Origin of the sequence: Allobosea sp. OK403 (genome assembly GCF_900113835.1) — a bacterium.
Classification (GTDB): Bacteria; Pseudomonadota; Alphaproteobacteria; order Rhizobiales; family Beijerinckiaceae; genus Allobosea.
This window is the reverse complement of sequence record NZ_FOQV01000003.1, coordinates 675991-731157: the sequence shown is the minus strand read 5'-3', so window position 1 is coordinate 731157 and position 55167 is coordinate 675991. Positions and strand designations below refer to the sequence as shown.

At 67.4% G+C, this 55167-nt stretch carries 54 protein-coding genes, 1 pseudogene and 1 riboswitch (2 of these 56 cut by a window edge); of the genes and pseudogenes, 25 read left to right on the top strand and 30 right to left on the bottom strand.

The window, feature by feature from the left end:
• Together BMZ97_RS14635 and BMZ97_RS14630 are read left to right on the top strand one after the other, a co-directional pair.
• Nucleotides 1–552, top strand: partial view of a Vgb family protein gene (locus BMZ97_RS14635; RefSeq protein ID WP_244546409.1) — the 3' portion only. 453 nt of this gene lie to the left of the window's left edge; only the last 552 of its 1005 coding nucleotides appear in the window; its start codon lies off the left edge, out of view; the stop codon is at nucleotides 550–552.
• Nucleotides 549–929 (top strand): c-type cytochrome, encoded by a 381-nt coding sequence (locus BMZ97_RS14630; RefSeq protein WP_092170596.1) that lies wholly within the window; start codon nucleotides 549–551, stop codon nucleotides 927–929. The genes BMZ97_RS14635 and BMZ97_RS14630 overlap by 4 nt, the downstream gene beginning before the upstream one ends.
• Before the next feature lie 187 nt (nucleotides 930–1116).
• On the opposite strand, the gene BMZ97_RS14625 is transcribed toward BMZ97_RS14630, so the two are convergent.
• The 6 genes from BMZ97_RS14625 to BMZ97_RS14600 form a co-directional block, all read right to left on the bottom strand.
• Entirely contained in the window at nucleotides 1117–2109 is a 993-nt protein-coding gene (locus BMZ97_RS14625; protein ID WP_092170594.1) for a branched-chain amino acid ABC transporter permease, read from the bottom strand.
• 34 nt (nucleotides 2110–2143) lie between these two features.
• A complete protein-coding gene (locus BMZ97_RS14620; protein WP_092170592.1) occupies nucleotides 2144–3031 on the bottom strand; it encodes a branched-chain amino acid ABC transporter permease in 888 nt (295 codons plus the stop codon).
• A gap of 191 nt (nucleotides 3032–3222) precedes the next feature.
• Nucleotides 3223–4428: an ABC transporter substrate-binding protein gene (locus BMZ97_RS14615; RefSeq protein ID WP_092171456.1), complete on the bottom strand. Its 1206-nt coding sequence runs from the start codon at nucleotides 4426–4428 to the stop codon at nucleotides 3223–3225.
• 107 nt (nucleotides 4429–4535) lie between these two features.
• A complete protein-coding gene (locus tag BMZ97_RS14610) occupies nucleotides 4536–5279 on the bottom strand; it encodes an ABC transporter ATP-binding protein (protein WP_092170589.1) in 744 nt (247 codons plus the stop codon).
• Nucleotides 5269–6033, bottom strand: a complete 765-nt coding sequence (locus tag BMZ97_RS14605) for an ABC transporter ATP-binding protein (RefSeq protein ID WP_092170586.1) — start codon at nucleotides 6031–6033, stop codon at nucleotides 5269–5271. The genes BMZ97_RS14610 and BMZ97_RS14605 overlap by 11 nt, the downstream gene beginning before the upstream one ends.
• A 164-nt stretch (nucleotides 6034–6197) precedes the next feature.
• Nucleotides 6198–6839: a TetR/AcrR family transcriptional regulator gene (locus BMZ97_RS14600; RefSeq protein ID WP_092170583.1), complete on the bottom strand. Its 642-nt coding sequence runs from the start codon at nucleotides 6837–6839 to the stop codon at nucleotides 6198–6200.
• Nucleotides 6840–7030: 191 nt separating this feature from the next.
• On the opposite strand from BMZ97_RS14600, the gene BMZ97_RS14595 reads away from it, so the two are divergent.
• From BMZ97_RS14595 to BMZ97_RS14575, 5 genes are all read left to right on the top strand, one after another.
• On the top strand, nucleotides 7031–7492 hold the full coding sequence (locus BMZ97_RS14595; protein WP_092170581.1) for a (2Fe-2S)-binding protein: 462 nt from the start codon (nucleotides 7031–7033) through the stop codon (nucleotides 7490–7492).
• Between the two features lie 2 nt (nucleotides 7493–7494).
• Nucleotides 7495–9660, top strand: a complete 2166-nt coding sequence (locus BMZ97_RS14590) for a xanthine dehydrogenase family protein molybdopterin-binding subunit (protein WP_092170578.1) — start codon at nucleotides 7495–7497, stop codon at nucleotides 9658–9660.
• On the top strand, nucleotides 9660–10280 hold the full coding sequence (locus BMZ97_RS14585; RefSeq protein ID WP_210188257.1) for an Isoquinoline 1-oxidoreductase subunit: 621 nt from the start codon (nucleotides 9660–9662) through the stop codon (nucleotides 10278–10280). The genes BMZ97_RS14590 and BMZ97_RS14585 overlap by 1 nt, the downstream gene beginning before the upstream one ends.
• A gap of 151 nt (nucleotides 10281–10431) precedes the next feature.
• The gene (locus BMZ97_RS14580) at nucleotides 10432–11139 is read left to right on the top strand and encodes a CoA transferase subunit A (RefSeq protein WP_092170575.1); all 708 of its coding nucleotides are present in this window, start codon (nucleotides 10432–10434) and stop codon (nucleotides 11137–11139) included.
• 12 nt (nucleotides 11140–11151) lie between these two features.
• On the top strand, nucleotides 11152–11805 hold the full coding sequence (locus BMZ97_RS14575) for a 3-oxoacid CoA-transferase subunit B (RefSeq protein WP_092170573.1): 654 nt from the start codon (nucleotides 11152–11154) through the stop codon (nucleotides 11803–11805).
• A 216-nt stretch (nucleotides 11806–12021) separates the two neighbouring features.
• Here BMZ97_RS14575 and bluB read toward each other — a convergent pair whose 3' ends face one another.
• Nucleotides 12022–12642 (bottom strand): 5,6-dimethylbenzimidazole synthase, encoded by a 621-nt coding sequence (gene bluB / locus BMZ97_RS14570; RefSeq protein ID WP_092170571.1) that lies wholly within the window; start codon nucleotides 12640–12642, stop codon nucleotides 12022–12024.
• Nucleotides 12639–13958 (bottom strand): cobyrinate a,c-diamide synthase, encoded by a 1320-nt coding sequence (locus tag BMZ97_RS14565; protein WP_092170568.1) that lies wholly within the window; start codon nucleotides 13956–13958, stop codon nucleotides 12639–12641. The genes bluB and BMZ97_RS14565 overlap by 4 nt, the downstream gene beginning before the upstream one ends.
• A 68-nt stretch (nucleotides 13959–14026) precedes the next feature.
• Here BMZ97_RS14565 and BMZ97_RS14560 point away from each other — a divergent pair, with 68 nt between their 5' ends.
• On the top strand, nucleotides 14027–15127 hold the full coding sequence (locus BMZ97_RS14560) for a cobalt-precorrin-5B (C(1))-methyltransferase (protein WP_092171451.1): 1101 nt from the start codon (nucleotides 14027–14029) through the stop codon (nucleotides 15125–15127).
• Between the two features lie 11 nt (nucleotides 15128–15138).
• Here BMZ97_RS14560 and cobM read toward each other — a convergent pair whose 3' ends face one another.
• The 3 genes from cobM to cbiE are packed head-to-tail and all read right to left on the bottom strand — an operon-like array spanning nucleotide 15139 to nucleotide 17539.
• The gene (gene cobM / locus BMZ97_RS14555; RefSeq protein ID WP_092170565.1) at nucleotides 15139–15903 is read right to left on the bottom strand and encodes a precorrin-4 C(11)-methyltransferase; all 765 of its coding nucleotides are present in this window, start codon (nucleotides 15901–15903) and stop codon (nucleotides 15139–15141) included.
• The gene (locus BMZ97_RS14550) at nucleotides 15900–16292 is read right to left on the bottom strand and encodes a cobalamin biosynthesis protein (protein ID WP_175525562.1); all 393 of its coding nucleotides are present in this window, start codon (nucleotides 16290–16292) and stop codon (nucleotides 15900–15902) included. Before BMZ97_RS14550 ends, cobM begins: the two co-directional genes overlap by 4 nt.
• A complete protein-coding gene (gene cbiE, locus BMZ97_RS14545; protein ID WP_244546408.1) occupies nucleotides 16289–17539 on the bottom strand; it encodes a precorrin-6y C5,15-methyltransferase (decarboxylating) subunit CbiE in 1251 nt (416 codons plus the stop codon). The genes BMZ97_RS14550 and cbiE overlap by 4 nt, the downstream gene beginning before the upstream one ends.
• Between cbiE and BMZ97_RS14540 the strand changes: the two genes are divergently transcribed.
• Complete coding sequence (locus BMZ97_RS14540) at nucleotides 17538–18302, top strand: cobalt-precorrin-6A reductase (protein WP_092170558.1); 765 nt, start codon at nucleotides 17538–17540, stop codon at nucleotides 18300–18302. The two genes, cbiE and BMZ97_RS14540, sit on opposite strands and share 2 nt — an antisense overlap.
• Here the strand turns inward: BMZ97_RS14540 and cobJ are convergent.
• From cobJ to BMZ97_RS14500, 9 genes and pseudogenes are all read right to left on the bottom strand, one after another.
• Nucleotides 18245–19036 (bottom strand): precorrin-3B C(17)-methyltransferase, encoded by a 792-nt coding sequence (cobJ, locus tag BMZ97_RS14535; RefSeq protein WP_092171448.1) that lies wholly within the window; start codon nucleotides 19034–19036, stop codon nucleotides 18245–18247. The two genes, BMZ97_RS14540 and cobJ, sit on opposite strands and share 58 nt — an antisense overlap.
• A gap of 14 nt (nucleotides 19037–19050) precedes the next feature.
• Nucleotides 19051–19809, bottom strand: a complete 759-nt coding sequence (locus BMZ97_RS14530; protein ID WP_280141745.1) for a precorrin-2 C(20)-methyltransferase — start codon at nucleotides 19807–19809, stop codon at nucleotides 19051–19053.
• Between the two features lie 4 nt (nucleotides 19810–19813).
• Complete coding sequence (locus BMZ97_RS31565; protein WP_244546442.1) at nucleotides 19814–20446, bottom strand: precorrin-8X methylmutase; 633 nt, start codon at nucleotides 20444–20446, stop codon at nucleotides 19814–19816.
• 156 nt (nucleotides 20447–20602) lie between these two features.
• Nucleotides 20603–21739: pseudogene (gene cobG, locus BMZ97_RS31560) on the bottom strand (precorrin-3B synthase); the annotation flags it as partial.
• Nucleotides 21736–25371, bottom strand: coding sequence for a cobaltochelatase subunit CobN (locus tag BMZ97_RS14520; protein ID WP_092170550.1), 3636 nt, complete (start codon nucleotides 25369–25371; stop codon nucleotides 21736–21738). The pseudogene cobG and the gene BMZ97_RS14520, both read right to left, overlap by 4 nt.
• A 7-nt stretch (nucleotides 25372–25378) precedes the next feature.
• Nucleotides 25379–26416, bottom strand: a complete 1038-nt coding sequence (gene cobW, locus BMZ97_RS14515) for a cobalamin biosynthesis protein CobW (protein WP_092170547.1) — start codon at nucleotides 26414–26416, stop codon at nucleotides 25379–25381.
• Entirely contained in the window at nucleotides 26413–26823 is a 411-nt protein-coding gene (locus BMZ97_RS14510) for a DUF1636 family protein (protein ID WP_092170544.1), read from the bottom strand. Before BMZ97_RS14510 ends, cobW begins: the two co-directional genes overlap by 4 nt.
• 54 nt (nucleotides 26824–26877) lie before the next feature.
• Nucleotides 26878–27636, bottom strand: a complete 759-nt coding sequence (locus BMZ97_RS14505) for a CbtA family protein (protein WP_092170542.1) — start codon at nucleotides 27634–27636, stop codon at nucleotides 26878–26880.
• Between the two features lie 11 nt (nucleotides 27637–27647).
• Complete coding sequence (locus BMZ97_RS14500; RefSeq protein ID WP_069689852.1) at nucleotides 27648–27824, bottom strand: CbtB domain-containing protein; 177 nt, start codon at nucleotides 27822–27824, stop codon at nucleotides 27648–27650.
• Nucleotides 27825–27859: 35 nt separating this feature from the next.
• Nucleotides 27860–28046: riboswitch (cobalamin riboswitch) on the bottom strand.
• 162 nt (nucleotides 28047–28208) lie between these two features.
• Between BMZ97_RS14500 and cobU the strand changes: the two genes are divergently transcribed.
• Together cobU and cobO are read left to right on the top strand one after the other, a co-directional pair.
• Nucleotides 28209–28721 carry a bifunctional adenosylcobinamide kinase/adenosylcobinamide-phosphate guanylyltransferase gene (gene cobU, locus BMZ97_RS14495; protein ID WP_092170539.1) on the top strand — a complete coding sequence of 171 codons (513 nt, stop codon included), beginning with the start codon at nucleotides 28209–28211 and terminating at the stop codon, nucleotides 28719–28721.
• Nucleotide 28722: 1 nt separating this feature from the next.
• A complete protein-coding gene (cobO, locus tag BMZ97_RS14490) occupies nucleotides 28723–29334 on the top strand; it encodes a cob(I)yrinic acid a,c-diamide adenosyltransferase (RefSeq protein ID WP_092170536.1) in 612 nt (203 codons plus the stop codon).
• 5 nt (nucleotides 29335–29339) lie between these two features.
• On the opposite strand, the gene BMZ97_RS14485 is transcribed toward cobO, so the two are convergent.
• The 3 genes from BMZ97_RS14485 to cbiB form a co-directional block, all read right to left on the bottom strand.
• On the bottom strand, nucleotides 29340–29783 hold the full coding sequence (locus BMZ97_RS14485) for a TA system VapC family ribonuclease toxin (protein WP_092170533.1): 444 nt from the start codon (nucleotides 29781–29783) through the stop codon (nucleotides 29340–29342).
• Nucleotides 29780–30004, bottom strand: a complete 225-nt coding sequence (locus BMZ97_RS14480) for a hypothetical protein (protein WP_069689854.1) — start codon at nucleotides 30002–30004, stop codon at nucleotides 29780–29782. Before BMZ97_RS14480 ends, BMZ97_RS14485 begins: the two co-directional genes overlap by 4 nt.
• Nucleotides 30005–30083: 79 nt before the next feature.
• Nucleotides 30084–31064: an adenosylcobinamide-phosphate synthase CbiB gene (gene cbiB, locus BMZ97_RS14475; RefSeq protein WP_092170530.1), complete on the bottom strand. Its 981-nt coding sequence runs from the start codon at nucleotides 31062–31064 to the stop codon at nucleotides 30084–30086.
• Between the two features lie 17 nt (nucleotides 31065–31081).
• Here cbiB and cobD point away from each other — a divergent pair, with 17 nt between their 5' ends.
• The 3 genes from cobD to BMZ97_RS14460 all read left to right on the top strand — a co-directional run bounded on the left by cobD (nucleotide 31082) and on the right by BMZ97_RS14460 (nucleotide 37639).
• Nucleotides 31082–32092, top strand: a complete 1011-nt coding sequence (gene cobD / locus BMZ97_RS14470; RefSeq protein WP_092170528.1) for a threonine-phosphate decarboxylase CobD — start codon at nucleotides 31082–31084, stop codon at nucleotides 32090–32092.
• A 107-nt stretch (nucleotides 32093–32199) separates the two neighbouring features.
• A complete protein-coding gene (locus tag BMZ97_RS14465; RefSeq protein WP_092170525.1) occupies nucleotides 32200–33171 on the top strand; it encodes a D-2-hydroxyacid dehydrogenase in 972 nt (323 codons plus the stop codon).
• A 178-nt stretch (nucleotides 33172–33349) separates the two neighbouring features.
• Nucleotides 33350–37639: an autotransporter domain-containing protein gene (locus BMZ97_RS14460; protein WP_092170521.1), complete on the top strand. Its 4290-nt coding sequence runs from the start codon at nucleotides 33350–33352 to the stop codon at nucleotides 37637–37639.
• A gap of 22 nt (nucleotides 37640–37661) precedes the next feature.
• Here BMZ97_RS14460 and BMZ97_RS14455 read toward each other — a convergent pair whose 3' ends face one another.
• Nucleotides 37662–38222, bottom strand: coding sequence for a hypothetical protein (locus BMZ97_RS14455; RefSeq protein ID WP_175525561.1), 561 nt, complete (start codon nucleotides 38220–38222; stop codon nucleotides 37662–37664).
• A 19-nt stretch (nucleotides 38223–38241) separates the two neighbouring features.
• Complete coding sequence (locus BMZ97_RS14450) at nucleotides 38242–39873, bottom strand: GMC family oxidoreductase (RefSeq protein ID WP_092170519.1); 1632 nt, start codon at nucleotides 39871–39873, stop codon at nucleotides 38242–38244.
• A gap of 284 nt (nucleotides 39874–40157) precedes the next feature.
• Here BMZ97_RS14450 and BMZ97_RS14445 point away from each other — a divergent pair, with 284 nt between their 5' ends.
• Together BMZ97_RS14445 and eutC are read left to right on the top strand one after the other, a co-directional pair.
• Nucleotides 40158–41546 carry an ethanolamine ammonia-lyase subunit EutB gene (locus BMZ97_RS14445; protein ID WP_092170516.1) on the top strand — a complete coding sequence of 463 codons (1389 nt, stop codon included), beginning with the start codon at nucleotides 40158–40160 and terminating at the stop codon, nucleotides 41544–41546.
• Entirely contained in the window at nucleotides 41543–42337 is a 795-nt protein-coding gene (eutC, locus tag BMZ97_RS14440) for an ethanolamine ammonia-lyase subunit EutC (RefSeq protein ID WP_092170512.1), read from the top strand. The genes BMZ97_RS14445 and eutC overlap by 4 nt, the downstream gene beginning before the upstream one ends.
• A 180-nt stretch (nucleotides 42338–42517) precedes the next feature.
• Here the strand turns inward: eutC and BMZ97_RS14435 are convergent, their stop codons facing one another.
• Both BMZ97_RS14435 and BMZ97_RS14430 read right to left on the bottom strand, forming a co-directional pair.
• On the bottom strand, nucleotides 42518–43258 hold the full coding sequence (locus BMZ97_RS14435; protein ID WP_092170510.1) for a haloacid dehalogenase type II: 741 nt from the start codon (nucleotides 43256–43258) through the stop codon (nucleotides 42518–42520).
• A gap of 17 nt (nucleotides 43259–43275) precedes the next feature.
• Complete coding sequence (locus BMZ97_RS14430) at nucleotides 43276–43941, bottom strand: sulfite oxidase-like oxidoreductase (RefSeq protein ID WP_092170507.1); 666 nt, start codon at nucleotides 43939–43941, stop codon at nucleotides 43276–43278.
• Nucleotides 43942–44320: 379 nt separating this feature from the next.
• Between BMZ97_RS14430 and rpsA the strand changes: the two genes are divergently transcribed.
• The 6 genes from rpsA (at nucleotide 44321) to BMZ97_RS14400 (ending at nucleotide 50435) form a co-directional block, all read left to right on the top strand.
• Nucleotides 44321–46024: a 30S ribosomal protein S1 gene (gene rpsA, locus BMZ97_RS14425; protein WP_092170505.1), complete on the top strand. Its 1704-nt coding sequence runs from the start codon at nucleotides 44321–44323 to the stop codon at nucleotides 46022–46024.
• Between the two features lie 200 nt (nucleotides 46025–46224).
• A complete protein-coding gene (locus BMZ97_RS14420; protein ID WP_092170503.1) occupies nucleotides 46225–47514 on the top strand; it encodes an Hsp70 family protein in 1290 nt (429 codons plus the stop codon).
• Nucleotides 47515–47588: 74 nt separating this feature from the next.
• A complete protein-coding gene (sppA, locus tag BMZ97_RS14415; RefSeq protein WP_092170500.1) occupies nucleotides 47589–48557 on the top strand; it encodes a signal peptide peptidase SppA in 969 nt (322 codons plus the stop codon).
• Nucleotides 48558–48585: 28 nt separating this feature from the next.
• Nucleotides 48586–48870, top strand: coding sequence for an integration host factor subunit beta (gene ihfB / locus BMZ97_RS14410; protein WP_092170498.1), 285 nt, complete (start codon nucleotides 48586–48588; stop codon nucleotides 48868–48870).
• Between the two features lie 273 nt (nucleotides 48871–49143).
• Nucleotides 49144–49482: a LapA family protein gene (locus tag BMZ97_RS14405; protein WP_092170495.1), complete on the top strand. Its 339-nt coding sequence runs from the start codon at nucleotides 49144–49146 to the stop codon at nucleotides 49480–49482.
• Nucleotides 49482–50435, top strand: coding sequence for a bifunctional Delta(1)-pyrroline-2-carboxylate/Delta(1)-piperideine-2-carboxylate reductase (locus tag BMZ97_RS14400; protein WP_092170492.1), 954 nt, complete (start codon nucleotides 49482–49484; stop codon nucleotides 50433–50435). Before BMZ97_RS14405 ends, BMZ97_RS14400 begins: the two co-directional genes overlap by 1 nt.
• Before the next feature lie 84 nt (nucleotides 50436–50519).
• Here BMZ97_RS14400 and BMZ97_RS14395 read toward each other — a convergent pair whose 3' ends face one another.
• Together BMZ97_RS14395 and BMZ97_RS14390 are read right to left on the bottom strand one after the other, a co-directional pair.
• Nucleotides 50520–50693: a DUF3309 family protein gene (locus tag BMZ97_RS14395; RefSeq protein WP_092170490.1), complete on the bottom strand. Its 174-nt coding sequence runs from the start codon at nucleotides 50691–50693 to the stop codon at nucleotides 50520–50522.
• 95 nt (nucleotides 50694–50788) lie between these two features.
• Entirely contained in the window at nucleotides 50789–51772 is a 984-nt protein-coding gene (locus BMZ97_RS14390; protein ID WP_092170488.1) for a Bug family tripartite tricarboxylate transporter substrate binding protein, read from the bottom strand.
• 152 nt (nucleotides 51773–51924) lie between these two features.
• Between BMZ97_RS14390 and mepA the strand changes: the two genes are divergently transcribed.
• Nucleotides 51925–52872 carry a penicillin-insensitive murein endopeptidase gene (mepA, locus tag BMZ97_RS14385; RefSeq protein ID WP_092170485.1) on the top strand — a complete coding sequence of 316 codons (948 nt, stop codon included), beginning with the start codon at nucleotides 51925–51927 and terminating at the stop codon, nucleotides 52870–52872.
• A 296-nt stretch (nucleotides 52873–53168) separates the two neighbouring features.
• On the opposite strand, the gene BMZ97_RS14380 is transcribed toward mepA, so the two are convergent.
• Nucleotides 53169–54296 carry an extensin-like domain-containing protein gene (locus tag BMZ97_RS14380; protein ID WP_092170482.1) on the bottom strand — a complete coding sequence of 376 codons (1128 nt, stop codon included), beginning with the start codon at nucleotides 54294–54296 and terminating at the stop codon, nucleotides 53169–53171.
• A 298-nt stretch (nucleotides 54297–54594) separates the two neighbouring features.
• On the opposite strand from BMZ97_RS14380, the gene BMZ97_RS14375 reads away from it, so the two are divergent.
• On the top strand, nucleotides 54595–54822 hold the full coding sequence (locus BMZ97_RS14375) for a DUF2798 domain-containing protein (protein WP_092170480.1): 228 nt from the start codon (nucleotides 54595–54597) through the stop codon (nucleotides 54820–54822).
• Between the two features lies 1 nt (nucleotide 54823).
• Nucleotides 54824–55167, top strand: the start of a protein-coding gene (locus tag BMZ97_RS14370; RefSeq protein WP_092170477.1) for an amidase. The gene runs 901 nt beyond the window's last position; only the first 344 of its 1245 coding nucleotides appear in the window; the start codon lies at nucleotides 54824–54826; the stop codon falls past the right edge of the window.

Sequence of the window (55167 nt, the reverse complement as noted above, 5' to 3'; positions counted from 1 at the left end):
AACGGCATCATCGGCCGCTTCGATCCGAAGATGCGCAAGATGGAGGTCTGGGACGCGCCGCGCGGGGCGGGCGCCTATGGCATCACCCTGACACCCTCGGGCGAGGTCTGGTACGCCTCGCTCGCCGGAAACCACATCGCCAGGATCGACACCGGCACGGCCCAGGTCACGGTGGTCGAACCGCCGACTCCCGGACAGGGCGCGCGCCGCGTCTGGTCCGATTCGAAGAACCGGGTCTGGGTCAGTGAATGGAATTCCGGCAATGTCTCGGCCTATGACACGCTGAGCAAGAGCTGGAAGACTTGGAAACTGCCGGGCGACAAGCCGCGCGCCTATTCGGTCTATGTCGACGACGCCGACAAGGTCTGGCTGACCGATTTCAGCGCCAACGCCATCGTGCATTTCGATCCGGTCACCGAGGCTTTCAACAGCTTCCCGAGCGACAAGGCTGGCGCCAATGTCCGCCAGATGGATGGCCGCTCCGGCGAGGCCTGGGGCGGCGAGAGCGGCAATGACCGGCTCGTGCGCATCCAGACGGTGAAACAGGCGTGAGGTCGGCGTCGACCATCGTGGCGGCCGTGGCGCTCGCGTTCTCGGGCGGGTTTGCCGCGGCGCAGGATCTGGCGCGCGGCGAGGCGCTGTTCGAGCCCTGCAAATCCTGTCATAGCCTCGATCCCGCCAAGCAGGGCATGGCCGGGCCGCATCTGGCCGGGCTGAAGGGGCGCGTCGTCGGCTCGGCCGAGGGCTTCGACTACTCGCCTGCCTTCAAGGCGGCGCGCGCCAAGCGCGTCATCTGGGACGAGGCCCGCCTGAGCGCTTATCTCGCCGACCCCGATGCGATGTTCAAGGGCGGCTGGATGAGCCCGCAGGGGCTCGACGACGAGGCCGACCGGGCCGCCGTCGCGGCCTTCCTGATGCGCGGGCGGTAACGGCCGGCAAGGTCGATCAAATCCGCGCCGTCATCCTGGACAAGCGGCGAAGCCGCGCAGCTCCGGGATCCATCCTAGAGCCAAATCCATTACAAGGATCGGCCCTGCGATGGATCCCGGGACGACCTTCGGTCGCCCAGGATGACACGGTGGGGAGGGGCATGCCTCGCCAAAACGGCCTCGGCGCCTACAGCGGCCGCCCGATCTTCTTCGCGATCACGCCCACGATGCCTTCGCGGAAGAGCAGCACGCAGACCACGAAGATCACGCCCTGCACCACCGTGACCCAGGCGCCGAGGCTCGCGAGATAATTCTGCATGGAGACGATGACGAGCGCCCCGACGATCGGCCCGAACACGGTGCCGAGCCCGCCGACCAGCGTCATCAGCACGACCTCGCCCGACATCGACCAATGCACGTCGGTCAGCGAGGCGAGCTGGAAGACGATTGCCTTTGTCGCACCGGCGAGCCCGGCGAGGGAGGCCGAGAGCACGAAGACGGCGAGCTTGTACTGGTTGGCGCGGTAGCCGAGCGAGATCGCGCGCGGCTCGTTGTCCCTGATCGCCTTGCAGACCTGGCCGAAAGGCGAGTGGATGATGCGGTAGATCAACAGCAGCCCGGCCATGAAGATGATCGCGACGACGTAGTAGAGAGCCCTGTCGCCGGTGAGATCGATCAGACCGAAGAGCTTGCCGCGAGGTACCGCCTGGATGCCGTCCTCGCCGCCGGTGAACTTCGGCGCCTGCAGCGAGAAGAAGAACACCATCTGGGCGAGCGCCAGCGTGATCATGGCGAAATAGATGCCTTGCCGGCGGATCGCTAGCGCGCCGAAAGCCAGGCCCAGCACGGCCGAGACCAGCACGCCCGAGAGGATGGCGAGTTCCGGCGTCAGGCCCCAATTCTTGGCAGCATAGGCGCAGACATAGCTCGACATGCCGAAATAGGCGGCATGGCCGAAGGAGAGCAGGCCGCCATAGCCGAGCAGCAGATTGAAGGCGAGCGCGAACAGCGCAAAGCACAGCACCTTCATCACGAAGACGGGATAGGCAAGGTAGGGCGCGACCAGCAGCACCGCGGCAAGGCCGATGAAGATTGCCCGGTGCAACCGCTCGGTGCCCCGGCTCGTCTCGGCCAGGGCAATTGCGCCGGCCGGCGCCTCGACGGAAAGAACGTCAGCCATGGTCACATCCTCGCAGAGTTTGGGAGCGCGGCCATCAAGCCGCCCGCCCGAACAGACCGGCGGGCTTCACCAGCAGCACCAGCACCATAATGATGAAGATGACCGTGGCCGAGGCCTCCGGGTAGAACACCTTGGTCAGGCCTTCGACCAATCCAAGCCCGAAGCCGGTGACGATCGCACCCATGATCGACCCCATGCCGCCGATCACGACGACCGCGAAGACGACGATGATCAAATCGGCGCCCATATTCGGATTGACCGAATAGATCGGCGCGGCGAGCACGCCGGCGAATGCCGCCAGCGCGACGCCGAAGCCGTAGGTCAGAGTCACCAGGAGCGGCACGTTGATGCCGAAGGCCTGGGTCAGGGTCGGGTTCTCGGTGGCGGCGCGCAGATAGGCGCCGAGCCTGGTCTTCTCGATCATGAACCAGGTCACGAGGCAGACGACGAGCGAGGCGCCCACGACCCAGCCGCGATAGTTCGGCAGGAACATGAAGCCGAGATTCTGCCCGCCCTTGAGCGCGTCGGGAATCTGGTAGGGCAGGCCCGACGAGCCGTAATTGTTGCGGAACAGGCCTTGGATGATCAGGGCCAGCCCAAAGGTCAGCAGCAACCCGTAGAGATGGTCGAGATTGGCGAGCTTGGCGATCAGGAAGCGCTCGATCAGCACACCGAAGACGCCGACGATCAAGGGCGCCAGCAGGAGCGCCGCCCAGTAATTGATGCCGAGATAGTTCAGGCACATCCAGGCGACGAAGGCGCCCATCATGTACTGCGCGCCATGGGCGAAGTTGATGATGTTGAGCAATCCGAAGATCACCGCCAGCCCGAGGCTGAGGATGGCGTAGAACGAGCCGTTGATCAGGCCGAGCAGGACCTGGCCGAACAGCGCTTGTGGCGGGATTCCGAGAAGCTCGAACATAGCCGGTCACCTGACCTGAACGCGGTCGTTAATCGAATTGAGAGCGTGATCCCGGCCGGAGCGAAGCAATGGGCCGGGATCCATTTCGGCGGCCGTCATGGTCGGGCTTGACCCGACCATCTCCGAAACCAGCTTGCTCTGGTCACGAGACTCTCAGGGCACAAGCCCGAGAGTGACGCTATAGCAGCCGCTCACTTCTTGACGAGCGGGCACTCGCTTTCGGAGAGCGGGCGGAAGGCCTTGTCGGCCGGCAGCACTGCGAGCTGCTTGTAGTAGTCCCAGGGCCCCTTCGATTCCGACGGCTTCTTGACCTCGAAGAGATACATGTCGTGCATCTTGCGGCCGTCGGCGCGCACCGTGCCCTTGCCGAAGAGCGGATCGTCGGTCGGCATCTCCTTCATCTTCGCCATGACGGTGGCGGTGTCCTTGCTTTTGGCGGCCTCGACCGCCTTGAGATAATGCAGCAAGCCGGAATAGACGCCGGCCTGCACCATGGTCGGCTTCTTGCCGTTGTTGAGCTTGGCGAAGCGCTCCGACCAGGCCCGGGTCTGGTCGTTGGTGTCCCAGTAGAAGGCCTCGGTCAGCACCAGGCCCTGCGCCGTCTGCAGGCCGAGCGCATGCACATCGGAGGCGAAGACGAGGAGCCCGGCGAGCTTCTGGCCGCCGGCGACGATGCCGAATTCGCCGGCCTGCTTGATCGAGTTGATGGTGTCGCCGCCGGCATTGGCGAGCCCGATGACCTTGGCCTTCGAGGCCTGCGCCTGCAGCAGGAAGGAGGAGAAATCGGTGCCCGGGAACGGTGTGCGAACCGCGCCCAGCACCTTGCCGCCATTCTTGGTGATGACCTCGGTGGCGTCGCGCTCCAGCGCATGGCCGAAGGCATAGTCGGCTGTCAGGAAGAACCAGCTGTCGCCGCCGGCCTTGACCATCGCGCCGCCGGTGCCCTGGGCCAGGGCATAGGTGTCGTAGGTCCAGTGGATCGTGTTGGGCGTGCAGGCCTTGCCGGTGAGGTCGGAGGACGCGGCGCCGGAATTGATGTGGATCTTGTTCTTTTCCTTGGTGATCTGGTTCACGGCGAGCGCCACCGAAGAGGTCGGCACGTCGAGGATCAGGTCGACGCCGTCCTGATCATACCATTGCCGGGCGATGGTCGAGCCGACATCGGGCTTGTTCTGATGGTCGGCCGAGACGATCTCGACCTTGATGCCCTTCTCGGCGGCCTTGAAATCCTCGACTGCGAGGCGCGCGGCGATGACCGAGCCCTCGCCGGAGAGGTCGGCATAGAGGCCGGAGCGGTCGTTCAGCACGCCGGCCTTGACGGAGATCTGCTGGGCGAGTGCCGGGCTCGCCATCAGCGCCGCCAGCGCCGTCGTCGCCAGAATGGTCTTGAGTTTCATCATGGTTCTCTCCCTGGAGTGAATGTCGTTTTCGACGTTGTTCTTGTTGTTGAACTGCTTGGTTTTGGCGCTCTTAGTCTTGGCGTTCTGGGTCCTGGAGGGTGGTTTCAGACTCCGAGATAGCCGTGGAGCTTGTCGATATTGGCATCGAGCTCGTCATTGGGGATCATGTCGACGACCTTGCCCTGTTCGACGACATAGTGCCGGTCGGCGACGGTCGCGGCGAAGCGGAAATTCTGCTCGACCAGGATGATGGTGAAGCCCTCGCGCTTCAATCGCGCGATCGTCCGGCCGATCTGTTCGATGATGACCGGGGCCAGCCCCTCGGTCGGCTCGTCGAGCAGGAGGAGATGGGCGCCGGTGCGCAGGATGCGGCCGATCGCCAGCATCTGCTGCTCGCCGCCCGAGAGCTTCGTGCCCTGGCTCTTCAAGCGCTCCTTGATGTTGGGGAAGAGCTCGAAGATCTGCTCGAGCGAAAGCCCGCCCGGCCTGACCTGCGGCGGCAGCAGCAGGTTCTCCTCGACCGAGAGGCTGGCATAGATGCCGCGCTCCTCCGGCACATAGCCGATGCCGAGCCGGGCGATGGCGCGCGAGGGCAGGGCGATCGTCTCGGTGCCCTCCAGCACGACCGAGCCGCGGCGCTTGCCCATCACCCCCATGATCGATTTCAGCGTCGTCGTCTTGCCGGCGCCGTTGCGGCCGAGCAGCGTCACCACCTCGCCGGGAGCAACGTCGAAATCGACGCCGTGCAGCACATGGCTCTCGCCATACCAGGCTTCGAGCCCGCGCACCTTGAGCAGCGGAGCTGTGTCGGCCGTGGGCGCTCCGGCCGCCGTCGTCCTAGTGAGCATGGTCGCCCCCCGAGCCGATATAGGCCTCGATCACGCGCGGATCCTTCGAGACCGCGGCATAGTCACCCTCGGCCAGCACCTGCCCGCGTGCCAAAACCGTGATGCGGTCCGAGAGCGAGGCGACCACCGAGAGATTGTGCTCGACCATCAGGATGGTGCGGTTCACCGAGACCTTGCGGATCAGGGCCTCGATGCGCTCGACATCCTCGCGGCCCATGCCGGCCATCGGCTCGTCGAGCAGCAGCATTTCGGGATCGAGCGCGAGCGTCGTGGCGATCTCGAGCGCGCGCTTGCGGCCATAGCTGAGTTCGGCTGCCGCCAGCCCGGCGAAGGAACCGAGCCCCACCGCATCGAGGAGGCGCATCGCCTCCTCGTCGAGCCCGGCCAGCACCTTCTCCGAGCGCCAGAAATCGAACGAGTCGCCGCGCTTGCGCTGCAGCGCGATGCGCACATTGGTCAGCACGCTGAGCTGCGGGAACACCGCCGAGATCTGGAAGGAGCGCACGAGGCCGAGCCGCGCGATCTCGGCCGGCTTCTCGCGCGTGATGTCGCGGCCGTTATAGATGATCGCGCCCTTGGTCGGGCTGAGGAATTTGGTCAGCAGATTGAAGCATGTCGTCTTGCCGGCGCCGTTGGGGCCGATCAGCGCATGGATGTGTCCGCGCCGGACCTTGAGGTCGACGCCGCTGACGGCTTTGAAGCCGCCGAAGTCCTTGGTCAGTCCCGCCGTCGACAGAATGATGTCGTCAGCCATGGCGATTGCCAGAGCGTAGCATCGTATTCTTTCTTCTTGTTACGTTTCCCCTTGCAGTCATGCTGCACTGCGCCGCGAGCGAGTGTCAACGGCGGCTTCTGCCCGTAATTGCGGCGGTTTCGGCGCGAATTACGACGTTTGGCTAAGGCAGGAGATGAAAACCCTCAATCCCGGCCCGTCGGCGCCAGAGCGGCGGCGAAGATCGATGCGAGATCGCGCAGGCGGGCCCCGTAAGTTTCGCACGAGAGTCTGGCGCCGGCCTTCGCGCCGGCTGCGGTCTGCATCAATGTCGCCACGAAGGTGGCTGTCGAAAGCCCGCTGCGCGACAGGCTGATCTCGCCCGCCGCCTCCGCCTTTTCGAGGAGCGTGGTGGCATGACGCGTGAAGATGCTCTCGAAAACCTGCACCTCGGCGCTGGCGACGCTCGTCATCACGGCTTTGAGCTCGAGGAGGTGCTCGCCCGCGCCGAAACAGGCGTAGCCGGTGCCGAAATGCGCGTCGAGCAGCGCCGCGAGCCGCTCCGGAAACGGAGCCGTCATCGTCATCACGCGCTGGCAGCGGGCATCGACCCGCTGGCCGGTCCGCAGCATCATCGCCCGGAAGACGTCGTCCTTGCCTTTGAAATGCAGATAGAGCGTCGCCTTGGCGAGGCCGGCCTCCTTGGCGATGTCGTCCATCGAGGTGCGCTTGAAACCGTAGCGCGCGAAACGGCGCAGGGCCGCATCCGCGATCTGGTCGATACGGGTGGTCGCATCCTCGGCACAAGAATTCGCTCCGGTGCCGGAACTTTCGGTGCTGTCGGCCATTTGCAGTCTTGACAAGATCCAAACTGAGCGCGACTATCCTAACTAGACTGAAAACGTCTAATTAGTCCAGTCGCGCGACCCAGGACTACGGATTGATAGCCCGCTTCTGATATGTCAGATCGGGCCGGCGAGGGCGAGCCTCGATCCGCACCATGGTGCCGCGCTGCGTCATATCAGCATCGGAGGCAGCCATGGCCCATACCTTCAAGGTCAACGGAACGACGCATAGCGTCGATATCGACGACGACACGCCCCTGCTCTGGGCGCTGCGTGACAATCTCGGCCTCACCGGCACCAAATTCGGCTGCGGCGTCGCGCAATGCGGCGCCTGCACCGTCTATCTCGACGGCAAGCCGCTGCGTTCCTGCGTGACGCCGGTTTCCGCCGTGGCCGGCGCCGAGATCACCACGATCGAGGCGGTCTCCGGCCGCGAGGCCGAGGCGGTGCAGGCGGCCTGGACCGCCGGCGACGTGCCGCAATGCGGCTATTGCCAGTCGGGCCAGGTGATGAGCGCTATCGCCTTGCTCAAGGAAAACAAGAAGCCGACCGACCAGGACATCGATCTCGCCATGAACGGCAACATCTGCCGCTGCGCGACCTATGCCCGCATCCGCGCCGCGATCCATAGCGCTGCCCGCTCGCTGGAGGCCTGATCATGACCGCTCACGACATCACTCTCTCCCGCCGCGCGCTCCTGGCCGGGGCCGGCGCTCTCGTCATCGGGCTGCATCTGCCGGAGGTCGCCAGGGCGCAGTCCGCTCGCCCCGCGGGCGGTGCAGCCGTCTTCGCGCCCAATGCCTTCGTCCGCGTCGCCGCCGACGACACGGTCACCGTCCTGATCAAGCATATCGAATTCGGCCAGGGGCCGTTCACCGGCCTCACCACGCTCGTCGCCGAGGAGATGGACGCCGATTGGGGCCAGATGCGCGCCGAGCATGCGCCGGCCGACGTCAAGCTCTACGCCAACCTCCTCTTCGGCGTGCAGGGCACCGGCGGCTCCTCGGCCATCGCCAATTCCTTCGAGCAGATGCGCAAGGCCGGCGCGACGGCGCGCGCCATGCTGGTGCAGGCGGCGGCCGAGGCCTGGAAGGTCCCGGCTGGCGAGATCACCGTTGAGGCGGGCGTGCTCAAGCATCCCACTGGCAAACAGGGCCGCTTCGGCGAATTCGCCGGCGCGGCTTCCAAGCTGCCCGTGCCGGAGAACGTGGCGCTGAAGCAGCCAGCGAATTTCCGCTTGATCGGCAGGGAAGGCGCGGTCAAGCGCCTCGACAGCGCCGACAAGGCGCGCGGCAAGGCCCAATTCACCATCGACATCCATACGCCGGGCATGTTGACGGTCGTCGTCGCTCGCCCGCCGCGCTTTGGCGGCAAGATGGCGAGCTTCGACGCTGCCGAGACGCTGAAGGTCAAGGGCGTGGTCGACGTCAAGCCGATCGGCTCCGGTGTCGCAGTCTATGCCACAGGCATGTGGCCCGCGATCAAGGGACGCGAGGCGCTGAAGGTCACCTGGGACGAGAGCGCCGCCGAAAAGCGCAGCAGCCGCGAGCTCATCGCCGAATACCGGGCGCTGGCGCGCACGCCGGGCACCGTCGTCGGCAAGCATGGCGATGCCGAGGCCGTGCTCGCCAAGGCCGATACGGTGGTCGAGGCCGAGTTCGTCTTCCCCTATCTGGCGCATGCGCCGATGGAGCCGCTCGACGGCTATCTCGAATGGGACGGAACCCAAGCGCTCGCCCGCTTCGGCAGCCAGTTCCAGACGACCGAGCACGCCACCATCGCGGCCGTGCTGGGCTTGCCCCAGGACAAGGTCAGGCTCGAGACCATGCTGGCGGGCGGCTCCTTCGGCCGCCGCGCCCAGGTCAGCCAGCACCTGGCGGCCGAGCTTGCCATGGTCGCGAAGGCGATCGGCCCCAACCGCCCGGTCAAGCTGGTCTGGACGCGCGAGGACGATCTCACCGGCGGCTATTACCGCCCGCTCTTCCTGCACAAGCTGCGCGGGGCGGTGAAGGACGGCAAGATCGCGGCCTGGACCGACAGCATCGTCGGCCAGTCCTTCTTCCTCGGCACGCCCTTCGAGGCGATGGTGGTGAAGAACGGCATCGATTCGACCATGATCGAGGGTGCCAACGAGCTGCCTTACGAGATCACTGATTTCGCCTGCGAGGTGCACACCGCCAAGGTCGGCGTGCCGACCTTGTGGTGGCGCTCGGTCGGCCACACCCACACCGCCTATGCGGTCGAGTGTTTCGTCGACGAATTGCTGCAGGCTGCAGGGCTGGATCCGGTCGCGGGCCGGCTTGCCATGATGGGCAAGGAGCCGCGCGCGATGGGCGTGCTCAAGGCGGTGGCCGAGCTCGCCAAATGGAACGGGCCCAACTCCGTCGAGGGCCGGGCGCGCGGCGTCGCGGTGGTCGAGAGCTTCGGCTCCTTCGTCGCCCAGATCGCCGAGGTCTCGCTCGGCAGCGATGGCGAGCCCAAGGTCCACAAGGTCTGGTGCGCGGTCGATTGCGGCGTCGCGGTCAATCCCGACGTCATCCGCGCCCAAATGGAAGGCGGCATCGGCTTCGGCATCGGTCATGCGCTCTATGGCGAGATCACCCTCGATGCCGGCAAGCCGGTGCAGACGAATTTCGACAGCTACCGCTCGCTGCGCATCCACGAGATGCCGGCGGTCGAGGTCATGATCATCGCCTCGACGGAGAAGCCGACCGGCGTCGGCGAGCCCAGCGTACCACCGATCGGGCCAGCGGTGGCCAATGCCTTGGCGCGATTGGGGCAGATCCGGCCCCGGCAATTGCCGATGGTTGGAGGAACGGTCTGATGCGGCCTCTCCTCCTTGCGAGCGCAGCGGCGCTGGCGCTCGGCCTCGGCGGCACGGCGCTGACCTTCGCCCAATCCGCCCCCCAGCGTGGCGGCCCGCCCCTGCAGGATGCCGCGAGCTTCTCGACCATCCCCAACCAGCAGGCGCGCTCGGCTGCGCTGTTTGGCGAGATCGGCAAGGTGCTGACGCATCCGCGCTGCATGAACTGCCATCCGGCGACCGAGCGCCCGCGCCAGACCGATGCGCGCCGCCTGCACCAGCCCGTGGTGGTGCGTGGCAAGGACGGCCATGGCGCGCCGGGCCTGGAATGCGCCACTTGCCATGGCAAGCAGAACTACGATCCCGCCCGCGTGCCTGGCGACGGCCACTGGGCGCTCGCTCCGGCCTCTATGGCCTGGGAGGGCAAGACGCTGGGCCAGATCTGCCTGCAGCTCAAGGACCAGAGCCGCAATGGCGGCCGCGACCTCGCGGCGATCGTCAAGCATGTCACCACCGACTCGCTGGTGCTCTGGGGCTGGAAGCCAGGCCCCGGCCGAGAGCCGGCGCCAGGCACCAATGCCCAGTTCGGCGCGCTGATGCAGGCCTGGGCGGATAGCGGTGCGGCCTGCCCGGCGTCGTGAGGTAAAGCGCAGAACCGCGGGGAACCTCTCTCCTTAGGGAGAGGGGTTCCCGAGCTTCTCCGGCAAGAGTCGATGTTGCAACCGCCCCTCGCGCTCGGCTAGTGCTTTAGCAAGCCCTCCGGCCAGTCATTCCAGCGGCAAAGGCAACGCGATGTCGAAGAAGGTTTTTCCTGACGCCAAGGCCGCTCTGGCCGGCGCCATCAAGGACGGCATGACCCTCATGGCCGGCGGCTTCGGCCTTTGCGGCATTCCCGATCTGCTGATCGAGGCGGTGCGCGAGAGCGGCGCCAAGGACCTGACCTTCATCTCCAACAATGCCGGCATCGACGGCGCGGGCCTTGGCATCCTGCTCGAGACCCGGCAGATCAAGAAGATGATCTCGTCTTATGTCGGCGAGAACAAACTCTTCGCCCAGCAGTTCCTCGCCGGCGAACTCGAGCTTGAATTCACCCCGCAGGGCACGCTGGCCGAGCGCATCCGCGCCGGCGGGGCGGGCATTCCGGCCTTCTTCACCAAGACCGGCGTCGGCACGCTGGTCGCGGAAGGCAAGGAGGAGCGCGTCTTCGACGGCGAGCGCTACATCATGGAGCGCGGCCTCTTCGCCGATATCTCGCTGGTCCATGCCTGGAAGGGCGATACCGAAGGCAATCTCGTCTACCGGAAGACGGCCCGCAACTTCAATCCGATGATGGCCTCGGCCTCGCGGCTGACCATCGCCCAGGTCGAGCATCTCGTGCCGGCGGGCGAGATCGATCCCGATCACATGCATACGCCGGGCATCTTCGTGAAGCGGATCGTCCACGTCACCAATGCGGCCAAGCGCATCGAGCAGCGCACCACCCGCAAGCGCGCGGCTTAAGGAGTTCAAGACATGCCCTGGACCCGTGAACAGATCGCAGCCCGCGCCGCCAAGGAACTCAAGGACGGCTATTACGTCAATCTCGGCATCGGCATTCCGACGCTGGTCTCGAACTACATCCCCGCGGGGGTTTCGGTTCAGCTCCAGTCCGAGAACGGCATGCTCGGCATGGGCCCCTTCCCCTATGAGGGCGATGAGGATCCCGACCTGATCAATGCCGGCAAGCAGACCATCACCGAACTCCCGACGACGAGTTATTTCTCCTCCGCCGACTCCTTCGGCATGATCCGCGGCGGCCATATCGACCTCTCGATCCTGGGGGCCATGCAGGTCGCCCAGAATGGCGACCTCGCCAACTGGATGATCCCCGGCAAGGTGGTGAAGGGCATGGGCGGCGCCATGGACCTTGTCGCCGGCGTCAAGAAGGTCGTCGTGGTGATGGAGCATGTCGCCAAGAACAAGGACGGCTCGGAATCGGCCAAGCTGCTCAAGGCCTGCGATCTGCCGCTGACCGGAGCTGGCGTGGTCGACATGGTGATCACCGATCTCGGCGTCTTCTCGATCGACGAGAATGGCGGCGGCATGAGCCTGATCGAACTGGCCGAGGGCGTCACGCTGGAGGAGATCACCAGCAAGACGGAAGCGGCGTTCAAGGTCGCGCTGTAGGGTTGAAGATCTGCACCGGCTGTCAGTTAGAGGCGCGGGGAACCCCTCTCCTGTAAGGAGAGGGGCAGGGGTGAGGTGTAGGCCCCTGGACCAGTGGAACGCCAACCTTACGGCGGAATGCGGTTGGGCTCCGGCTAAACCATCAAACGGCCGACCCCTCACCCTGCCCTCTCCCTACGGGAGAGGGTTCCCCGCGCCTTGTGTTGCGAGGTTGGGTTACGTGGCTCGCCCGCTCTCCCAGCCTGCACGCACGAGCTCGGGCACGTGGCTCTCTTCCTCCGGCCAACCGATGCAGAGCCAGGCGATCAGCTTCCACTCCGGCGGCGCACTGAGCGCCTCTCGCACGACCTCCGGCTCCAGGATCGAGACCCAGCCGACGCCCACGCCCGCGACCCGCGCCGCGAGCCAGAACTGCGTGATCGCGGCGACGACGGAATAATCCAGCATCTCGGGCATGGTCCGCCGCCCAAGCCCATGGCCCCGTTGGGTGCCATGGTCGCAGAACACCGCGATCTGCTCGGGCGCCTCGCGCATGCCCTCGAGTTTGAGGCTGGCATAGAGCCGCGCCCGCTCGCCCTCATAGTCGCTGAGCGCATCGGCATTGCAGCGCTGGAAGCTGTTGCGCGCCGTCTCGCGCTGCGCCTCCTCGCGCACCCGGACCCAGCGCCAGGGCTGGGAATGGCCGACCGAGGGCGAAAGCTCGGCCTGAGCCAGTAGTGTATCGATCAGCCCGTCGGGCAGCGGCTCGCGCCGGAAACGTCGGACATCGCGCCGCCATGCCAGGAGCGCGGCGAATTGCTGCGCGAAGCCTGCGTCGAAGACCGGCGGCGCACTCACGGCGCCAACGCGATCGCGTGGAAGAACGAGCCGGTGACATGGCCGCGCCGGCTGCCGGCGGGCGCGGGAGCCGAGCCATGCGGATCGGTGACCATGGCGAAGGGCGCATCGTCTCCGGTCGCGACGATCGTGGCGTAGTGGAATTCGTGGCCCGTGAGCGCCTGGCCCGCTTGCCCCAGCGGGCCGTCGGCCTGCAGCACGGCGCGGCGGTAGCCCAGATTCATCTTGCGCTTGGCGAAGCTGGTCTCGACGCCGAGCAGCCCGGCCATGGCGTGAGTGACACCCTCGGCATCGATCAATGAGCGCCCCAGCACCATATAGCCACCGCACTCGCCATGGACCGGTCGCCTCTGCGCGAAGCTGCGCAGGCCATCGAGGAAGCGTGATGCGCCGGCGATCCGCTCCGCATGCAATTCAGGATAGCCGCCTGGCAGCCAGCAGGCGTCGCAATCCTCGGGCGGCGGCTCATTGGCGAGTGGTGAGAACGGCACGAGTTCGGCCCCGGCCGCGCGCCAGCCGGCCTCGACATGGGGGTAGACGAAGCTGAAGGCGGCGTCGCGGGCAAGGGCGATACGCCGGCCCGGCGCCGGCAGGGCCGGGGCCGGCGCGAGTGGCGCGGCGATCGTCGTCGTCCCTGCAGCTGCGAGCACGGCATCGAGATCGACTGCAGCCGCGATAGCGTCCGCCAGCGCATCGAGCCGGGCGAACAGGTCGTCGGTTTCGCCGGCCTGCACCAATCCGAGGTGCCGCTCGGGCAGGATCAGGCTGGCCTCGCGCGGCAAGGAGCCGAGCACGGGCAGGCCGATACGCGCCATGCCCTGGCCGACGAGCCGCCGGTGGCGCTCGCTCGCGACCTTGTTGAGGACGACGCCGGCGATGGTGATGCGCGGATCGTAATGCATGCAGCCGAGCGCGATCGCGGCGGCCGATTGCGCCTGGCCGGAGACATCGATGACGAGCACGACCGGCCAGCCCATCGAGGCCGCGATGTCGGCGCTGGCGCCGGTATGTCCCGCCTCGCCCGGCACGCCGTCGAACAGGCCCATCGAGCCTTCCGCGATGACGATGTCGGCCTGGCCTGCCGCATCCTGCGCGATTTGGTGCAGCAATGCGTCGGGCATGGCGTAGGAATCGAGATTGGCGCTGGGCGCTCCAGTCGCGGCGGCATGGAAGGCCGGATCGATATAGTCCGGTCCGCATTTCAGCCCCCGCACGATCAGCCCGCGCCGCACCAGCGCGCGCTGCAAGCCGAGCGTGATCGTGGTCTTGCCCGAGCCGGAGCGCGGCGCGGCGATGATCAGGCCACGCGCGGTCATGGGCAGGCTCCTTGCAAAGATGTCTCCCGCCGCTGACGCACGCCCATGCCTGCGCTATGCAGGCGGTCATGGACGAGATGCCAACAGGCCCTTTGCGGCGCGGCTGGACGACAGGAGCCTGCGCGGCTGCTGCCGCCAAATCCGCTTATATCGGCTGGGTCACGCATGACTTCCTCGATCCTGTCGAGATCACTTTGCCCGGCGGCCAGCGCCCGGCCTTCGCTTTGGCGCGGCATGGTTTGCTCACTGAGGGGGCCGAGGCCGGCATCGTCAAGGATGCGGGCGACGACCCAGACGTGACCCATGGCGCGACCGTGATCGCGCGGGTCGGCCCGGCCACCGCCGGCGCCGGCATCGTCTTCCAGGCCGGCGAAGGCGTCGGCACCGTTACCTTGCCCGGCCTGCCCCTGGCCGTGGGTGAGCCCGCCATCAACCCGATGCCGCGCGAGATGATCCGGCAGGCGCTGGCCGAGGCCCAGGCTTCGACCGGCGGTCCGCGCGACGTCACGGTCACGCTCTCCATCCCCGGCGGCGAGGCGATCGCGCGGAAAACCATGAACCCGCGCCTGGGCATCGTCGGCGGGCTCTCGATCCTGGGCACGACCGGCATCGTGATCCCGTTTTCCTGTGCCGCCTGGATCCACTCCATCCATCGCGGCATCGATGTCGCCCGCGCGGCAGGGCTGACCCATGTTGCGGGCGCGACCGGCGCGACCTCCGAGGCCGCGATCCAGTGCCTGCATGGGCTGGGCGAGCAGGCCCTGATCGACATGGGCGATTTCGCCGGGGGCATGCTGAAATATTTGCGTAAACATCCCGTCCAACGCGTCACGGTGGCGGGCGGTTTCGCCAAGATGGTCAAGCTCGGGCAAGGCATGCTCGATCTGCATTCGCGCGCTGGTCCGGTCGATTTCACCTGGCTCTCCGAGCGGGTGCGAGAGGCCGGCGGCGAGGAGGCCCTGGCCGCCTGGGTGCCGCAGGCCAATACCGCGCTGGAGGTGCTGCAACGAGCGCAAGGCGTGGGCCTGAAGCTCGCCGATGTCGTTGCGGCCCATGCCTGGACGAACGCCGCCCATTCGCTCGGCGTGGCCGACGCCGAGCTGGAGATCGCGGTATTCGACCGCGAGGGTGGGCTGGTGGCCCGCACGCCGTTCCGCAAGGTTGGGTGAAAGCGCGGCTTTCATAGGCCGCCGCCGGGCCGAAACCGCCGATCATAGCCCGTCGCGTAAAGCGCACTCTCGCCGAAATCCTCCGCGCCCAAAGCCGGTCCGACCAGGATCAGCGCGGTACGCTCCAGTCCCGAGGATCGGACCTGTTCGGCGATCTCAGCCAGCGTCCCGCGCAGCACGCGTTCATCGGGCCAGGACGCCCGGAACACGATCGCGACCGGACACTCCGCGCCGTAAAAGGGCGTGAGTTCCGCCACCACCTGATCGATGACATGGATCGAAAGATGGATCGCCAGCGTCGCGCCCGATGCCGCGAACGTCGCAAGCTTTTCCCGCTCGGGCATCGCCGAGGCGCGGCCCGAGGTGCGGGTGAGAACCAGCGATTGCGCGACACCCGGCAGTGTCAGTTCGCGCTTCAGGCTCGCGGCGGCAGCCGCGAAGGCCGGCACGCCCGGCGTCACGCTATAGGGGATGGCGAGGGCATCGAGCCGACGCATCTGCTCTCCGCAGGCGCTCCAGATCGAGAGGTCGCCCGAATGCAGCCGCGCCACGTCCTGCCCGGCAAGGTGGGCGCCTTGCATCTCGGCGATGATGGCGTCGAGGTCGAGCGGGGCGGTGTCGATGATGCGGGCATCCTTCGGACACCAGTCGAGCATCGCCCTGGGGATCAGCGAGCCGGCATAGAGGCAGACCGGGCAGGATGCGATCAGGTCGCGTCCGCGCAATGTGATGAGATCGGGTGCGCCCGGGCCGGCGCCGATGAAATGCACGGTCATGAGGCGGTCCTTGCCAGGGCGCAGGTGACGCGAGCGGTCGCGATGCGCGATTGCACCAGGACGCCGCCGGGACCTGCTGCGGCGAGCGCTGCGGCCTCCGCCACCGAGCCGACGCCATAGAGCGAGGCGATCCGGGTCGAGCGCGTCGCACAGGCCGCCTCGAAGCCTTTCAGCGCCTCGTCGGGAATGGCGACGAGTTCGGCCTGTCGCTCCTTCGCCAGCGCCAGCAGCCCCGGCTCGGCGCTGCGCGCCGCGAGCGTCGCGAAACGTGGGACAAGCTCCCCGGCGATGCCTGCAGTCGCCAGCGCGTGGTCGAGGCAGGCGCGGATATCGGCCTCGCTCGTACCAGGGCGCAGGCCGATGCCGGCGATGAGGCGGCCGCGATTCACGGCTTCACCACCCGCCATTGCGTCACCGGCATCGCCGGACGCCAGCCATGCAGCGTCCCGATCGTGTCGAGATGGGCAAGCCCGATGCGACGCAAGCTGCCGCCATGGGCCGCAAACAGCGCCGCCAATCGCGCCTCGCCTTCCAGCGTCACGACATTGGCGACGAGGCGCCCGCCGGGTTTCAGCGCGGCATAGGCCTGCCCGAACACGCCGTCATCCCCGATGCCGCCGCCGATGAAGACGGCGTCCGGGCTCTTGCGCCCGGTGAAGGCGGCCGGTGCGGCGCCGAGAATCTCGACCGGCAGCGCGCCGAGTGCGACGCGGTTATGGGCGATCCGCTCGGCGCGCTCCGGCTTTTCCTCGAAGGCGACGGCGCGGTTGCGGGGATGGCGCAGGCACCATTCCAGCGAGACCGAGCCGGAGCCGGCGCCGACATCCCAGAGCAGTTCGCCGGCGCGGGGACTGAGCGCGGCGAGCGTGATGGCGCGGATATCGGCCTTGGTGATCTGCCCGTCATGGGCAAACCAGTCTTCGTCCAGCCCCGGTGTCAGCGGCAGGATGCGGGCATCGGGCGCGGCTACCACCGTCACGGCGATCATGTTGAGCGGCACGATGCCGTCGAGCGCGAAGGCGTCGGCGCGGGTCGCGCGGATGCGCTCCTGCGGCCCGCCGAGCGATTCCAGCACCACGAGCCGGCTCGCGCCCAGTCCGCGCGCGGTCAGCAGGCTGGCGACGGCGCCGGGCGTCGAGGCGTCCCATGACAGCGCCAGAATGCGCGCATTCGGCTGCAGATGCGGGATGATGCGCTGCAGGGCCCGCCCATGCAGCGAGACCAGGGCGCAGTCCTCCTGCGGCCAGCGCATGCGCGTGCAGGCCATGGCGAAGGACGAGATCTGCGGGATCACCCGCATCTCATGGGCCGGCACCGCCCGGGCGAGGCCGGCGCCGATGCCGTAATGGAACGGGTCGCTGGTCGCCAGCACGCAGACCTTGCGGCCGCGCTCGGCCAGGATCGCCGGCAGCGCATTGCGGAAGGGCTGCGGCCACGCCCGCGCCTCGCCGGGAACCGAGCCGATCAGGGCGAGATGGCGCTCGCCGCCGAAGACGATCTCGGCGCTCTCGACAGCAGCGAGCGCGTCCGGCGACAGGCCGGCGCGGCCGTCTTCGCCCAGGCCGACCAGCGTGAGCCAGGGCGACTGTGTCTCCACGCTCGACAGCCCGGCCATTTCAGGCGAACATACCGACATGACCGTCCTCATCCTCGGTGGCACGAGCGAAGCGGCAGCGCTTGATCAGCATCTGGCTGAGCAGGCCCCCGAAATTCGCGCCATCATCTCCCTGGCCGGACATACCGCCGATCCCAGGCCGTTGAACCTCCCTGTCCGCGTCGGCGGCTTCGGCGGCATTGACGGCTTGCGCCGCTATCTCGTCGATGAGCGGATCATCGCGGTCGTCGATGCGACGCATCCCTTCGCCGCGATCATGCCGTTCCATGCGCAGGCCGCCTGCAAGGCCGAAGGCGTGCCGCTGATCGCGATCCGCCGCAAGCCCTGGATACCGCGCCCCGGCGATCGCTGGCGCTCGGTGCTCGACATGCAGGGCGCGGTCGAGGCCTTGGGGGACGAGCCGAAGCGCGTCTTCCTGACCGTCGGCCGCCTCGAACTCCCGGTCTTCGCCGACGCGCCGCGCCATCGCTATCTGGTTCGGGTCATCGAGCCGATCGGCGACCGCCTGCCGCTGCATGACGTCACCGTGATCCAGCAGCGCGGGCCGTTCCATGCCGATGACGAAGAGGATCTGATGCGCCGCGAGGGGGTCGAGATCCTCGTCACCAAGAATTCGGGCGGTGACGCCACGGCCGGTAAGCTCGTCGCCGCGCGCCAGCTCGGCTTGCCGGTGATCATGGTCGAGCGGCCGCCCAAGCCTGATGTCGAGGCTGTCGAGCATATCGATCAGGTCCTGCCCTGGCTGGTGGCGCAGGGGCTCTTCGTCACCGAACGCGGCGTATAGACGATCGCGGCCTGGCCCGGCCGCTCGATCAGCCGCGTCGAGGACGCACCGATCATCACCAGGGTGGCCATGTCGGCGGAAGCTGCAGCCGCGACAGCCTGCGATAGCGGCAGCACGCGCAGATTCTCGTCCGGACGCCCGACGGCGCGGGCGAAGATCACCGGCGTGTCCGCCGGGCGGTGCCGTGTCGCCAGCTCGAGCGCGGCGCCGAGCTGCCAGGGCCGCGCCTTCGAGATCGGGTTGTAGAGCGCAATCACGAAATCGGCCTCCAACACGGCTGCGAGCCGCACTGTCACGACCTCCCATGGCTTGAGATTGTCCGAGAGCGAGATCGCGCAGAAATCGCCGCCGAGCGGCGCGCCGGCCTTGGCCGCAGCCGCCAGCATCGCCGTGATGCCGGGCTCGACCGTGATCGTCAGCGCCCGCCAGGCCGGATCGCCCGCCTCCAGCGCCTCGAATACGGCTGCCGCCATCGCGAAGACGCCGGGATCGCCGCCCGAGACGACTGCGACGGTCCGGCCCTCGGCCGCCAGCCGCAAGGCATGCTCGGCCCGCGCGATCTCGACGCGATTGTCGGAGCCGTGCTTGGTCCGGCCGGCGCGCTCTGGGATGCGGTCGAGATAGGGGCCGTAGCCGACGAGGTCGCTGGCGGCGTCGAGCGCGGCCTGAGCGGCCGGCGTCAGCCAATGCGCCTCACCGGGGCCCAAGCCTACGATGGTGAGCGAGCCTACGATGGTCAGCGAACCGCTCACAGCCGCCGCCCTTCGCCCGGCACCAGCACCATCGAGAAATAAGGCGCCTCGTCATCGGGTTTGTCGCCGAGCTTCAGCACGACCTGTTCGGCCATGGTGGCGCGCTCGACATAGATCGCGCGGTGGATCAGCCCCGCCGTCCTCAGCGCGCGGCGCACCTTCGGCAGGTTGCGGCCGAGCTTCATGATCACGGCGGCGTCGGTGTCGACCAGCCGGCGCGTCAGTTCCGCTTCCGGGAGCGTGCCCGGCAGCACGGTCATGATGTCGTCGCCCCAGGTGATCGGTGCTCCGGCCCGGGTCCAGGCTCCGGCCATGCCGGTGACGCCGGGCACGACCTCGGTCGGGAAGCGGTGCGCGAGGCGCCGCCACAGATGCATGAAGGAGCCGTAGAAGAACGGGTCTCCGTCGCACAGCACGGCGACGCTCCGCCCTGCCTCCATCTCGGCTGCGAGCTGGGCGGCCGCTTCCTCATAGAAGGCCGCGATCGGCCCGTCATAACCGGCCTCGCCGACATGGGCTTCGATCGTCACGGGGAAAGCGAGCTCGATCTCTCGCGCCGCATCGGGCGGGACGATGGCGTCGGCGGTGACGCGGGCATTGCCGCGCCGGCCGCGCTTGCAGAAATGCACCAGCCGGTCGGCCTTGAGGATGATGTCGCGGGCGCGCAGGGTCATGTAGTCCGGGTCGCCGGGGCCGAGGCCGACGCCGAACAGCAGAGTCTTTACAGCAGCAGAATTGGCCGGTTCTGAGGTCACCGGCTCATTCCTTTTCTTGCGCCAGCGCGTTGACGGCGGCTGCCGCCATCGCCGAGCCGCCGCGCCGTCCATGCACGACGAGGAAGGGCACGCGGCCATCCCCAGCCAAGGCCTCCTTCGATTCCGCCGCGCCGACGAAGCCGACCGGAATGCCGATCACGGCGGCGGGCCTGGGCGCGCCGGCATCAAGCATCTCCAGCAGTCGGAACAGCGAGGTCGGCGCATTGCCGATCACCACCAGTGCCCCGGCTAGCTGTGGCCGCCACAATTCCATCGCGGCGGCCGAGCGCGTCGTGCCGAGTTCCGCGGCGAGGCTCGGTGTGCGCGGATCGTCGAGCGTGCAGACCACTTCGTTGCGCGCCGGCAGGCGGGCCCGCGTCACGCCATTGGCGACCATCTTGGCATCGCAGAGAATAGGTGCGCCGGCCCGCAGCGCCGCCTCGGCCGCGCCTGTGAAGCCCTCGGACATCTCGACGTCATCGGGCAGGTCGGTCATGCCGCAGGCGTGGATCATCCGCACCACGACGCGCGCAGCGGAGCCGGAAAAGCGCGAGAGATCGGCCTCGGCCCGGATGATCGCGAAGGAGCGCTCATAGATCGCGGCTCCGTCCTGGATATAGTCGTAACGCGTGCTCAAACTCTCATGTCCTGAAGCCGCCGCACTCAAGCGGGCGAAAAGATCCTGTCCCGGCTGCAGACGCCGTAGGATGTCGCAAAGGTCAAGCGTCGCGACGGGCTGATCGCGCGTCGTGCCGTGGAGAACTACGTCATAACGCCCGTCCCGACCGACCAAAGTGAGGTCGGAGACACCCGGATGGGCGCAGGATTTGGCGCAGCCCGAGACATGCAGGCTCAGGCCCCGGGCCAAGAGCGGCGCGGCCGCCTCGGCGAGCCGCGCGGCGTCGCTCATGGCCTTGGTTTCGGCCCGCAGGCAGGCCGGCTTGCCGGCGCAGGCCTGGACCGAGAGGCGCGGATCCTCGTCCCGCGTGATCAGTCCCAAGCCGTTGGCCTCGCCGAGCCAGGCCTGTGCCGAGGCTTGGCTCAGACCGAGGCAGGCGAGACCACGCCAGGGCGAGAGGCGCAAGGCGCGCGCGCCTTGCGCCTCGGCGGCGCGGCCCAGCGCCTCCAGCGTCGCGGCGTCGCAGCGGCCGAAGGGCAGGGCGGCCATGGCGGCGAAGCGGCCGGTGCCGAGCGCGAACAGGCCGGCACGGTGGGGGGCAGGGCGAGGTGGTGGCGCATCGGTTTCGGGCAGGCCGCAGAGAGCGGCGAGCACCTCCGGCGGCAGATCGCGCAGGCGGCGGATCGTCTCGCGCGCCTGGGCGTGATGCCCGGCGAAGCGATGCAGCATCGTCTCGACGGCCTCGACCGTATCCGCAACGGCGATCGGCCCGCGCCATGAGCCGTCCGGCAGGCCGATGACGACGCAGTGGGTTGCGATCGCCACGAGGCGCAGATCGCAGGCGAAGGCGTCGAGCGAGAGCGCCCCTCCGCCATCGACGAGGATCAAAAATTTGGCCGGCAGGCCGGGAACGAGCCGCCCGCGCGCTTCGATCGCCTCGGCCAGCGCTGCCGCATCGATCATCTCGCCGTCTCCCGCCAATGGCGAGATCAGCGTCAGGCGCTGTGGACCGTCGCCGTCATGCTCGTCGACGAGGTGTTCGCCCAGCAGCACGGCGACCAGCGCCGGGTGGCTCTGAGCCGTCACCCCGCGCAACTGCATGTTGCCGCGTGCGGAAATCTCGATCAGCCCGTTGCCATGTTCGCGCGCCAGGGCGGCGATGCGAATGAGCTGCGTGGGCGTCAGCACGGCTCCGGGCGGATGCAGCCGCACCAGCCAGCCATCGCCGGTCTCCATCGGCTTCAACGTGCTTGGGCACCAGCCGCGCCGCAGCGTCGCCGGGGGCACGCATGCGTGCGGGCGCGCGCTCATTCCGCAGCCCGTGCGAGAAAGGCCGCGACCGAATTGCGCCGGCTCGTCCACAGGCCGCGGCGCCCGGCATCGCTCAGCCGGGCGCGGATAGCGTTGGCGGCGGGAGCATTCGCCGCTTCCAGCGCGCTCCAGATCGCCGGATCGGCGCAATAGGCCTGGAAGACGGCGTCGAACAGTCCATCCGCGACGGCATCCGTGCTCGCCGCGAAAACGAAAAGCGTGTCGACGGCCTCGGCCAGTTCCGCCGCCCCGCGCCAGCCATGGGCGAGCTGCGCCGCGATCCAGCGCGGATGCGTCAAGCGGCCATGGACGATGCGGGCGATGTCCTCAGTCAGCGTGCGCGCCTTCGGTGCTTCGGGGTTTGAGGAGTCGAGGCTGTAGAGCGCGGGATTGGCGCCGAGTGATTTGGCCGCCGCCGCAAGCCCGCCGATGACATCGGCCGCGCTCGAGGCTTCCAGGATGTCGCGCCCGGCCGTGTCGCTGACATGGATGAAGGCCTGCGCCTCCCTGATGCGTTCCACGAAGCCCGCATCGGCCGTCGCCGCGCCCTCCACCCCGCCATAGGCGTGGCTCGAGGCGGCGAGATAGGCCTCGGCCAGTTCGTCGCGCATCGTCCAGTCGCCGTCGAGGGCGCGGTCGGCCATGGCCGCGCCATAGCGGCCGGGCGCTGCTCCAAAAATGCGTGCGCCTGCTTCACCTCGGCGCTGGGCAGCGGCTGGCTCGTTCCATTCGTCGGGCTCGTCGAGGGACGCGACCGCGCGGGCGGCCGTATCGAGCAGGGCGATCTGCCCGGGAAACGTGTCGCGGAAGGCGCCGGAGATGCGGATCGTCACGTCGAGGCGCGGATGCGTCAGCTTCGGCTGCGGGACGATCGAAAACCCCGTCACCCGCGTCGAGGCATGGTCCCAGAGCGGCTCGACGCCCATCAGGGCGAGCGCATGAGCGATATCCTCGCCGCCCGAGCGCAGGGTCGGCGAGGCCCAGAGATCCATCACGATCCGGCGCGGATGATCGCCATGTTCCTGCAGATGGCGCTCGATCACGGCCTGTGCCGCGAGGCCGCCGAGCCTTGCCGCCGCCCGCGTAGGGATCGCGCGCGGATCCAGCGTCGAGAGGTTGCGCCCGGTCGGCAGCACATCGGGCCGGCCGCGATGCGGCGAGCCGGCGGGGCCGGGCGGCACGAAGCGGCCATCGAGCGCGCGTAGCAGGTTTGTCCGTTCGGCCTCGGAGGAGGTGAGGTCGTGGGCTGCTTGCCCGAAAATGTGCAGCCCGTCGCGGAAAGGCAATTCGGCGATATCGCAGAGCTGCGCGTCGAGCCGGGTCAGCGCTTCGCTCATCTCCATGGCAGGCGTGACGCCGCAGCTCTCGCTGAGCCCGCTGGCTTCAGCCCGCTCGCGGATCTCGCGGGCAACGATCTCGGCCCGGCGCGGGTCCATCACTTGCGCCTGCGAGAACTCCTCGACGAGATCGCGCAGCAGGGCGACTTCTCCGCCGGCCCCGGTCTCGGCGAGTTCAGGCGGCAGATGGCCGAGCGTGATCGCCGACAGCCGGCGCTTGGCGGGCGCGGCCTCGCCGGGATCATCGACCACATAAGGATAGATCACCGGCAGGCCCTGGGTGATCAGGCGCGGCCAGCAGGAGGGCGAGAGCGCGACCGCCTTGCCCGGCAGCCACTCCATGGTGCCATGCGTGCCGAGATGGATCAGCGCGTCGATGTGCTGGGTTTCGCGCAAGCCGAGATAGAAGGCGAGATAGGCATGGCCCGGCGGAGCGTCTGGATCGTGATAGCGCGCCTTGCGGTCGGGCGTGGCATCGCGCGGCGGCTGCAGCGCGATGGTGAGATGCCCGGCCTGGACGGTGCGGAAGCGGAAGCTGCTGCCGTCGGGCTCCGGCTCGCCATGGACGGCGATGAGGGCGTCGCGGGCGGCCGCGGGAATGCCGTCGAGCCAGACGCGATAGGCGCCGAGCGGGACGGTGAAACCGGCTGGACCGGTGGTGAGGGCTGCCATGAGCGCGGGCCCATCTTCGTCATTGCGAGCGCAGCGAAGCAATCCAGGGCCGTCGAGCGAGCCCTCCGGGATTGCTTCGCTGCGCTCGCAATGACGGTTGGCGACGGCGTACCCCGCCTCCGCCAGCAGCTCCGAGATCGCAGTCACGCTTGCCGGCGTATCCAGCCCGACTGCGAAGCCGGCCCGGCCGCCGCGTGCGGGATAGTCCGACATCACCAGCGCGAGCTTGCGCTCGGCCACTGGCTTGGCCGCGAGCGCGATCCAGCCGGCGGCGAGATCGGCCAGCGCTGCGATGCCTTCGGGATCGGGCAGGAGGCGGCGGATGACGAGGCCGGTCGCGGCATCCGTCGCATCCGCCTTGAACGCGACGGGGATGGCTCCGAGCCTGCCGTCGAATTCAGGCAGCGCCACCTGCATGGCAAGATCGACGGCCGACAAACCGCGCGGCGAGGCATTCCAGGCCTCGCGCGCGCTGCCGACGGGTACGGCCTGCAGCACCGGGCAATCGGCGGCGTCGAGCACGAAAGCGCCACCCTCGCGAGCCGAGAAGGCGGTGGTGGTGATGATTAGCGCGGGCCTGCGCAGGGCGATCAGCGCCGCGAGTTCCGCCGTAACAGTGGGGTCCTTCAGGCTGGTGAGCGCCAAGATCAGCGGGGCGTGGCCGCGGGCGGCGAGAGCCGCGGAGATCGCCTCAGCCATCGCGGTGTCGCCGGCGCTGACACCCGAGCGGTAGACCAGGATGGGGACGAGCGGAGCATCAGTGGGAAGGACGGCGAGCGCCTCGTGCCAGGGGGTGGGAGTTGCGCCTGCGCTGAGCGCGAAGAGCGAAGGGAGCGGAAGGGGTGCGAGCTCGAAAGCATCTCGCCTTCCCTCGTCCGCCTGCCGGCACCTTCTCCCCATCAAAGTCGGCTGTTGCCGACTTTGACACTCAGGGTTGCCCATCTCGGGCAAGCTCGAGATGGGAGGGGAGAAGGGCGAAGCTGCCGCCGCCTCATCCTTCTCCCCACCCAATGTCGGCTGTTGCCGATATTGGCAGCTTGGATTGTCCATCTCGGGCAAGCCCGAGATGGCTGGGAGAAGGTGGCCCGGCGCAGCCGGGTCGGATGAGGGAAGGGAGGGGCCGAGATAATCCCCAATCCGCCCCAGCAACCGCCGCATGTTCTCAGCGCCGCCACCGGCATGGAAATAGCCGAGCAATTCGGCCGCGAACTCCGCGGGCACGGTGCTGTGTTCCGCCAAGCGCGCATCCGGCCGGTCGTCACCCGGTAGCACGGCAAGCGCGATGCCTTCGCGCCGGCAGGTCTCGGTCAGCTGCTCGACGCCGTAGCGCCAATAGTCCAGCCCGCCGAGGCAGCGCACCAGCACGAAACGGCTCTGTGCCGCCGTCTTCTCGACCAGCAGGTCGACTGACAGCGGGTGCTTGAGCTGCCTGAGCGAGGCGAGCCGGACATCGAACCCGCTCACTCCGGCAGTCATGCCGGCATTCATGCCGGCGGCGACCGCTATCGCCGAGAGATCGCTGTCGGCATAGGACAGAACCAGCACATCTCCCGGCGGCAAGGCGAGGTCGACGGCGTCTTCGCCGTCGTCGAGCCTGATCTCGTTGGTCGGGAGGAGGTGCATGGCGTGTTCAGCCCGCGAGCGCGGCCTCCACGGCAGTGCGGTCGAAGCCCTTGAGGCCGATCACGACGAGCCGGCCGTCGCGTGCCTCGTCAGCGCCCCAGGCCCGGTCGAAATGATGGCTGACGCGGCGGCCGACGCCCTGCATGACGAGGCGCATCGGCTTGCCCGGCACGGCGGTGAAACCCTTCAGCCGCAGCACGCCCTCGGCCTCGGCGGCCTTGGTCATGCGGATCGAGAGTGTCTCGGGCGAGAGGCCGGCCGGCAGCGGCAGCGAGACCGAGTCGAAATCGTCATGGTCATGGTCCTCGCCCTCGCCGTGATGCGAGGGGCGCACCGCGAGATCGCTCTCGGCGGCGGCGTTCAGCCCCACGATCAACGCCGGCTCGACCTTGCCATGCGAGGTCTCGACGATCTTGATCGCTTTGGGCAGATGCTCCCTGATTTCAGCGATGACGCGGGCTCTGGCTTCTGCGTCAACGAGATCGCTCTTGTTGAGTAGAATCAGGTCGGCGCAGAGGATCTGGTCCTCGAAGACCTCCTCCAGCGGGTTGTCGTGCTCGACCGATGAATCCTGCGCGGCTTGAGCGGCCATTGCCTCGGGGTCATCGGCGAACTGGCCCTCGGCGACGGCCGGTCCGTCGACCACTGCGATGACGCCATCGACAGTGACGCGCGAGCGGATTGCCGGCCAGTTGAAGGCTGTCACCAGCGGCTTCGGCAGGGCCAGGCCCGAGGTTTCGATCAGGATGTGCTCGGGCGGGTTCGGGCGGTTCAGCAGCTTTTCCAGCGCCGGCACGAAATCGTCGGCGACCGTGCAGCAGATGCAGCCATTGGGCAGCTCCACCACATCTTCTTCCGTGCAGCCTTCGATGCCGCAGCCGGCGAGGAAGGAGCCGTCGAAGCCGAGATCGCCGAATTCGTTGACGAGCACGGCGAGGCGCTTGCCTCCGGCGTTCTCAAGCAGATGGCGCACCAGCGTGGTTTTTCCGGCGCCCAGGAAGCCGGTGATGATGGTGCAAGGCACTTTGGCCAGGGAGGCATTCATGATGTCGATCCTTGTTCGCGCAGGCCTTGTTCGCGCAGGCTCAGCGGCGGCACGCGCGCGACCACGCCCTTGCGGAAGGGGATGGGTCGCTCTTTCCAGGGAATGATGCCGTTGGCGCTGGCGGCATAGCTCTCCGCCGCGCCGACGATATCGTCGAGATGGGTCTCGGCGTCGAGATCGCCGACGAGATAGGTCCATTTGCCGTTCGCCGCGAAGGCGACCGTGCAAGGGCGCTTGCAGACGGCGAGGCATTCGACCGCCGCGACGGTGATCCCGGCCTTGCCGGCAAGCCGCTCGCCGAGCGCAGTGGCGAGGCCGAGCCCCGGCTGGTCGTAGCCTTCGGTGAGGTCCTCGCGCACGCGCCGGCAGACGGTGCAGACATGGATAGTGAGATCGGGCTCGGGCATGCAAACGCCTCCGTGTTCGAGATGCGCGCTCCCGGGCGAGGAGCGCGCGAGGCGTCAGGCCTTGGCTGCGCGTCGCGTCGCCAAAGCTTTGCGTGTCATCCTTGGCCAGATCACGCCGACGGCCAGGCCGGTGGCGAGCCAGAGCGCGGCCTGGACCGAGAGCGACAGCGCGGTGAAATGCGCTGCGATCTCGGCTGGGACCTTACTCTCCGGCGCGGCCGGATGCGGCGCGCCGATCAGATGCGGCACGAGCATGGCCAGGACTGCCAGAGCCCTGAGCCAGCCGGCTTCCATGCGCAGGAAGACGAAGAGCCCGCCAGCCGTGACCAGCGCCGTCGCGACCCACCAGATCTGACGAGGCAAGAGTTCGGCCGCCGCGCTGCCGGGCAAATCCGGCGCGAGTCCTGCAGCCGGGACGAGGCCGAAGGCGAGGAAGCCGCAGACCGCCCAGGCGAGCGCGCGCCTGTCGTCGATCGTCTCATTCGCCGCGATCATGCCGCCGAGCAGCAGCGCGGCGAAGCCGATCGCGGTCGCGACCGTGACCAGCGTGGTGAAGGCGGTGCGCTGCAGGCCGTCCTGCGGCTTCCATTCGGCATGCTCGTGGCCGGCGGCGTCGCCGGCGGGACCATGGGCGAGGATGATGCGGGCCTGCCCGTCAAAGGACGCGAAAGACGGCGCGGCAGCGCGCATCGCCGCTTCATAGGTTTCCGCCTTGAGGATCAGCGGCGTGGTGGTGACGTGCTGGAGCGCGGCGATGACGAGCCCAGCCAGAAGCCCGGCCAGGAGACTGACCGTGAGAACGCGATTGACCATGTCTGATCCCCTCAGTGGCAGGGGAAGGCGAGCGTGTGGCGCGTGTCGTGGGCGGCGTTGTGGACGCTACTCGAATGCGCGAAGCCGACCGTGAAGATCAGCACGCTGCCGAGCAGCAGGGCGGCCAGAGCAGCCTTGGCGCGTTCGGAAACGCCGGCCGAAGTCGAAAGCGAAGCGGAGGTGTTCATCGTGTTTCTCCTGGCCGCCCCGCCGGCGGCCTGTTGGATTGCGGAACGACGACGGCAGGTCTCCTGGCTCACGGATCTCGACGTTCTGAGCCGCCTTCCCGGGATCGCTCCCAGTGGCCGATGGCGCAGAACTCACCGCTTACAGTTGCGGGGGCAGCCGCGGTATCGCACCGCGTTCCCTTTTCACCCAGTTGCCGGGGCACCGTCGCGGATGATCATTAGCCATGTGGGCGGTGCTGTGCAATGCACTGCGCCGTCATTCTTGGGCGAAGCCCTCGGGTCCGATCTTCGATCGGCCCAAGGATAAACTCCGCGCAGACCCCGAGAATCTCTTGCAGGAGATGGTCGGCTCGGGGCCGACCATGACGCCGGAGGAAAGGGCTCTTGGAAACTCCTCATCTCACCCTCGTCCTCGGCGGCGCGCGCTCGGGCAAGAGCCGCCATGCCGAGGCGCTGATCGAGGCGCTGCCGGCGCCCTGGACCTATATCGCGACCGCCCAGGCCTATGACGACGAGATGCGCGGGCGCATCGCCGAGCATCGGGCGCGGCGCTCCGACAACTGGCTTACGGTCGATGCGCCGCTCGCCTTGCCCGAGGCTGTTCGCGCCGTGCCGGCGGGGCGACCGATCCTGGTCGATTGCCTGACATTGTGGCTGACCAATCTGATCCTGGCGGAGCGGGATACGGCGTCCGCCGGCGCCGAGCTCATCGCCGCCTGTGCCGAAGCCTCCGGCCCCGTCGTGCTGGTTTCGAACGAAGTCGGGCTCGGCATCGTGCCCGACAATGCCCTGGCGCGGCGCTTCCGCGACGAGGCCGGCCGCCTGCACCAGAAGCTTGCGGCCGAGGCCCGGCACGTGGTCTTCATGGTCGCTGGACTGGCGATGCAGGTGAAGTGAGATGACGATCGACACTGAAGAGGCCGCCCGCCACAAGGCCAAGATGGAGAAGCGCAAGGCGGTGCAGGACGCCGAGGTTGCCGCCAAGACGATCGAGAAGGGCCTGCTGATCGTCAACACCGGGCCGGGCAAGGGCAAATCGACGGCGGCTTTCGGGCTGATCCTGCGCGCGCTCGGCCATGGCTGGCGCGTCGGTGTGGTCCAGTTCATCAAGGGCGCCTGGGCGACGGGCGAGCGCAAGGCCCTCGATGCCTTCGGCGATCAGATCACCTGGCACAGCATGGGCGAAGGCTTCACCTGGGAGACGCAGGACAAGGCCCGCGACATCGCCGCGGCCGAGCGCGCCTTCGAGAAGGCCAAGGAATTGATGGCCGACGAGACGATCCGCCTGATCGTGCTGGACGAGCTCAACATCGCGCTGCGCTATGACTATCTGCCATTGGACGAGGTGGTCGCGACGCTCGCTGCGCGCCGGAACGACCTCCACATCGTCGTCACCGGCCGCAACGCCAAGCCGGAGCTGATCGCGGCTGCCGATCTGGTGACGGAAATGACGCTGGTGAAGCACCATTTCGCGGCCGGCGTGAAGGCGCAGGCGGGGATCGAGTTCTGAGGGGATTAGGCTGTCGGGATGAGGTGGAGTGCAGCAGCGCCGCCGTGGACGGAATTCGTGGTCAACCGAGCGTCGAAGGTAGCGAGCTTTCCACCTTTCGAGACTGCGAGCGCCAGCAGATAGGTGTCCGTGACCTGCAGCGAATGAAGCAGTTGACCGAGATCGACTATGGCGGGGTTGAGCAGGCTGATTTCGTCCGCCCAAAAGACATGGCCGGGAGCCGCCCGCAATTCGCCGAGGATTCTCGCGACACCAGCGGGCGATGATTGGGCGAGTGGAAACGGATAGCGCGGATTGCCGAGAATGCGGACAACGCCGTTCTCTATGATCGGGCAGGTTGCCCAGGAGTGGCGGCCCGTCGATGAGAACCAGTCATGGGCTGCGGAATAGTGGTCGTGCGCTGGATCAATCAGTGCGATCAGAACATTGACGTCGAGCAGATAGGTCACGGTTCCTCATCGCGAAGCTCGTTGACCAGCTCCATGGTGACGACCACTCCGGGGCGGCGGGGCAACTGCGGAATGCCATTGCGATAGGTGATCTCTGTCCCGGCCGGCAGTGACTGTCGCGCGAGCTCGGAAATCACCTCGCCGACCGTACGGTTCTGCTCCAGCGCCAGCTTCTCGGCTGCTCGCACGACATCCTCATCGATCGTGACATGCGTACCCATCACGGGCTCCTGCGGGCTATCCGATACCGGATACTATAGCGCTTTTGCCGCTCTGGCGTAAGCCGATCGCCCGATCCGGTCAGACCGCAACGGCCAACGCCACGCCCGCCGCCGCCAGCGCCCACAGCATCAGGCAGGCCCCGCGATAGAGCCGGAGCGCCCGCCTGATATCGGCGGCCGTCGCCTCCGCACGGCCGTTCCCCATCCAGCCATCCTCGACGCGTGTCTCGCCATAGATGCGCGGTCCGGCGAGGCGCAGGCCGAGCGCCCCGGCCATCGCCGCTTCCGGCCAGCCGGCATTGGGCGAGCGGTGGCGGCGGGCGTCGCGCCGCACGGCTTTCCAGGCTCCGGCAGCGTTGGCCTCCCGGTCGAAGGCTGCGGCTGCGACCAGCAGCAGCGCGGTGAGCCGCGAGGCCGGGAGGTTGACGAGGTCGTCGAGCCTGGCCGCAGCCCAGCCGAAGGCGAGATGGCGCGGCGTCTTGTGGCCGATCATCGAATCGGCGGTGTTGATCGCCTTGTAGAGTGCGCAGCCCGGCAGGCCGGCGAGGCCGAGCCAGAAGGCCGGGGCGACGACACCGTCGGAGAAATTCTCGGCAAGGCTCTCGATCGCGGCGCGCGAGACGCCGGCCTCGTCGAGGCTTTCGGGATTGCGCCCGACGATCATCGCAACTGCCTTTCGTCCCTCAGAGAGCCCGCCTTGCTCCAACCCTTCGGCGACATCAGCGACATGTTCGTAGAGGCTGCGCTGCGCCAGCAGGGTCGAGGCCAGAAGCGCCAGCGGCAGCAGGCCGAGCGGCCCGAGCGCGAGGCAAAGCCGGGCCGCGGTCGAAGTGAAGGCGATGGTCGCGCAGAGCAGGATGATGAGTGCTGCGAGCCCGGCCGCTTTGCGTGCCGCATAAGAGGCGGTCTCGCGGTTCAGGCTGTCGTCGAGCGCCGCGATCAGCGCGCCAAGCCAGGTGACGGGATGGCCGATCCGCGCATACAAGCCCTTGGGATAGCCGAGCGCAGCCTCGATCACGAGCGCGGCCAGCAGCAGAAGCAAGGTGTCGGGCGGGCTCATGCGGGACGGGATCGATCGTGGTTGAGGGCGAAATCTGGCATGGCGGCGATCTGGCGACGGCGCAAGCGCTGTTTCCCGATGCCCCGGCTCCTTGGGTCGATCTCTCGACCGGGATCAATCCCATGCCTTATCCGCTTCCGTCGCTGCCGGCCGCGCTCTGGCAGCGCCTGCCCGGGGCTACCGAGGAGGCGGCGCTGCTGGCTGCGGCGCGCGCGGCCTATCGCGTGCCCGAAAGCGCTGGCATCGTCGCGGCGCCCGGCACACAGATCCTGATCGATTTGCTGCCGCGTCTCGCCGGCGCCGGTCCGGTCGCTGTGCTGGGGCCGACTTATGCCGAGCATGCCCAGGCCTGGGCCAAGGCTGGAGCGGAGGTGCGCCCCGTCACCGACCCGGATCAAGCGGGCGAGGCGCGTAGCATCGTGCTGGTCAATCCGAACAATCCCGACGGTCGGATCGTGTCGCGGCAAGGGCTCGTGACCGCCGCGGCGCAATGCGCCGTGCGCGGCGGTCTGCTCGTCATCGATGAGGCCTTCGCCGATTTCACGCCGGAGGTCAGCATCCTGCCCGAATTGCCGCCCGCGACATTGGTGCTGCGCTCCTTCGGCAAGAGCTATGGCCTCGCCGGCTTGCGGCTCGGCTTCGCCATCGGCGAGGCGCCTTTGATCCAGGCCCTGCGCGCGGCGATGGGCCCCTGGGCGGTGGCGGGGCCGGCGCTGCATGTCGGGGCGCTGGCGCTGGCCGATTCCACCTGGCTCGCGCAAGCCGGAGCCGCTCGCGCGGCCGATGCCGCCCGGCTCGATGCGCTGCTCGCGCCGCATGGCAGAATCGTCGGCGGCACCGCGCTGTTCAGGCTGCTCGAAACCGGTGATGCACCGGCGCTCTTCGCCCATCTTGGCCGCCATGGCCTTTATCTGCGCCGCTTCCAGAACGATGCACGCTGGCTGCGCTTCGGTCTGCCGGGGCAGGCCTCGGAATGGGCCAGGCTCGAGGCGGCGCTGGCGGGCTTTGCGACCTCCGGCCCCGGCTAAGCGTGAAGCTTGCATGCGTTGACTGCCGGGACAGCGTGCCGCTCTCCCGATAACTTGACCACGCCCGATAACCTGACCACGCCTGTGACTGTCGAGGAACGAGACGAATGCCCCTGCTGCCGCCTGACAATGAGCTGACGATCGGTTTTTCCCACGCCGCCTATCAATTGCAGGCCGAGTTCGCGACGCGCGGCCACGGCGCCCGGAGTTTTTCGGCGAACTCGCTCGACGAGCTCAAGGCGCGCTCGGCCGAGGCCGATGTCCTCGTCGTCTCCGGCCTCTGGCGCAATGAATTGATCGCCGCGTCGCCGAAGCTGCGCTTCATCCAGTCGGTCAGCGCCGGCACCGACCAGTTCGACAAGCCGGCCCTGGCCGCCGCCGGCATCCGCCTTGCCAGCGCGCAAGGGGTGAATGAGCGCGCCGTCGCCGAGCACGCCATGGCGCTGGTCCTGGCCCTGACCCGCCAGATCCATCTCGCCCGCGACAACCAGACGGCCAGGCATTGGCGCCCGATGATCGGCGACCGCGCCAGGCGCGAGGACGAGCTCGGCGGCAAGACCATGGTCATCGTCGGGCTCGGCCGCATCGGCCTGCGCCTGGCCGCGCTCGCCTCGGCTTTCGGCATCCGCGTCATCGGCGTGCGCCGCCAGCCGGAACCGCAACCGCATATCGAGGCGATCGTCCGGCCCGATCAACTGCACGAGGTCACGGCGCAGGCCGACATCGTCGCGCTGACCTGCCCGCTGACGGCGGAGACCGAAGGGCTGATCGGCGTCCGGGCGCTGGCTGTGATGAAGCCCACGGCCGTCCTCATCAATGTCGCACGCGGCAAGGTCGTCGACGAGGCTGCGCTGCTCGCCGCCCTGAGCGAGGGCCGGCTGGCCGGTGCGGGGCTCGACTGCTTCCATGACGAGCCGCTGCCGCCATCCTCGCCCTTTTGGGGCCTGCCGCAGGTCGTCATCACGCCCCACAGCGCCGGCGAGACGCGGGCCTATGAGGGCAATGTCGTCGACACCCTGCTCGACAATCTCGGCCGGCTGGCGCGGGGCGAGACGACGCTGCGCAACCAGATCGTCTGAATGTGGCGCCGCGGCCGGCCTGCTCCGGCGTGCCGGAGCGAGCCAGGCGGGTGTTCGATTCGTTAGCCCTCATGCGGCGTGGCGACGAATGCCGATCCCCGCCCTGTGAATGGTTGTCTATTGCCGTAGAGTAAGATTGCCTTAGGTTGCCGCCCTGGGATTTGGGGGCGACGCTTTCGTGGATTCGACAGGCCAAGAGCGCGGCGCGTATCGCCGCCGCTTCGTCATGCTGGCTTTGCTGGCTGGCACGTCGCTGGGCTCGGCGTTGCTTTGTGCGGGCTCGGCCCACGCGCAGGACGCGACCTGGCAGCTCAATCCCGGCTCGAGCGATTTCAACACTGGTGCGAACTGGACGCCTGCGACGGTTCCGACCGGCACGGCGTTCTTCGACACCACCAACCAAGCCGCGATCACGGTCGGCGCCGCCACGACGCTCGGTGGCTTCACCTTCAACGCAAGCGCGCCAGCCTATACGATCACGATTGATCCTGCCGGCAGCCTCACCTTCGCTGGAGCGGGCATCGTCAACAATTCCGGCCAGGCGCAGACCCTGGTCAATCAGGGTTCCCTGGCTTTCGCCAACAACAGCACGGCCGGAAACACCACGATCATCAACACCAACAGCCTTCAGTTCTCCGACAGCAGCTCGGCCGGCAGCGCCACGATTACCAACATCGGCACCCTTCAGTTCGCCAACACCAGCACGGCCGGTAGCGCCACGATCACCAACTACAGCGGCCTTCGGTTCTCCGACAGCAGCACGGCTGGCAACGCCACGATCACCAACAACTACGGCCTTCAGTTCTTCAACGGCAGCACGGCCGGAAATGCGGCGATCGTGACGAATCTCGGCGCGGTGACCAATTTCTCGACCAGCACGGGACCGCTCGGCGATAATCGCCTGAGCGCCGGCTCGATCGCCGGGGCGGGCGATTACGTTCTCGGCGCCAACGAACTCACGGTCGGCGGCGACGGCACGTCCACGACGGTCAGCGGCGTCATCAGCGGCGTCGGCGGCTCGCTGGTCAAGACCGGGGCGGGCACGCTGACGCTGTCGGGCGCCAATACCTATACCGGCGGGACGACGATCAGCGCCGGCAAGGTCTCGGTCTCGGCCGACAACAATCTCGGCGACGCAGTGGGCGGGTTGACGCTGGACGGCGGCACGTTGCAGGTCACCGGCAGCTTCACCTCGAGCCGGGCGGTGACGCTGAACGCCGGCGGCGGCACGGTCGAGGTCGACGGCGGCCGCGCGCTGCTCATCTCCAGCGCCGGCACCATCACCGGCACGGGCGGGCTGATCAAGACCGGCGTCGGCACGCTCGCGATCCAGGGCACCAGCGATTATACCGGCGCGACGCTGGTCCAAGCCGGCCGGCTGGTCGCGAGCTCCGATACGGCGTTCTCGGCCAATTCCGACTATACGATCGCTGCAGGCGCCGTGCTCGAGGTCAGCGACATCGCGATAGCGCCCGTCGTCGGTTCGCTCTCGGGCGCCGGCGCGGTCGAGATCGGCAACGGGGCGACGCTGGTCACCGGCTCTACCAACCAGACTACGACCTTCTCCGGCACGATCACGGGCAATGGCTCGCTCGGGTTCACCGGCGCGGGCACGCAGATCTATACCGGCACCGGCACGCTCGGCGGCGGCTTCTCCATTTGCGCCTGCGTCACTGGCCAGTTCATTATCCGTGGTGGCTCGCTGAAGTTCGGCGATAATATCGTGATCGGCGGCGGAACGCTCGTCGTCGATCAGGGCGGCACGCTCTCGAATCCCGGCAGTGGGCTCGTTGTCTTCTCGAATCTGCGCATCGAGGGTGCCGGCTCCTCCGTCACGACGGACATATTTTTGCTCCAGGGCCTCGGGAGCAACGCCTCGCTGATCATCTCGGGCGGCGCGACGCTGACCGTAAACCTCGGCGCCGCGGTCCAAGCCGATTTCGGCGGCAGCGCCAGCGCGCTGGTGACCGGCGCGGGCTCGCTCTGGACCATCCCCAACACCTTCGCCATCGGCCCTGGCTCGCCCGATCCGACCTCGGTCACCCTCGCCGAGGGCGGCGAGCTCAGGATTACCGCGGGCGATCTCCAGATCGACGCTCTCGGTACACTCAATATAGGCAATGGCGGCACGGCCGGCCTGCTGACCATCACGGCCGGAGCGATCTTCAACGACGGCGCCATCGTCGCCAATTTCACCGACATGGCGACGCTCGGCTATGATATCTCAGGCTCCGGTTCGCTGACCAAGCGCGGCTCGGGCGTCCTGACCCTGACCGGAACGAACAGCTATACCGGCGGGACGGTGCTGGAAGGTGGCATGCTCAGCGTGTCGTCGGAAGCCAATCTCGGCGATGTCTCGGGCGCGCTCACGCTCAATGGCGGCGTGCTGCAGGTCACCGGCACGAGCTTCACCCAGAGCGCACGGCCAATCATTTTCGGCGCCGCCGGCGGCGGCTTCGACATTGCGGACGCCGCCAACGCCTTCACCGTGACCCAGTCCTTCTCCGGACCTGGCAGCCTCTCCAAGCTAGGGGCGGGAATATTGCTGCTCACCGGCGCGCAGAGCTACAGCGGTGCGACGATCGTCGCGGGCGGAACCTTGCTGGCCGGTACGGTCGGCGCGTTCTCGCCGAACTCGGCCTTCAGCGTAAGCGCGGGCGCGACGCTTGCACTGAACGGCTTCAATCAGACGATCGGCTCGCTCGCTGGGGCCGGCGCGGTTGCCCTGGGCAGCGCCACACTGACGACGGGCGCCAACAACGCCTCGACGCTTTTCAGCGGCGCGATCAGCGGCACGGGCGGCCTCGTCAAGAACGGCACAGGCGCGCTGACGCTGAGCGGTACGAGCAGCTTCACCGGTCCGACCAGCCTCCAGTCAGGGCTCCTGACGGTGAATGGTTCGATCGCCGGTTCCGCGGTCACGATCAATGGCGGCACGCTCGGCGGCTCAGGTTTTGTCGGAGGCATCAATGCGCTGGCGGGGGCGGTTGCGCCGGGCAACTCCATCGGCACGCTCAGCGTTGCCGGGAATGTCGCCTTCGCGGTCGGCTCGACCTATCAGGTCGAGCTCAATGCGGCCGGCGCGTCCGATCTGATTGCGGCGACGGGAACTGCGACCTTGTCCGGCGGTCAGGTCCAGCTTCTGGCCGCGCAGGGCAGTTACGGTCTCTCGACCCGCTATGTCATCTTGACCGCACAGGGCGGTGTCAGCGGGCAGTTTTCCGGCGTGACCTCGAATTTCGCCTTCCTGACGCCGACGCTGACTTACGACGCAAGAACGGTGGCGCTGACGCTGGCACGCAATGCGGTCACCTTTCCCGACGCGGCCGTCACGCGCAACCAGGCGAGCGCCGGCCGCGCTGCCGAAGCGCTGGGGACGGGCAATCGGGTCTATGACGCGCTGCTCTCCTCGACGCTGGCGGAGGCCCGCATCGGTTTCGACGCGCTTTCGGGCGAGGCGCATGCGCAGGCCGTCTCGGTCGCGATCGAGACCAGCCATCAGGTGCGCGACACCATCATGAACCGTCTGCGCGCGCCGTTCCTGTCGTCTCCATCCGGTACGGTGACCGGCGCCTTCTCGGCCGATGCGCCGGGCCGGCCGCGCATGGCAGCATTGCCCGCGCCCGCTTTCGAAACCCGGCGCTTCCAGCTCTGGGGTGAAGCGATCGGCGCGCAGGGTAGCAGCAATGGCGACGGCAATGCGGCCTCGCTCGATCGGCGCGGCGGCGGCATGCTGTTCGGCGCGGAGCTCGATTCCGGCGGCGGCGAGACGCCCTGGCGCGTCGGCGTCGCCGGTGGCTTCACCCGCACCCGTTTCGATATCGACCAGCGCCGTTCGGACGGCACGCAGGACGCCGTCCATGCCGCGCTCTATGGCGGGGCGCGTTTCGGTGCGGTCAATCTTCGCGCAGGCGCCGCCTATGCCTGGAACCAGACCAACCTGACGCGCTTGGTCGGGCTGAGCGGCTTCTCCGACGTGCTGCGTTTCGACGGCCAGGGGGCAACGGCCCAGGCTTTCGCCGAGGTCGGCTATGCCTTGCCGCTCGGCTCCGTCGCCTTCGAGCCCTTCGTCCAGGTCGCCGCCGTGAGCGTGCATTCGGATTCAGGCACGGAGCAGGGCGGGGCGGCCGCATTGCGCTTGAATGGCCGCGACCAGAACCTCGGCTTCTCCACACTGGGCCTGCGCGCGGAAACGCAGCTTGGCGCGACGCCGCTCTTCGCCCGCGCCATGCTGGGCTGGCGTCACGCCTTCGGGGAGACGACGCCCACCGCCGTGCTGGCCTTCGCTGGAGCCGCGAGCCCCTTCCAGGTCTACGCCGCGCCAGTGGCGCGCGATGCGATGGTTGCGGAGGTCGGATTGTCCTGGCGCGTTGCCGGCAATGTCGCGCTGGGTCTCGGCTATAATGCCACCCTAGGCAATGGCGCGCGCGACCATGCGCTGCGAGGCCGGATCGACGTGACGTTCTGAACCGGAACGGACCCGGTCGCGCTCAGGCGCGCAAGCCCCGCAACCAGCGCCTGGCCTCGTCGCGGATCCGGATGGCGGATTGATAGGCTGTGCTTGCCTTGACCCAGCTGAGCGCCTTGACGCGGACGGTCTCGATCGCCGCCATCAGCCAGGCCAGCCAGCGATAGCTCAGAAGCTTGCCCCGCCCGGCCTGGTAGATGCGCTCGACGATGAGGAAGCTTGCGAGATAGGCCACGGCGAGGATCATGATGCCGGCCACGACCTGCCCGCGCCCGATCATGATCAGGCCGACGATCTTCAAGGGCTCGGCGACCGCGAAGGGAATCGCGAGCAGAGCGAGAATGGCCAAGCGCGGCAATCGGGCGATTGCGGCTTCCGCCCGCGCGACGATTCCCAGCGAGGCGAGCCAGTCCGCCAGCGGCCGATAGAGCGGCCGCGCGATCTCGTCGAGCAGCACGAGGACCGTCAGCACGCCGCGGGTGATGGCGAGAAGGATCTTGGTGGGCAAGCTGCGTTCGGGCGGCGGTGACATGGCGGCTCCAGCGTGCCGGACCGGGCCGGCAAGAGCCTTCATATCAGACATGAGCCCTCATATCATGACGTCAGGCGGCTTTCGCATCCTCCAGCAGCATCTGCGCGCCTTTCTCGGCGATCATCATCGTCGGCGCCGCCGTATTGCCCGAGGTGATCGCCGGCATCACCGAGGCGTCGATCACGCGCAGGCCACGCACGCCTCGCACCCGCAGGCGCTCGTCGAGCACGGCCGTCGGATCGTCGTCGCGGCCCATTTTCGCTGTCCCGACAGGGTGGAAGATCGTGGTGCTGAGCCCTTTCGCGGCTTCCAGCAGCGCCTCGTCCGAGGTCGCGGCTGTGCCGGGGCTGTGTTCCTGCGGCTGGAAGCGCGCCAGCGGCGCTTGTGCCACGATCTTGCGCGCGAGCTTCAGCGCATCGACGGCGACGCGCTTGTCCTCGTCGGTGTCGAGATAATTCGGCGAGATAGCCGGGGCGTCCTCGGGCGTCGGGCTCTTGAGATGGACGCTGCCCCGGCTCGACGGGCGCAAATTGCAGACGCTGGCGGTGAAAGCGCCGAACGGATGCAAGCCATCGCCCCATTTGTCGAGCGAGAGCGGCTGGAAATGGAATTCGAGATTGGCGGTGGCGTAGTCGGGCGAGGATTTGGCGAAGGCGCCGACCTGCGAGGGCGCCATGGTCAAGGGGCCGGTGCGCAGAGCCGCATATTCCAGCGCCATCAGCGGCCGGCGCCAGAGCTTGGCATAGTCGGTGTTGAGCGTGCGCACGCCCTCGACCTTGTAGACCGGGCGGATCTGGAGGTGGTCCTGCAGGTTCTCGCCGACGCCCGGCAGGTTCGCGGCCGTGTCGATGCCGAGTGCCTGCAGGCGGGAGCCGTCGCCGATGCCGGAGCGCTCCAGCAGCGCCGGCGAACCGAAGGCACCGGCGCTGAGCACGACTTCGCCGCGCACCTCGACCCTGAGCTTCTCCTCGCCATGGGTGAACTCGATCGCGCTGGCCCGGCCGTCCTCGATCACGATGCGCTCGACCAGGACGCGCGTCTCCATGCGGAGATTGTCGCGGATATCGAGCACCGGCTTGAGGAAGGCGGTAAAGGCGCTCCAGCGCCGGCCGCGCCGCTGGTTGACCTGGAAATAGGCGGAGCCTTCATTGTCGCCGGTGTTGAAGTCGGCGATCTTGGCGATGCCCGCCGCCTCGGCCGCATCGCGCACGGCGTCGAGGATGTCCCAGCGCACGCGCGGATTCTCGACGCGCCATTCGCCGCCGGCCTTGTGGTGCTCGCCCGTCCCCGGCGCGACATGGTCCTCATGTTTGAGGAAATAGGGCAGGACATCATCCCAGCCCCAGCCGGTGAGCCCGCGCTGGCGCCAGCCATCGTAATCGGCCGCCTGGCCGCGCATATAGATCATCGCATTGATCGCCGAGCAGCCGCCGACGACCTTGCCGCGCGGGAAGGGCAAGGCCCGCCCGCCCAAGCCCGCCTGGGGCTCGGTCTTGAACAGCCAGTCGGCGCGCGGATTGCCGATGGCGTAGAGATATCCGACCGGGATGTGGAACCAGATCCAGTCGTCCTTGCCGCCGGCCTCCAGCACCAGGACTTTCTTGCCCGGATCGGCTGAGAGCCGGTTGGCGACGACACAGCCGGCCGAGCCCGCCCCGATCACGACATAGTCGAAGGTGCCGATGGTCCTGCGAGCCGACATGACGTTTCCCAAATCCTGCGGCGGGTAACGTCCCGCTCTCCGGACAAGGAGCGTTAATCGCGGCAACGGGTGGCAGCAATGCTGCATCTGCGTTTGCTCATGCCAATATCCGCAAGAGCAGGATGCGAAAAAGTGGGAACCGGTTTTTCGCATTGATCCTGCTCTCACTTTTGGTGAGAGACGGATTCAGATTTGAGATGGGATCACTCTGTGATTCCATCTCAAATCATCCGGCTCTAGCATGATGCAAGGGATGAGGATTGATTTCGGCGAGGATTGATTTCATGGCGTATCGCGCGGCGGTCGGGCGACAGAGTTACGTTTTCGCCGATTTGAAGACCTTGCTGGCGAAGGCGACGCCCCTGCGCTCGGGCGACCAGCTCGCAGGCCTCGCCGCCGGCAGCATGGAAGAGATGATGGCGGCGCGCATGGCGCTGGCCGATCTGCCGCTGCGGACCTTCCTGAATGAGGCGCTGATTCCCTATGAGGAGGACGAGGTCACGCGCCTGATCGTCGACAGCCATGATGCGGCGGCATTCAAGCTGATCGCCTCGCTGACGGTCGGCGGCTTCCGCGACTGGCTCTGCTCGGATGCGGCGACGACGCCGGTCCTGGCCCGGCTCGCGCCCGGCATCACGCCGGAGATGGCGGCCGCCGTCTCCAAGCTGATGCGTAACCAGGATTTGATCCTGGTCGCCAGGAAGTGCCGCGTCGTCACGCGCTTCCGCAACACGCTGGGCCTGCCCGGCGCCATGGCGGTCCGGCTCCAGCCCAACCACCCGACAGACGATGTCGCCGGCATCCTCGCCTCGACCATGGACGGGCTGAGTTTTGGCTGCGGCGATGCCGTCATCGGCATCAACCCGGCCTCCGACAGCATGAGTGCGATCGGCGATCTGCTGCGCCTGCTCGACGCGCTGATCGCCCGTTTCGAGATTCCGACGCAGGCTTGCGTGCTGACCCATGTCACGAGCTCGGTGGCGCTGATCGAGCAGGGCGTGCCGGTCGATCTCGTCTTCCAGTCGGTGGCGGGAACGCAGGCAGCCAATGCCTCCTTCGGCGTCACGCTGGCCTTGCTGCAGGAGGGGCTGGAGGCCGGCCGCTCGCTGAAGCGCGGCACGGTCGGCGACAACGTCATGTATTTCGAGACGGGCCAGGGCGCGGCGCTCTCGGCCAATGCCCATCACGGCGTCGACCAGCAGACGGTCGAAGCCCGCGCCTATGCGGTCTGCCGCGCCTATGAGCCGCTCCTGGTCAACACGGTCGTCGGCTTCATCGGCCCGGAATATCTCTATGATGGCAAGCAGATCATCCGCGCCGGCCTCGAGGACCATTTCTGCGGCAAGCTGATGGGCGTGCCGATGGGTTGCGACATCTGCTACACCAACCACGCCGAGGCCGATCAGGACGACATGGATACGCTTCTGACGCTGCTCGGAGCGGCCGGCGTCAATTTCATCATGGGCATCCCCGGCGCCGACGACGTGATGCTGAACTACCAGTCAACCTCCTTCCACGACCAGCTCTATATCCGCGAGGTGCTCGGCCTGAAGCGCGCCCCGGAATTCGAGGCCTGGCTCAGGCGGATGGACATCACCGACCCCTCGGGAAAGTTGAGCGCGGGGCAGGGCGGGCAGGCTTTGCTCGCCGCCATGCAGGACCGCGCGGCATGAAAACGCCGGACAAGCCTGCCTCCACGGCTCAGCGCTGGGCCGAACTCGCGCAATTGACGCCGGCCCGCATCGCGCTTGGCCGCTCGGGCGCCTCGCTGCCGACGCGCGAGGTGCTGCGCTTCGGCCTCGCCCATGCGCAGGCGCGCGACGCGGTGCACGAGCCCTTCCGTCCGGAGGGGCTGGCCGCGGATCTTGCGGCCTTGTCGCTGGATACGGTGATGGTCGAGAGCGCGGCCCGCTCGCGCGGCGATTATCTGCGCCGGCCCGATCTCGGCCGTGGCCTCTCCGAGGAGAGCCGGGGCGTGCTGGCGGCGCGGCGCGGCGCCAGCGATCTCGCCATCATCGTCGCCGACGGCTTGTCCTCGACCGCGATCCACCAGAACGCCGCCCCCTTCATCACGGCGCAGCTGCCGCATCTGAAGCGGCAGGGGCTCACGCTCGCGCCGGTCGTCATCGCCTCGCAGGCCCGTGTCGCGCTCGGCGATGAGGCCGCCCATGCGCTCGGTGCGCGCATGGCGCTGGTGCTGATCGGCGAGCGGCCGGGCCTGTCCTCGCCGGATTCGCTTGGCGCCTATCTCACCTTCGCGCCCCGCCCCGGCCTGACCGACGCCGCGCGCAACTGCATCTCCAACATCCGCCCCGGCGGACTCGATTTCGCCGCCGCCGCCTTCAAGCTCGCCTGGCTGATCGACCAGGCCTTCAAGCGCTCGCTGACCGGCGTCGACCTCAAGGATGAGAGCGGCAGCGCGCTGGAGGGCGGGAAGCAGGACGCTGTTCTTCCAGCGCCCTGAGTTCCGCAGCGTCTTGAGTTCCGGTGTGACAACCACGCGGTCATCCCGGGCGGAGCGCAGCGCAGACCCGGGATCCATTCCGGAGCGCTGATTTTGTGAGGCTCAGGAATGGATCCCGGGTCTCCCTTCGGTCGCCCGGGATGACGTGGTTCTCATTCCGTAAGGGTAGGGCTTGTTTGCCTACAATCCGCCCACCAGCGCCGGCAATTCGCCCAGCGACCCGATCACCCAATCGGGCCTCTCGCCCAGCCGCTCCTCCTGCATGCGCAGCGCCTTGAACAAGGTCTTCGGCGAGATCGGGGCTGCGCTTGCGATCTCGGCATGCAGCGCCGCGGCTGAAACCCGTGCGATCCGCGCGACCTTGAAGCCGAAATGCTTCGCGCCCGCGACATCGAAACCGTTCGATGAGACGAAGACGACCTCATCGGGCTTCACACCCATCCGCTCTTCGACCAGCCGATAGCTGCACGGATCGGGCTTGTAGACCCGCGCGGCGTCGACGCTGAGCACGGCTTCGAAACGATTTGCCAGACCGCTATGGCGCACCAGCGCCTCCAACATGGCCGGACTGCCGTTCGAGAGGATGGCGAGCCGCTTGCCCGCCAGCGCATCGAGCGCGGCGAGGCTGTCGGGATAGGGCGTAAGATGGTTGTAGGCCTCGGCCAGGGCGGTGATCGCCGCCTCGCTCGCGTTCAGGCCTAGGACATCGAGCGTGTAAGCGAGCGAATCCCGCGTCACCGTCCAGAAATCGGCATAGGCACCCATGGCGGAGCGCAGCCAGGTATATTCGAGCTGCTTCATCCGCCAGATCTGGGTGATGGTCTCGCCATGGCTGGGGAAGGCGGCCTCGGTCGCGCCGGCGACGGACTGAACGTCGTAGAGCGTGCCATAGGCGTCGAAGACGAAGGCCTTGATGGTCATGGGGCGGTTTCCGCTTTTCAATCGTCGCTGTAGCGCTGCTCCAGCCAGGGATCGCCGCGGTCGTGATAGCCGCGAACCTCCCAGAAGCCAGGCTGGTTGCGGTCGACGAATTCGATCCGCTTCAGCCATTTCGCGCTCTTCCAGAAATAGAGCTTCGGCAGCACGAGCCTGACCGGCCCGCCATGCTCGCGCGTCAGGGGCTTGCCCTCCCAGCTATGGGCCAGCAGCGCATCCTCGCTGGCGAAATCCGCGAGCGTCAGATTGGTGGTGTAGCCGTCATGGGAGTGCAGCACGACGAAGCCGGCCTCGGGCTTCGGCTGGGCGAGGTCGAGCAAGCTGCGCGTCGCCACGCCCTGCCAGCGATTATCGTAGCGCGACCAGGTCGTGACGCAGTGGATGTCGGAGACTTCGTTCGCCTGCTCCTGCATCATGAAATCTGCCCAGCGCCAGTGCAATCGGTTCTCGACCGCGCCGTCGATGTCGAGCGTCCAGTTTTCGGTCGAAATCTCGGGCTGGAGGCCGAGATCGAGCACCGGCCAATCCTTGACCAGATGCTGGCCGGGCGGCAGCCGCTCGCTGTCGGGCCGGCTGATGCGTCCGGTCAGGAATTTCCCGGCCCGCGCCCAGGCCTGCTTGGTGCGCGTCAGCTTGCTGTCGTCGGGTGTGTCGGGATCGCTGGTCATGGCAGTTTCCTGGCGGTCTCCTGTCAGGCGCAGCCCTCACTATAAGGTTTTCCATCCAGGCCGTCGCTGCGCGAAACGGACAAGGACCCTTGCCCTGCCGTCTGCTTTGCACTACATCGCGCCTGTCCGAAGGGCCGTGATCGATCACAGCCGGGGGCGGCCTTTTAGGCCTGCTCCCGTTTCGTGTTTGGGGCGGATCGTTCGGATGCGGATCGATGCCGGCGGCCAAGCGCCGCCCGTTCTCGCCCCGGCGCCTCAGAGCGCGGGAAGAGCGGGCAGGCCTCTCAGGAGGCGCCGACGGACAGGTCCGGCCTGTGGCACAAACCCAATCGGCGCTTGCCGGCTTTGCGGAATCCGCGAGCTGGCGTCAGGAGAATACATGTCAGCCGTAGAAAGCTATTCGGGCCGCGAGGATTTCGCCGCCCTGCTCGAGGAATCCTTCGGTCAGAACGAAGCCCTCGAAGGTTCCGTCATCAAGGGCATCGTCGTCGCCATCGAAAAAGACATGGCGATCATCGATGTCGGCCTGAAGACGGAAGGGCGCGTCGCGCTCAAGGAATTCAACGGCCCCGGCCGTGACCAGGACATCAAGGTCGGCGACGAGGTCGAGGTCTATCTGGACCGGATCGAAAACGCGCTCGGCGAAGCCGTCATCTCGCGCGACAAGGCTCGCCGCGAGGAGAGCTGGGTCAAGCTCGAGAAGGCTTTCGAGGCTCGCGAGAAGGTCTCGGGCGTCATCTTCAACACCGTCAAGGGCGGCTACACCGTCGATCTCGACGGCGCTGTCGCCTTCCTGCCGCGTTCGCAGGTCGACATCCGCCCGATCCGCGACGTCGGCCCGCTGATGGGCCAGCCGCAGCCCTTCGAGATCCTCAAGATGGATCGCCGCCGCGGCAACATCGTCGTGTCGCGCCGTACCGTCCTCGAAGAGACCCGCGCCGAGGCTCGTTCCGAGCTCGTGGCTTCGCTCGAAGAGGGCCAGGTCATCGACGGCGTCGTCAAGAACATCACCGAATACGGTGCGTTCGTTGACCTGGGCGGCATCGACGGCCTGCTCCATGTCACCGACATGGCCTGGCGTCGCGTCAACCATCCGTCCGAGGTCGTGACCATCGGCCAGACGGTCAAGGTCAAGATCATCAAGATCAACCAGGACACGCACCGCATCTCGCTCGGCATCAAGCAGCTGCTTGCCGATCCGTGGGATGGCATTGCGGCCCGTTACCCCGTCGGTGCGCGCCTCAAGGGTCGCGTCACCAACATCACGGACTACGGCGCGTTCGTCGAAGTGGAGCCGGGCATCGAAGGCCTCATCCACGTCTCCGAGATGTCCTGGACCAAGAAGAACGTCCACCCCGGCAAGATCGTCTCGACCTCGCAGGAAGTCGACGTCGCGATCCTCGAGGTCGATCAGGTCAAGCGCCGCATCTCGCTGGGTCTCAAGCAGACCCTGCGCAACCCCTGGGAGGTCTTCGCGGAGACCCATCCGAGCGGTGCGGTGGTCGAGGGCGAGGTCAAGAACAAGACCGAGTTCGGCCTGTTCCTGGGTCTCGAAGGCGATATCGACGGCATGATCCATCTCTCGGATCTCGACTGGAACCGTCCGGGCGAGCAGGTCATCGAGGAATACAAGAAGGGCGACATGCTGCAGGCTGTCGTTCTCGATGTGGACGTCGAGAAGGAGCGTATCTCGCTCGGCCTGAAGCAGCTCGGCGGCGATCCCTTCGTGGATGCCGGCGAGTTTAAGAAGGGCCAGGTCGTCACCACTGAGGTGATCGAGGTCAAGGAAGCCGGTCTCGACGTCAAGATCGTCGGCACCGACATGACCACCTTCATCAAGCGCGCCGAAATCGCGCGTGATCGTGCCGAGCAGCGCCCTGAGCGCTTCGCGGCCGGCGAAAAGGTCGACGCCCGCGTCATCCTGTTCGACAAGAAGGCCCGCAAGATCCAGGTCTCGATCAAGGCCCTGGAAATGGCCGAGGAGAAGGAGGCGATGGCGCAGTACGGCTCTGCCGACTCCGGCGCCTCGCTCGGCGACATCCTGGGCGCCGCCCTCAAGAAGGCGACGACCGAGAAGAAGTGAGGTTTCGGCCGCGAAAGCGGCCGGCCCATCAGACCAGCCCGCGCGGAGCAATCCGCGCGGGCTTTTGTTTCGGTTCGACCCGTCACTCTCGGGCGAGCCGAGCAAACGAAGACCCGGGAATCTCTTTGACCAGGACGCCTTGGTTTCCGAGATGGCCGGGTCAGGCCCGACCATGACGACCAGCATCAGGAACCCGGGACATGACCACCGCGGCGATCGGCATCGATTTCGGCACCACCAACAGCGTGGTTGCCCTGGCGCGCGCCGACGGCTCGGTGACGACGCGTTCCTTCGCGACCAGGCAGGGCGCGGTCGACGCCTATCGTTCGGCCCTGATGTTCTGGCGCGAGGGCCGGCCGCCCAAGACCCATGTCGCCCATGTCAGCGGGCCCGATGCGCTCGACATGGCGCTCGGCATGACGACGGAGCATCGCTTCCTGCAATCGCTGAAGACGCATCTCTCCAGCCGTGCCTTCCAGGAGACGCGGCTGTTCGGCAAGCTGTTCAGGCTCGAGGACCTGATCGGCGTGTTCCTGACCGATCTCGTGGCCGGCCTCGACGACGTGGCGGAGACACCGCTGGTCTCAGGCAGGCCCGTCGTCTTCGCCGGTGAGCGGCCCGATGAGGAGCTTGCGCTCGGGCGGCTGCGCGCCTCCTATGGCAAAGCCGGGATGCCTGCCGTCGATTTCGCCTATGAGCCGCTCGGCGCGGCCTACTGGTATGCCCGCGACCTGCAGACGCCGCAGACCATGCTGGTCGCGGATTTCGGCGGCGGCACCAGCGACTTCTCGGTGATGCGCTTCGAGCCCGGCGGAGCAGGGCGGCTCGCCGCGATTCCGCTCTCCCATGCCGGCGTCGGTGTCGCCGGCGACACCTTCGACTACCGCATCATCGAGCACGCGATCTCACCGCGTCTCGGCAAGGGTACGCAATATCGCTCCTTCGAGAAGCTCCTGCCGATCCCGGCGCATTACCACGCCGCCTTCGCGCAATGGCACCGGCTCTCGCTGATGAAAAGCCGCGAGACCATGGCCGAGCTCAAGGCGTTGATCCGCGACGCGGTCGAGCCCGGAAAGCTCGAGGATCTGCTGACCGTGATCGAATATGATCTCGGCTACGAGCTCTACCGTGCGGTCTCGGCCGCCAAGATCGCGCTCTCGGGCGCTGAGGAGACCACGCTCAGCTTCCGCCAGATGGATGTGACGATCGAGGCTCCGATCCGCCGCAGCGATTTCGACAGCTGGATCGCGGACGATGTCGGCGCGATCGAGACGGCGCTCGACAAGGCCTTGAGCGAAGCGAACGTCTCCACTGGTGCGATCGAGGCCGTGTTCATGACCGGCGGCACCTCTCACGTCCCGGCGGTGCGGGCGCTGTTCGACCGCCGCTTCGGCGCGAGCCGTGTCCATATCGGCGATGCCTTCCGCTCGGTGGCGAGCGGGCTCGCCTTGCTGGCGCTGGACCGGGCGCGCGCCACGGTCGCGGCCTAAGCCTGCGGCTTCGTCTTGCCCGCCCGTCACGGCGAGGCTACATCACGGTGCCGCAAACCCGGAGCGCTGACCTCATGTCGTCCGATGCCGATCTGCTCGCCGACCGCCGCAGCCTCAGGCGAAAGCTGACGCTCTGGCGGCTGTTCGCCGTGCTCGGCGTGCTGGCCGCCGCCGTCGTCGCGGGCCTCGCCTGGACCGGACGCGCGCCCAGCTCGCTCAGCCAGGCCCATATCGCCCGTGTCACCATCTCCGGCTTCATCTCGGGCGACAGGCGCACGCTCGAACTGATCAAGTCGCTGGAGGACAGCAAGGCCTCGGCCGTGCTGCTCAAGATCGACAGCCCGGGCGGCACGACTTCGGGCTCGGAGGCTTTGTTCGACGCGCTGCGCCGGCTGGCGGCGAAGAAGCCGATGGTCTCGGTGGTCGATGGCCTGGCAGCCTCGGGCGGCTATATCGCAGCCCTCGGCTCCGATCGCATCGTGGCGCGCCAGACCTCGCTCGTCGGCTCGATCGGCGTGCTCTTCCAGTTTCCCAATGTTGGCCGCCTGCTCGATACGGTTGGCGTCAAGCTCGAGGAGATCAAGTCGAGCCCGCTGAAGGCCGCGCCCAACGGTTTCGAACCGACCTCGCCGGAGGCGCGCGCCGCGCTCCAGAGCGTCGTCGACGACAATTACGACTGGTTCAAGCGGCTGGTGCGCGAGCGCCGGCACCTCAGCGATCCCGAGGTCGCGGCCGTGTCCGACGGCCGGGTGCATTCCGGCCGGCAGGGCGCGGTTTTGAAGCTGATCGACGAGATCGGCGGCGAGCCGGAAGCCATCGCCTGGCTCGAACGCGAGAAAGGCGTGGCGAAGGATCTGGCGGTCCGTGATTGGCGCCGCCGCAGCGAATCATCCGCCTACGGGCTATGGAGTGCCAGCGAGGCGTTGGCGCGCGCCGCCGGGTTCGAAACCGTGGCGAGCCTTATCGCGCGTGCGGCCGAACAACCGATCGGTTTGCGTCTTGACGCGCCCTTGGCGCTCTGGCAGCCTGCAGTCGAAAAATGATGTTGATACAAGCGGTTATATTGGACACATGATTAAATCCGAACTCGTCCAGCGCATCGCTGAGCGCAACACGCACCTCTACCAGCGCGATATTGAAAACATCGTCACGGCGATCCTCGACGAGGTCGTCAAGGCGCTGGCGCGTGGCGACCGGGTCGAGCTGCGCGGCTTTGGAGCCTTCTCCCGCAAGGCCCGCTCCGCCCGGGTCGGCCGCAATCCCCGCACGGGTGACGCCGTCGAGGTCGAGGAAAAGTTCGTCCCGGTCTTCAAGACCGGCAAGGAGCTTCGGCTGCGGCTGAACGGCAAGGCGTAAAGTCTCTCTCAGCCCTCGTCCCGAGGAGCCGCGAAGCGGCGTCTCCAGGGATGATCCAGAGCGGGCTGAAACATCCTTGGAGACGCTATTTTCGCCGAAATAGCTCGCCAGGATGAGGGCTCGCGCTAGAGCAGGATGCGAAAAAGTGGGCACCGGTTTTTCGCATCGATCCTGCTCTAACTCCTTGATGAGAGACGGATTCAGATTTCAGACGGTGTCACTATTGTGACGCCGTCTGAAATCATCCGGCTCTAGCCGCTGAAAGGAACTCCGATGAAATCCTTCTTCAAGGCCCTGATCCTGGTTCCGGTCGCGCTGGCGATCGTGCTGTTTTCCGTCGCCAATCGGAAATCGGTTCCGCTGTCCTTCGACCCGATCAGTCGCGACGCGCCTGTGTTCGTCTTCGACGTGCCGCTCTTTGCGGTCGTTCTGGCGGCGATTGCAGTCGGTATCCTGATTGGCGGCCTTGCCTCCTGGATTGCCCAGGGCAAGCACCGCAAGGCGGCCCGTCGCAACCGCCGCGAGGCCGAGACGCTGCGCGGCGAGGCGCAGATGCTGCGTGCCGCTGTGCCCGATTCCGCCTTGCCGGCGCTGACCAGCGGTAGGGGCTGATGCGGCTTTTCGACAATGGCGAGATCGACGCCGCCCTGACGTTTTCCGGCCTGATCGACGCGCTCGATGACGCCTTCCGCAGCGATGTGGCCCTGCCGCCGCGCAGCCATCACGACGTCAAGCGCCCCGATGGCGACCCGGCCGTGCTGCTGATCATGCCGGCCTGGAGCGCGCCCAGCGCCGAGAAGGCCTATATCGGCACCAAGATCGTCTCGGTCTTCTTCGGCAACGGCAAGCGCAACCTGCCCGGCGTCATGGGCGCCTATCTGTTGATGGACGGAAACACTGGCCAGCCCCTGGCGGTGATGGACGGCAACCGCCTGACGCTGTGGCGCACGGCGGCGGCTTCGGCTCTGGCGGCGCGCTACATGGCCAGCCCCGACGCCAGCCGCATGCTGATGGTCGGGGCGGGCAGCCTCGCGCCCTTCCTGGTCAAGGCGCATCGCGCGGTCAGGCCGCTGACCGATATCGCCATCTGGGCGCGCCGGGCCGAAGCTGCCGTCGCCGTGGTGGAAGAGCTTGCGCGTGACGGCATCGCAGCCCGCGCTGTCACCGATCTCGAAGCCGAGGCGCGCACGGCTGACATCATCTCCTGCGCCACCAATGCAAGCGAGCCGCTGATCCACGGCAAATGGTTGAAGCGCGACGCGCATCTCGACCTGATCGGCGCCTTCACCATGCAGATGCGCGAGGCCGATGCCGAGGCGCTGAACCGCGCCCGCGTCATCGTCGACTCCAAGAAGGCAATCGATGAGGGCGGCGATGTCGCCGTCGCGATCGCCGAGGGTAGCTACAGCGCCGACAGGATTGCCGGCACGCTGGCCGATCTCTGCCAAGGCCGCATCGCGGGCGCGGCTGAGGGCGGCGAGATCACGCTGTTCAAATCGGTCGGCGTCTCGCTGGAGGATCTGGCTGCCGCAGTGGCTGTCTGGGAAGCCTCTGTGCCAGCCTGATCGACCAACGGAGCGGGGTCGTTTGAGCGTTTTCGGGCGAAGTTGATACCGGTTCGCGTGGAGAAAACGCGTCAAAACAATGCTCTAGACTCGTACGGGTACGCCGCCGATCGCGCCGAGCAGCCACAAGATCACGGCAATGACCAACACGAGGCCGAGCACGCCGCCGAGGCCGGTCGTGCCGTAGCTGCGATGGCCGTAATAACCTCCGCCGCCGAGCAGCAGCACCAGCAGCAGGATGATGACGAGGGTGGACATGGGGCGTTCCTTCTCCAGGAGGACCGCCGGCGTGCACCGGCGGGATATGGCAGGAGAACGTCAGCCTCGCCCCGCAAGTTCCGTGAGCGGCGCGCCTATTCCGCCCTGATTCCGACCTCCTTGATCAGGTCACCCCATTTTTTTTGCTCGGACTGCACGAAGGCCGCGAGCTCCGCCGGGGTGTTGCCGACAGGCTCGGCCGCCAGCAGATCCATCTTGGCGCGGACGCCAGGATCGGCGATCGCGGTCTTGGTGTCGGCCTGGACCCTGTCGATGATCGCCTTGGGCGTCTTCGCCGGCGCGAAAAGCGCAAACCAGGACGAGACGTCGAAGCCGGGCACGACCTCGGCGATCGGCGCGAATTCCTGGGCGGTCGGAGAGCGTGTCGCGGTGGTGACGCCGAAGCCGCGGATCGAACCGGCTCGCGCCTGCGGCAGGGCCGAGGTGATGTTGTCGAACATCAGGTCGACGCGCCCGCCGATCAGATCCTGGATCGCCTGGGACGAGCCGCGATAGGGCACATGCACCATCTTGGTGCCGGTCAGCTTCTGGAACAATTCGCCGGCGAGATGAATCGAGGTGCCGACGCCCGAGGAGGCATAGCTCAGCTTGCCGGGATTAGCTCGGGCGTAGGCGACGAGCTCAGCGGTGTCCTTGACCGGCAGTTCCTTGCTGACCACGAGGAGGTTTGGCACCATCGCGACCATGGTGATGGGGCTGAGGTCCTTGATCGGGTCGTAATTGACCTTGGCGTAGAGATAGGGGTTCGCGACGAGCCCGACCGAGCCGATCAATAGCGTGTCGCCGTTCGGCTCCGACCGCGTCGCCGCATCGACGCCGATATTGCCGCCCGCGCCCGGCCGGTTCTCGACGACGAGATTCGTGCTCCAGGCATGGCCGAGCTTGTCGGCGACGAGCCGGCCCAGAATATCGGTCGCCCCGCCGGGCGGGAACGGTACGATCAGCCTGATCGTGCGGCCCTGCGGCCACGGGGCCTGAGCGAAAGCGGCCTGCGGCAAAGCGAAACCCGCACTGAGCGCAGCAAGCATAGTGCGACGGTCGATCGTGAAATCGGTCATGATACTCAATCTCTCCCAGGGGCCGTGCCGCGGGACTTGACGCCCGCTTGCTGCTTGCTGGTAGGCTGCCGCCTCGGTCGGGACTTGTCCACCGGCATTTGCGCCCGCACCTGGCCTTGACCTTTGGGGGGCAACGCGCCGATTCTCAGCCAATGCGCGTCCTGAATCGCCGAATCGCCGCCGCCTTCGTCCTGCTCCTGGGCATCGTCGTCCCCGCGCTCGCCCATGCGCAGGACACGGCTGATGAGGAGGCGCGGCGCCGCGCCGCCAATATCGCGGCCTTTCCCGATGCGGCGCGCGCGCTCTTCGGCCAGAAGACCGCGCCGGCGGATATGCGCGCCCGTGCCATCGGCTCCTATGCGCGCGGCTGCCTGGCGGGCGCGATGGCCTTGCCGGTCGATGGGCCGAGCTGGCAGGTGATGCGGCTCAACCGTAACCGCAACTGGGGCCATCCGGTCCTGATCGACTATCTCGAAAAGCTCGCCCATGACGTGCCGAAGATCAATGGCTGGCCAGGAATTCTGGTCGGCGACATCTCGCAGCCGCGCGGCGGGCCGATGCTGACCGGCCATGCCTCGCACCAGATCGGCCTCGACGCCGATCTCTGGCTGACGCCGATGCCCAGGGAGCGGCTCGATCGCAACGAGCGCGAGAACATGCCGGCCGTCAACATGGCTCGCGCCGACTGGCGCGACATCGATCCGAAGAACTGGACGCCGGCGCAGACCAAGCTGATCAGGACCGTCGCCAACGAGCCGCGCGTCGAGCGCATCTTCGTCAATCCGGCGCTGAAAGTGGCGCTCTGCCGCGAGGCCGGGAGCGATCGCGCCTGGCTCAACAAGGTCCGGCCGATGTGGGGCCACAACTACCATTTCCATGTCCGGATGGTCTGCCCGGCGGGAATGGAGGGCTGCCAGGGGCAGGAGCCGCCCAATTTCGGCGATGGCTGCGGCGAGGAGCTCTCCGGCTGGATCGAGCGCCAGCGCACTGCTTTCTTCGCGCCGAAGAAGCCGCGCACCGGCCCGGCGCCGAAGCCCAAGCCACCGATGTCGCTCGACGCGCTGCCGGCCGAATGCCGGCAGGTGCTGGTGTCGCGGTGAGGCTTGGTTATTGACCCGACCGTGATCCTCAGGCCGCGTCTTCGGCGTAAATATCGGCGGGTTACGGCTCAGAACAAAACGCGGCGTCGTCCTGGGCGACCGGAGGTCGTCCCGGGATCCATCGTAGGGCTCCGGAGCCTTATGATGGATCCCAGCGCTCCGCGGAGTTTATCCTTGGGCCGATCGAAGATCGGACCCGAGGGCTTCGGCCAGGATGACGGCGCGGTTGAGCGATAGGCCGTTCGCCAGAATTTGCGACGGCTAGGCTCGCATGTGAAGACTGGCCGAAGCTTGCGCTACCGGCGCTGTGTCCGCCCCGAGCTATAGGCGAACGGATCGTTCTGCGGCGTGATCACGGGCTTGGCCTGCTCCATGCCTTCCTGGTCGAGCACGCCGGTGCCCTCGTCGTCGCCGACGATGATCTCTTCCGTCGGCGGCACCGAGCCCGGCAGCGTCAGCGGGCCGCGCTGTTCGCTCGGCAGCGGCTGCGGCCGGTAGCGCGACTGGTTGAGCGGCTCGCTTGTGGGCTCCTCGATGAAGTGCCGCTGCGTGTCGAGGCTCTGGCCGCCGCGGTTCGTCGCCACGGGATAGCCGCCCTGTACCGAGCCCGGCGGCCGCAATCCGTCGCCTGGCTGGCGCAGCATTGGACCGCCGGCGATGAGCGCCCCGATCTCGTCGCGCTGCTCGCGCGGCTGCTCGGCCGAGCGGAACGGACGCGCCGGATCGGGGGGCGGCAGATTGTAGTTCGGGGTGTATTTGATGACCGGGTTGCAGATGTGCCGACCCTTGGCATGCCGGGCCAGGTCGATATGGATATGGTCGTAGTGGAACACGTTCGAGCCCGGCCCGAGAACGGTCGAGAAGTTCTCGCAGGCGCCGACGAACACTTCGCGCAGGAAGTTCTGCTCCTCCGGCGAGCCGCGCCAGCCATCCTTGACCGTGATGTTGCGCCCGTCATTGAGCCGGAAGGAGAACACGTCCAGCGCATTGCCATAAGCATGTTCGGAGGTGCGGCTGGTGCCGGTGCCGTTGTTCATGGCGCGGCAGGAATAGGAGCCGGCGCGCATCTCGATGACCTGCGCGCCAAGAACGTTCTGGGCGGCCGGCTGGACGACTTCGGCGAGCCATTTGTCGGTGGTCGCGACGACGGGGCAGGCGAGCGTGGCCGAACTTGTCAGCCCGATGCCGCCATTGGCGAAGGCGGAGACCTTCAACGGCTTTTCCATGCCGCAGGTGCCGGGGCCGTCTATGGGTTTGCTGCGCAGGCTGACATAGGAGGAGAGCTGCACCTGGCGCGAGGCCAGGCACTCCGCTTCGGCCTGGTCACGCCAGGCCGCACGCTGCGGCTTCTGGAATTTTCCGCAGCCGGCAAGGCCGGCGCCGATCACGCCAAGAGCGATGAGGGTGAGGTGAACGCGTCGCATGACCGATCAAATGCGACCCGTTTGGTGAACGGTTTCTCAACCGCCTGAGCCCGCCACGCAACAGCTGGATTAACTTTGGCGCTGCGGTTAACAGGGGCTTAAGGCACTGTCGAAGCCTGTCCAAAGGTCATCTGATGCCTCAGTTACCCCGGGACGAGGGGGGAAACGCCGGCGATGGCGAGGCCGAAGAGCAGCCAGTCGCAGCGAGATCACAGCAGGCGGCCATGCCGGAAAGCAGGCTGGTGCGGCTGGCATGCCGCATGCGAGACAGCATGAAAGGTTCCGGAGATCGTAACCCATGACAGGCAAGGCCCGTTTCATCTTTCCCGTGCTCATGGCCGGCGTCATGGCCTTCCTGATGACGGCGCTGGTGACCTATCTCAATCTCGGCTTCCCCCCGGATTTCGTGGCGCAATGGCTGCACGCCTTCGTCATCGCCTGGCCCTGCGCGGCCGGCGCCGCCTTCCTCGCGATCCCGCTCGCGCGGCGAGGGACTGCCCTCATCGTCAAGGTCATTGGAGAATAGCATGCAGAGCTTGCGCGACATCCTGCGCCGGATTGCGGCGGGCGAGATCACGGCAGCAGGCGCGCTGGCGCTGAGCGCCGCGCGGATCACTGAGTCCGAGCCGTCCATCCAGGCCTTCGCCAGCCGGCCGGCCGAGCTTGTCGCGGCGGCGGGTCCGCTCGCCGGCATTGCCTGCGGGGTCAAGGACATCATCGATACAGCCGATCTGCCGACGCAGATGGGCTCGGTGATCTATGAGGGCTGGCGGCCGCGCTCCGATGCACCGATCGTGATGATGCTGAAGGGGGCCGGCGCGACCGTCGCCGGCAAGACCCACACCACGGCCTTCGCCGCCAGCGATCCGGC

Bases quoted from the DNA above. Each gene is read 5' to 3' on its own strand.
- BMZ97_RS14540 (WP_092170558.1), top strand. From the start codon at position 17,538: ATGACCGTCCTCATCCTCGGTGGCACGAGCGAAGCGGCAGCGCTTGAT.
- BMZ97_RS14500 (WP_069689852.1), bottom strand. From the start codon at position 27,824: ATGAACACCTCCGCTTCGCTTTCGACTTCGGCCGGCGTTTCCGAACGC.
- BMZ97_RS14565 (WP_092170568.1), bottom strand. From the start codon at position 13,958: ATGACCGCGCGTGGCCTGATCATCGCCGCGCCGCGCTCCGGCTCGGGC.
- BMZ97_RS14420 (WP_092170503.1), top strand. From the start codon at position 46,225: ATGACCACCGCGGCGATCGGCATCGATTTCGGCACCACCAACAGCGTG.
- BMZ97_RS14400 (WP_092170492.1), top strand. From the start codon at position 49,482: ATGCGGCTTTTCGACAATGGCGAGATCGACGCCGCCCTGACGTTTTCC.
- BMZ97_RS14455 (WP_175525561.1), bottom strand. From the start codon at position 38,222: ATGTCTGATATGAAGGCTCTTGCCGGCCCGGTCCGGCACGCTGGAGCC.
- BMZ97_RS14480 (WP_069689854.1), bottom strand. From the start codon at position 30,004: ATGGGTACGCATGTCACGATCGATGAGGATGTCGTGCGAGCAGCCGAG.
- BMZ97_RS14590 (WP_092170578.1), top strand. From the start codon at position 7,495: ATGACCGCTCACGACATCACTCTCTCCCGCCGCGCGCTCCTGGCCGGG.
- mepA (WP_092170485.1), top strand. From the start codon at position 51,925: ATGCGCGTCCTGAATCGCCGAATCGCCGCCGCCTTCGTCCTGCTCCTG.
- cobO (WP_092170536.1), top strand. From the start codon at position 28,723: ATGACGATCGACACTGAAGAGGCCGCCCGCCACAAGGCCAAGATGGAG.
- BMZ97_RS14580 (WP_092170575.1), top strand. From the start codon at position 10,432: ATGTCGAAGAAGGTTTTTCCTGACGCCAAGGCCGCTCTGGCCGGCGCC.
- BMZ97_RS14620 (WP_092170592.1), bottom strand. From the start codon at position 3,031: ATGTTCGAGCTTCTCGGAATCCCGCCACAAGCGCTGTTCGGCCAGGTC.
- cobM (WP_092170565.1), bottom strand. From the start codon at position 15,903: ATGACCGTGCATTTCATCGGCGCCGGCCCGGGCGCACCCGATCTCATC.
- BMZ97_RS14600 (WP_092170583.1), bottom strand. From the start codon at position 6,839: ATGGCCGACAGCACCGAAAGTTCCGGCACCGGAGCGAATTCTTGTGCC.
- sppA (WP_092170500.1), top strand. From the start codon at position 47,589: ATGTCGTCCGATGCCGATCTGCTCGCCGACCGCCGCAGCCTCAGGCGA.
- BMZ97_RS14505 (WP_092170542.1), bottom strand. From the start codon at position 27,636: ATGGTCAATCGCGTTCTCACGGTCAGTCTCCTGGCCGGGCTTCTGGCT.
- eutC (WP_092170512.1), top strand. From the start codon at position 41,543: ATGAAAACGCCGGACAAGCCTGCCTCCACGGCTCAGCGCTGGGCCGAA.
- BMZ97_RS14430 (WP_092170507.1), bottom strand. From the start codon at position 43,941: ATGACCAGCGATCCCGACACACCCGACGACAGCAAGCTGACGCGCACC.
- BMZ97_RS14510 (WP_092170544.1), bottom strand. From the start codon at position 26,823: ATGCCCGAGCCCGATCTCACTATCCATGTCTGCACCGTCTGCCGGCGC.
- BMZ97_RS14615 (WP_092171456.1), bottom strand. From the start codon at position 4,428: ATGAAACTCAAGACCATTCTGGCGACGACGGCGCTGGCGGCGCTGATG.
- BMZ97_RS14585 (WP_210188257.1), top strand. From the start codon at position 9,660: ATGCGGCCTCTCCTCCTTGCGAGCGCAGCGGCGCTGGCGCTCGGCCTC.
- BMZ97_RS14575 (WP_092170573.1), top strand. From the start codon at position 11,152: ATGCCCTGGACCCGTGAACAGATCGCAGCCCGCGCCGCCAAGGAACTC.
- BMZ97_RS14560 (WP_092171451.1), top strand. From the start codon at position 14,027: ATGGACGAGATGCCAACAGGCCCTTTGCGGCGCGGCTGGACGACAGGA.
- BMZ97_RS14610 (WP_092170589.1), bottom strand. From the start codon at position 5,279: ATGCTCACTAGGACGACGGCGGCCGGAGCGCCCACGGCCGACACAGCT.
- BMZ97_RS14450 (WP_092170519.1), bottom strand. From the start codon at position 39,873: ATGTCGGCTCGCAGGACCATCGGCACCTTCGACTATGTCGTGATCGGG.
- BMZ97_RS14465 (WP_092170525.1), top strand. From the start codon at position 32,200: ATGCCCCTGCTGCCGCCTGACAATGAGCTGACGATCGGTTTTTCCCAC.
- cobW (WP_092170547.1), bottom strand. From the start codon at position 26,416: ATGAATGCCTCCCTGGCCAAAGTGCCTTGCACCATCATCACCGGCTTC.
- BMZ97_RS14520 (WP_092170550.1), bottom strand. From the start codon at position 25,371: ATGCACCTCCTCCCGACCAACGAGATCAGGCTCGACGACGGCGAAGAC.
- ihfB (WP_092170498.1), top strand. From the start codon at position 48,586: ATGATTAAATCCGAACTCGTCCAGCGCATCGCTGAGCGCAACACGCAC.
- BMZ97_RS14375 (WP_092170480.1), top strand. From the start codon at position 54,595: ATGACAGGCAAGGCCCGTTTCATCTTTCCCGTGCTCATGGCCGGCGTC.
- rpsA (WP_092170505.1), top strand. From the start codon at position 44,321: ATGTCAGCCGTAGAAAGCTATTCGGGCCGCGAGGATTTCGCCGCCCTG.
- BMZ97_RS14405 (WP_092170495.1), top strand. From the start codon at position 49,144: ATGAAATCCTTCTTCAAGGCCCTGATCCTGGTTCCGGTCGCGCTGGCG.
- BMZ97_RS14605 (WP_092170586.1), bottom strand. From the start codon at position 6,033: ATGGCTGACGACATCATTCTGTCGACGGCGGGACTGACCAAGGACTTC.
- BMZ97_RS14390 (WP_092170488.1), bottom strand. From the start codon at position 51,772: ATGACCGATTTCACGATCGACCGTCGCACTATGCTTGCTGCGCTCAGT.
- BMZ97_RS14625 (WP_092170594.1), bottom strand. From the start codon at position 2,109: ATGGCTGACGTTCTTTCCGTCGAGGCGCCGGCCGGCGCAATTGCCCTG.
- BMZ97_RS14595 (WP_092170581.1), top strand. From the start codon at position 7,031: ATGGCCCATACCTTCAAGGTCAACGGAACGACGCATAGCGTCGATATC.
- cbiB (WP_092170530.1), bottom strand. From the start codon at position 31,064: ATGAGCCCGCCCGACACCTTGCTTCTGCTGCTGGCCGCGCTCGTGATC.
- BMZ97_RS14380 (WP_092170482.1), bottom strand. From the start codon at position 54,296: ATGCGACGCGTTCACCTCACCCTCATCGCTCTTGGCGTGATCGGCGCC.
- cbiE (WP_244546408.1), bottom strand. From the start codon at position 17,539: ATGTCGGTATGTTCGCCTGAAATGGCCGGGCTGTCGAGCGTGGAGACA.
- BMZ97_RS14445 (WP_092170516.1), top strand. From the start codon at position 40,158: ATGGCGTATCGCGCGGCGGTCGGGCGACAGAGTTACGTTTTCGCCGAT.
- BMZ97_RS14435 (WP_092170510.1), bottom strand. From the start codon at position 43,258: ATGACCATCAAGGCCTTCGTCTTCGACGCCTATGGCACGCTCTACGAC.
- BMZ97_RS14395 (WP_092170490.1), bottom strand. From the start codon at position 50,693: ATGTCCACCCTCGTCATCATCCTGCTGCTGGTGCTGCTGCTCGGCGGC.